Raw genomic sequence first — 57,671 nt, 5'->3', positions numbered from 1 at the left:
CTGGTTGCTCAGGTGGATTTGGTTTTAGCTAACGACATCACCGGACCGCCGGCGATAGCTGAATTTGAAAAAATCGGACGTCCTGTTTTTGATAAGGATAAGATCGCGTTAGTTCCGGACCATTTTTCTCCGTGTAAGGATATTAAGTCGGCAACTATGTGTAAACGCATGCGCGATTTTGCACGTCAGCATGAAATCACCAATTATTTTGAAGTTGGCCGCATGGGTATCGAGCATGCGCTTTTACCTGACAGCGGTCTTGTTGCTCCCGGTGAGATCATTATTGGCGCCGATTCTCATACTTGTACTTATGGCGCTCTGAACGCGCTCAGCACCGGCATGGGTCAAACCGATATTGGTGCGGCTATGGCCAGCGGCACTACCTGGTTCAAGGTGCCTGCCACGATCAAAGTCGAGCTGACCGGTAAGCTGCCTAAATATGTCAAGGGCAAAGATATCATTCTTACGCTTATCGGTATGATCGGTGTCGATGGTGCCCGTTATCAATCGTTGGAATTCTGCGGCGACGGCGTTGCCGAACTGGAAATGTCCGACCGTTTCACTATCTGCAATATGGCGATCGAAGCCGGCGGCAAAAATGGTATTTTCCCGGTCGACGAAAAAACTATTGCCTATCTCAATGGTCGTGTCAGCCGTCAGTGGACAGCGGTTACTGCCGATGCTGACGCAGTATATGACCGTGTTATCACTATCAAATTAGATGATCTGGTGCCGGTCGTTTCGTATCCGCATCTGCCGGAAAATACACATCCGGCGTTTGAGTCCGGCCATATCAAGATCGATCAGGTCGTTGTCGGTTCCTGCACTAACGGTCGTCTGGAAGACCTGCAGCAGGCTGCTGAGGTGATGCAGGGGCGTAAGGTACATCCGCATGTCCGCGCTATTATTATTCCTGCTACTCAGGAAATTTATAAAGAAGCTATGCGTTTGGGCTATATTGATACCTTTATCGATGCCGGTGCGGCAGTTTCTACCCCTACCTGCGGACCGTGTCTGGGTGGTTATATGGGTATTCTGGCTGCTGGCGAACGTGCTGTTTCGACTACCAACCGTAATTTCCGCGGACGTATGGGTCATGTCGACAGCGAGGTCTATCTGGCCAGCCCCTATGTGGCGGCTGCCAGTGCGATCACAGGCTATATCGCAAGCCCAGAGGAGGTAATGAAATGAGTAAAGTATGGCGTTACGGCGACCACGTCGATACCGACGTTATCATACCCGCCCGTTATTTGAATATTGCTGATTTTGACGAATTGGCCGAGCACGCTATGGAAGATATCGATACTACTTTTGCTCCTAACGTGCAGCCGGGCGACTATGTTGTTGCCGGCAAAAACTTCGGCTGTGGTTCTTCGCGCGAGCATGCTCCTGTCGTTATCAAAGTTAAAGGCGTAAAATGCATTATTGCCGACAGCTTTGCCCGTATTTTTTACCGCAATGCAATCAACATCGGGCTGCCGGTGCTGGAAATTGGCAAGGATGTTGAAAAAATTGCAGCCGGTGATGAATTGGATGTAAATATGGCTGCTGGCGAGATCAAAATCGTTAACAAAGGCATTACTATCCAAACCAAACCATTGCCGGAATTTATTCAAAAGATCGCTGACTGCGGCGGCCTTATCAACTATGTCAAAGGAGAACACCAAGAATGAAGATCACTTTACTGCCGGGCGACGGCATTGGCGTCGAGATTGTTGACGCCGCTGTGGAAGTACTTGATGCCGCTGCCAAAAAATTCGGTATGACTATAGAATATGATAAACAGCTGATCGGCGGCGCTGCTATCGACGCTACAGGAGTACCGCTGCCGGAAGCTACTATTGCATCTGCAAAAACTGCTGATGCCGTGCTTCTAGGTGCTGTGGGCGGACCTAAATGGGATAATGTTGCTCCCGAGATCCGTCCTGAAAAGGGGCTGCTCGGAATTCGTAAAGCGTTGGGTCTGTACTGTAACCTGCGTCCGATCAAGGTTTCCCGTTTTGTCGCACATTTATCGCCGCTTAAAAATGAACGCGTCAGCGGCACTGATCTTTTGATCGTACGCGAACTGACCGGCGGCATTTATTTCGGCGCTAAAAATGAAGCTGCTCCTGATGCTGATGGCGTAGAGACGGCTTCTGACGTTGAAATCTATACCCGCCCGGAAGTAGAACGCATTGCCAGATTTGCTTTTGAAGCTGCTAAAAAGCGCCGCGGTAAAGTAACTTCCGTCGATAAAGCTAACGTATTGGCTTCATCCAGGATGTGGCGCCGTATAGTTGGTGAAATGCAGGCGCAGGATTACAGCGGGATCGAACTGAATAATTTCTATGTAGATAACTGTGCTATGCAGCTGGTGCTCAATCCAGGCCAGTTCGATGTAGTGCTCACCAATAACATTTTCGGCGATATCCTTTCGGATGAAGCGTCAGTGATTGCCGGGAGTATCGGAATGCTCCCTTCTGCAAGCCTTGGTGACGGCACCGGTATGTATGAGCCTATTCACGGCAGTGCTCCTGATATTGCAGGGCAGGGCATCGCTAACCCCTTGGGAACTATTTATTCCGTAGCTATGATGCTGCGTTATTCCTTGGATCAGGATGCTGCTGCCGATGCTATCGAAGCGGCAATTGACAGAGTTTTGGAAAAAGGTTATCGCACTCCTGATCTCTGCGGTGAAGGTCTGACTAAAGTTTCGACCTCGCAGATGGGGCAGCTGATCGCCGCAGAACTGGCCTGATGTATTTTTGAGTATTGGAAGGAAGTGAGTTTATGCAGATGACCGGCGCAGAAGTAATGGTCAAATGTTTGGCAGAGCAAGGAGTTACTACGGTTTTTGGTTACCCCGGCGGGGCGATCCTGCCTTTTTATGACGCTTTGCGTGAAGCGGCTGACATTCGGCATATCCTGACGGCACATGAACAGGGTGCTGCCCATGCTGCTGACGGTTATGCCCGTGCAGGCGGTCAGGTCGGCGTCTGTATAGCGACTTCCGGCCCCGGAGCGACCAATCTGGTTACGGGGCTCGCCAATGCTTTTTTAGATTCGATACCTGTCGTAGCGATTACCGGCCAGGTGCCGGTGGCAATGATCGGACGCGACGCATTTCAGGAAGTAGATATCACCGGTATCACCATGCCGATCACCAAACATAATTTCCTGGTCAAGCGTCCTGAACATTTAGCGCAGACGATCCGGCTGGCCTTCCAGCTGGCGAAAACAGGCCGTCCCGGCCCGGTGCTGGTAGATGTGCCGCGCGATGTGCAGACCGCTTTGCTTGATTATGAGCCGGGCGAGCTGGAACCGCTGGCGAAAGAGCTGCCGGAAGAAAAACAGATCGCTGCCGCAGTGGCGGCAATCAATGCTTCGCAGCGCCCGGTCATGCTTGTAGGCGGCGGTGTTATCAATGCCGATGCGGAATATGATGCCATGCATTTATGCGAAAAGCTGCGTATCCCGGTTGTCAGCACCCTGATGGGATTAGGCGCTATCAGTGCCTACCGCAGTCTGTTTTTAGGGATGACGGGACTGCACGGACACGAACGCGCCAACAACGCCGTTAAGGAAGCCGATCTTATCCTGGCTGTTGGCAGCCGGTTTAACGATCGTGTTACCGGTGAACGCAGCAGTTATAGCGCGAATAAAACTGTTATCCATTTAGATATCGACCCGGCGGAGCTGGATAAAAATATTTATTCCAGTATCGGTATTTCCGGTCATATGAACACAACTTTGCAAATGCTGGAGGCAGGCAGCGTCAAGCATGATCTTGATGCCTGGTGGCAGCTGATCGAAAGCTGGCCCAGTATGGACGAGGACTTCGGCGGCGAAGCTGCACCGCAGTTTTTCAAGGCCCTGAACCCGGTTATCAAAGATAAGGATTATATTATCACTACGGACGTCGGGCAGCATCAGATGTGGGCTGCTCAGCATATCAAGATCCAGTTTGCCCGCCAGTGGATTTCTTCAGGCGGATTGGGAACGATGGGCTTTGGCTTGCCGGCGGCTATGGGCGCACAGCTGGCCCGCCCCAAAAGCAGGGTGATCAGTATCAGCGGTGACGGCGGATTCAAAATGACCGGCTCGGAGTTGTTTACGATCGCCAGCTATAAATTGCCGGTGACGGCGATAGTCTTTAATAACAGCGGCTTAGGCATGATTCGTCAGTTGCAGACCGTGCAGTTCAATAAACGGTTTACTTCCTGCGAAATGCCCGGCTATGTCGATTTTGTCAAATACGGCGAAGCCTTTGGCGTAGCCGGAGAGCATGTCGATACGCCTGAAGCCCTGGCAGCAGCAGTTGAAAAAGCTATGCAGCTGGACGCGCCTTATATCATCGAAGTTGCTCTTGACCCTAAAAATATGGTACAGCCGATGGTCACTCCCGGTTTGGGAATCGGTGACTTTGTAAAATTTAAAGAGCAATAAAAAACCAGCGTGTACTTTATAGTACACGCTGGTTTCTTTTTATTGTCGGTCATTTACGGTTGATAATATTACCGGCACAGTTTTCAGCGTCTGCGCTTGTCGTTGTCATGCAGAAATTTGCGAGCTTTTTTCATACCGCCAATATCTTTGAACATGGTACTGAATTTTTCCAGTTCGATCTGTTTGGAATCAAGGCCTTCATAGCGTACTTCCTTCTGCAGCTTTTGATAGCTGGCCAGTCTGTCCGCGGCAAGTATTCCGTCTGTGATAGCTTGCTGAACGGCACAGCCTGTTTCGTGGGTATGGGTACAATCACGAAAACGGCATTGCTGGGACAGTTCGTCGATATCAGCAAAGCTTTTGGATAAATCAGCCGTTTCTAAACCCAGTTCCCGCATTCCCGGAGTATCGATGACTAAAGCCTCGTTTGTAAGGGTGATGAGTTCGCGTCTGGTTGTTGTATGTCGACCCTTATCATCGTTTCGCAAACCATTGGTAGCAAATTCGGTGCCAGCCAAACGGTTGATAAGAGTTGATTTACCTACGCCTGAGGAACCGATGAAGGCAGCCGTACTGCCGCACTTCAAGTAGGGAAGTATTTGCTCGTGACCGGCATCGGCCAGTGAAGAAGTGACAAGTATTTCAGCGCCGATGGCAACGGACTCAGCCGCTGCTGTTTTAGCAGCTACGTCATCACATAAATCAGCTTTGGTTAAAGTAACTATCGGCAGTGCGCCGCTGCTCCAGGCAATGGCTAAATACCGTTCCAGACGCCGCAGATTAAAATCGCTGTTCAATGACATACAGATGAATACCGTATCGATATTGCTGGCGACTACCTGCTCAGAGTTACCTGTACCGGCAGCTTTGCGGATAAACGCGCTTTTGCGGCGCAGTACATGATGGATGATCGCTCTTCCTTCAACAGTATCTGTGCGGTCAAGCAGAACAAAATCACCGACGGCAGGGAAATCTGAAAGTGCGGCGGCATTAAAGCGCAGCTTGCCTGAAACCTCTGCCAGTACTTCCCCGGTTTCGGTTATGACACGGTAAAGATCCTTATACTGGGCTGAAACGCGTCCGACAGGGAAACAGCCAAAACTGGCTGCTTCTTCAGCGAATTTTGCGGAAAATCCTAATGTTTGTAAATTTATTTTAGACATTTTTTTTATCCTCCTAAAGGTTATATTAAAGCCTTTTGGGAGGTTCGGCAAAATATTAGATTATGCAAACCTCCCGGTCTGCGCAATATCCGATGTACCATATGTAAACATAAAAAATTCCTCTTTTCTTAATAGATTTATCTGCAGGACATACCTGTATTTTACAGGCTGAACTTTCAGTATGGTTTCATCGTATTCTATAAGTGAATATTTGTCAATAGCGGTATTATATAATTAAATATATTAGAAATATTTAATGTTAAACAGTACTTAAACTGGAGTTTGGATAAGAACTGGTTTTCAAAAAACAAGTTATTGAGTTCGCCATGAGGTTTGTTATACTGAAAGAAAGAGGCGAGAATAATGTTATTAACAGAAAATATATCAGCATTGCATGGATGTGCTGATTGCCCGGAAATTGGCATAATAAAAGCAGTACACGTTTGAAAATGTGTACTGCTTTTTAGCTGTTGTTTATTTACGATGTTTCCAGCGGCAGATGAGCTGCGTTATCGTGCCCATAGGGCAATAAACGCACCAGGAACGCGGCTTGAACAGCAGCAGCGTGATGATACCGAGAATGCTGGAGGTCAGCATGATGCTGTAAAATCCAAAAGCAAATTGCGCGACCCATGGCTGCGCACCGCCGCTGTAAGCCCAGTGCCATGGTACGTCAAAAGTCCACAGCAGGCTGACTGTCTTATGAAAATAGATAGCATGGGTAAAGACCAGGTAGGTAGAAACCAGCATATTGACAAACATCGTTGTAAAAAACAGCAAGAAGCCATAACGGAAGGTATGTGAGCGCATCCAGGAGGGGATATCGCGTTTTGGTGAAAGCTTCCAACTGTTGCCGATCAGCTCGAATAGCTGCCCGCGGCCGCAGTATTTATTGCAATATGATTTAGTGCCGAATGTAGAAGCCATGATAAGCGGAATGAAAAAGCACAGCAGTCCCAGCCAGGCGAAAAGAATATTAAAAAAGCCCAGAGCCAGATACAGCGCCGTCAGGACCCAAAGGTAATCATACCAGTGATTGCGTTTAGACATCAGCAGTCACCACCTTGATCACAGATGCCGGACATTCACGGGCGCACAGACCGCAGCCGATGCAGCGAGCCAGTTCTACAACTGCGCTGATACCATCGGGCACGCTGATTGCCTGAAGCGGACAGGCCTTAGTGCAGGTGCCGCAGGATACACAATATTCCTTATCAACTTGCGCATAACGCTTGCTACTCATTTTATCGCCTCACCGACAAGATTCATTCTAACTTTATTGTAACCTATTTATGATCTTTTAGCCATATTTTATTAACTTCAGGTTAAGGCGCAGCGTTGTAAAATTTTCTGCAGGAACACATATTTTTGCGGTACAATAAAGGAAAGAGAATAATTGCGGATGGAGTGATGGGAATGAAAAAGCAAACCGCATTGATGAACCATTGGCAATTATGTCAATATCTGCGTAAACTGCATCTGCCGCAGGTTGTACCGCCGCCTGACCTGGCGACGCTGAAGCTGCTGCAGGACGCGCATTTGAAATATGTGCCCTATGAGAATCTGGATATTTTGAGCGGCAGGCTGACTTCGCTCGAGCATGATGATATGTTTGCCAAAATCATTATGAAAAACCGCGGCGGCATTTGCTTTGAGCTGAACGGCCTGTATAATTGGCTGCTGGAATCTCTGGGCTATAAAGTCACAAGTTATGCGGCCCGTTTTATCGACCGGCTGGAGGAATACCAGATCCGCCGGCATCGGGTAATGTGCATCGAACTGGAAGATAAACGTTATCTGACTGATGTTGGAGTCAACAGTGAAAGTCCGCGCTGTCCGCTCGAAATGGCAGAGGGCAAAGTGCAGAGTGACGGTATCTGCGAATATAAATTCAGCCGCGATCCGTTCTTTGGCTGGCTGCTGTGGCAGAAGGAACGGCGTAAACCATGGAAAAGGCTGTTTGGCTTTACAGAAGAACAGCAGCTGGATATGGATTTTATTCCCGCCTGCATTTATACAGACCTTCATCCGGATTCGCCGCTCAATAAAGGCAAAGCGATCTCTGTTTTTCGCGAAGACTGCAATATCACGATCCGGGGAAATCTTTTAAAGTTTTATCTGGGTGGACGTGTCAAATACCGCTATACCATCAATACTGAATACGACTTAAAGGGAGTGCTGTGGGAGTATTTTGGTATTGCCGTCGATTATCCGCTTCCTAATGGCGGTATTGACCAGAATGATTAAATTTTGGCTTGGAAAAAGTTGCTATGATTTGAAACTTTATGATAAAATAAATTAACTAAAAAAAGTGAGATTATGACTGCTGAAAACAGGCGATTTTTATTGCCGCCCATTATCAACAGAATATTGACGCTGCTTACAGAGCAGGGCTTTGCAGCCTATGTTGTAGGCGGTGCCGTACGCGATCTGCTGCTGGGAAAGGCACCCGGCGATTTTGACGTTGCAACATCGGCCCGCCCCGAGTCTGTTATCAGCATTTTAGAACCGGCCGGGTTTACTGTTGTTGGCGAACTGGGGCAGAACTTCGGTGTCGTTGTTGTGCATCGGGACTCCCAAACGGTAGAAATTGCTACCTTCCGTGGCGAAGCCTACGGCGGGGATGCGCATAAACCGGAGCAGGTCTGGTATTGTGACGACCTGGAGGCTGATTTGTCGCGGCGCGATTTTACCGTCAATGCCATGGCTTTGGATCAGTCCGGCAATGTATACGATTATCACGGCGGTAGGCAGGACCTGCAGCAGAAAATACTGCGTACTGTCGGTGATGCGCCAGCCCGTTATCAGGAAGATGCTTTGCGTATGTACAGAGCCTGCCGCTTTGTAGGTCAGCTGGGCTTTGATTATGTACAGCGGCAGGGCGCCGGCCCGGCATTTGGACAGCCGCAGACGCCGTATTACCTGCCGCAGAGCTACAGCTTTCCTGTTAGCCGCAGTGCCGGGCTATCATTGGAACGTGTGCGGACAGAGCTGGATAAGCTGCTGCTCGGCAAATGGGCCGGCAAGGGACTGATGCTGCTGATGGCGACAGGGCTGGCGGCCGGACGCTGCCGTGTGCGTGAACAGGGAACTTATCGGGAAATATATGTTTTGCCGGAGCTGGAGCATTTGGCGGGATTGCCGCAGAACCAGCGTTTTCACTGCTACGATGTATGGGAGCATACTCTGGCTGCTGTTGATAACAGTCCGCGTCAGCTGGCAATACGTTGGGCCCTGCTTTTGCACGATGTAGCTAAAGGTCTTCCTGGTATCCGCAGGCTTAATAAAGAAGGTCAGCCCAGTGATCATGGTCACGAAGCTGAAAGCGCCGTTATGGCAGAAGTTATTTTAAGTCGGCTGCGTTATCCGGCTCCTTTTGTGCAAAGAGTAGTATGGCTGGTGTCAAGGCATATGCGCTTCGCACCGATGCTGGTAACGGGTGAACGTACATTGCTGCGTTGGCTGCGCAGCGAGGCGGCCGGCGGTAATTTTAAAGATAGTCATGAAATGACTGCTGCTTTTGAACAGCTGGTAGCAGTATTTTTAGCAGATATGGGTGCTACTCACGCCGGTAAGAATACCGAACTGATGGAGGAAGGACGCGCTTTGGGAACGGCGGTGCTGGAACTGGCCCGCAGTAAAATGCCTGTTCATACTAAGGATCTGGCGATCAGCGGCCATGATGTGCTTGTGCTGTTAGAAGATAAAAGCAAGATCAGGGACGCTATGCGATATTTATTACAGAGAGTGCAAAGCACCAATCTGCCTAACGAAAGGTCTGCTTTAGAGGAAGCAGTCAGAGGCTGGCAGAAACGTCACTAGAAAGAAGGGAAGCTAATGCCACAAAAGAAATTGTTTGCCGCACTGCTTGTTGCAGCATCAGCGTTGCTGATGCTGGGTATGAGTAATGAAAATCAGATACCATATCCGTCAAATTATGATACCAAAAGTGCCGGGGCGTCGTCCTACAATGGACTGGCCAATGTGCCTAAATCGCCTTATTTTCAGCAGCTCGATTTTTATAATATGCAGCCTACTGATTCGCTTGTGCTGCTGCCGAAGTTCCGTACCTACCAGCAAACTACCGAATATACCTGCGGCCCTGCCGCTGCATTGATGGTGGTCGAACATTTTCAGGGACGCAGCGAGGAAGATGAACTGGCGATCGGCAAGATTATGGGGACAAAGTCCTATACCGGGACTAATACTAAAGGTATGGTCAAATATTTTAAGAAAAAAGGCTGGCAGGTAACTTCGTCAGCTGATAAAGATAAAACACCGCAGAATACACAGGAATTCAAAGCATTTGTAGTCGAGCATCTTAAACGCAATGTACCTATTATGGTAGAAAATGTAGACTGGGGCGGGCATTGGCGTGTTATTATCGGCTATGACACAATGGGCACGGATGACCTAACCAGCAGTGACGTACTGATTATGGCTGATCCTTATGATACGGCCGATCATTTACAGGACGGCTACGTTGTTGTGCCGGCTGAAAAATTCTTCTATATGTGGTTCGATTCGCATCTGTTTGCAGCCGGTGACCGTAAGCAGCAGTGGCTGGCAGCAGAGCCGCCGGTCGGATATGAACCTCTGATAGATATGAAAACACAGGACGGGACAAAATCATAATATAATTAATTGCAAATGAAATGAAAACGCAGACTGTATAGTCTGCGTTTTTTTATTTTACCCAGCCTGCTGGTGCAGGAATTTTTTATTGTAGATTTTAATTACGCAGACGCAATCGGCATAGCATACAGAAAGCAATGTAAACCAGCGCAGACGCCTACAGTTGTAAAGCCGCCTGCGGAATGCGCCGGGCAAGACTCGAAGACGGTTTACACAGTCTCAAAGTAAGTGTCTTACGGGGGGGTACAAACGTGCTATGATAAATTAGAATATTATTTTAACAAATGTTTTTAAATTAATGATGCATAATAAATTGTTTTAATATAAAGATATGCAACTAAAAATATTTAAAATTGCAGCAAGGGTGGTGACGCTAAAATGTATGACGAAAAATGTTTACAGCAACTCGGAAACAACATCAAATTCCTGCGCGCTGCCTGTCAGCTCAGCCAACGGGAGTTGGCAAAGCGTATCGGTATCAGCCAGACTCACCTGAGTAATATTGAGCATTGTCATGTAAAAATAAATTTGAAGCTGTTGCTGCGCATCGCTAATGCTTTCGGCTGCACGATGGAAAATATCTTTGATGCCCGAACATTTCCAGAGTCGGCGGAAGCCAAAGCCGCCAGTGCAAAGGCGCATAAGACTAGCGGACAGGAAGTTTATATGCGGGAAGAAGGCAGCAGATTTTGCAGATGCTGTATTTATATAAAAATTGAGCGTCATAAGCAGAAAAAGAGGCTGAGCGTAAAGGAGTAGTAAGATGGCTGAAGTGAAAGCAGCAGAGAAAGGCCGGCAGTCTGAACATCTGGAAAAAGAAGTGTCAAGCAGGGGAAACTGCACCAGCAGTAGCAAAACTGTTGATAAAGACAGCTGTAAGGACAATTCTGACAGCACCGCTGCAAAAACCTATATGCGCTTTTACGCTGGGGCTGTTACTCAGGACAGCGGCCTTGAGGGTATCAGGTTCGACTTTAACTACGGCGCTCGTGTCGAAGTGCCGGCTGGTGATTACAGGGTACGATTTCTGGACCGGGAAGCCTGTTTGACATTGTACGATTCTAATGCCAGCGGCGTGCTTGTGACCAGTAGTAAAAAGTATTTTGTCGATTTCCGCATCGAGGTCTACGAAAGAGATAAGTTGATTTTTGCCCATGACCTGGATTTACAGGGGAAAAAAGTGCTTATAAAATTTCCTGTCGGTATTTTAGGAGATATTTTGGCATGGTTCCCTTATGCCGAAGTCTTTAGAAAAAAGCATGAGTGCGATTTATACTGCGCTATGGCGGAAGAGATGATCGAGATCATCAAGCCGGGCTATCCGGAGATCAACTTTGTCCAATCGGAAGAACGGCCGGACGGTCTTTATGCTAGTTATTACATGGGCATTTTCTTTCCATGTGATGACAGGGAACACCAGCCGACAGATTTCAGAGTAGTGGGGCTGCATAAAAACGCACCCTGTATTCTGGGACTAAAAGTAGACGAACAGTGTATTAAACTGTTACCGAGGGATAAAGTACGCAGGATTAAAGATCCATACGTCTGCATCGCGGCGCAGGCCAGCAGTCAGGCCAAATACTGGAACAACGGACGTGGCTGGCTGAACGTGGTAAAACACCTTAAAACACTTGGCTACCGAGTACTGTGCATTGATAGAGAAAATAATTATGGTATGGGCAGCCGATTTAACATCATTCCTTACGGCGCGGAAGATTTTACCGGGCGCAGACCCTTGCAGGAGCGGATCGATCTTTTGTACCATGCTGATTTTTTCATAGGTCTGTCCAGCGGGCTTAGCTGGGTGGCCAATGGGGTGGGGATACCGGTAGTGCTGATCAGCGGTTTTACACTGCCGGTAAATGAATTTGAGACGCCGTACCGAGTCATTAGCTACCATGTTTGCAATGGCTGCTGGAATGATACGCGGGTAGTATTTGACCATAAGGACTTTGAATGGTGTCCACGGCTAAAAGGCAGCGACAGACAGTTTGAATGCAGCCGCTACATTACGCCGGAAGCTGTGAATAAAGTCATTGATCGGTTGATGGAAGACTATAAATTAAAGCCGCAAGAACAAGCTGTGAATAAAAAGAAGACAAAGGGTGAGCAGTGATGAAAAAGAGAGAAACAAAATTACAGGTACAAAGTATTCTGGCAACGGTGGTTATGGGGATGAATCTGGTCAACACTGCTGCGCCGGCAGTGGCAGTGGCTATGACAGAACAGCAGGAGCCAGCGCCTAAACAGTCAGTCAGCGAAGCTCAGCAGGAAGAAATGCAATCATATGCCTATGAAGTTTTACCCATACTGGCAGGCTATGTGGACGAAATGGTTTTCAGCAAGGCCGAGGCTGCCAGTAGTTACAGTGTTGGTGTCGGCGAGAACAGAAGTATTGCCAGTACTGATGATTATGATAGTGTCTATGTCGCCAGCGGTGGCACTTGTACAATAGATTCCAACAGAGCCAAGATAAATGTAGTTGATGGCGGGTCACTGAATATCGGGAACAATATAGGTTCTGTGACTGTGTCAGGAGGTAACGTCAGTGTTGTTTCTAATAATCAAGATCTTCGTGTAGAAGGAGGTAATGTCAGTGTCGTCAACAGCGAACATCAGATTTATGTTTCCGGCGGTACTTGTATTATTGATGTCAATAAACAGGAAAATCATGTTTCAGGCGGTACCAGTATCATCAAGGCAATGGATACAAGCGATAGTATGCAAAGAAATCAGGTGATTTCCGGCGGCGTAGGTATTGTCAGTGTTATGAACGCTACCAGCGCCTACAATCAACAGGTGCAAACAATTCATGGTGGCAGCGGCGTTGTGGGGACTATGCTGGATGGCTGGCAGTGGATCAAATCAGCCGGTGCGGAGGGGCATATAGGGACTATGAGCGGCGGGTCACAGGCTATTAACGCCGGCTCAGGCAGTATTGATACGATGTATGGCGGTTCCCAAACCTTGGGAAAGAATACTAATGCTGAGATAGCAACTATGGTTGAAGGGTTACAGTTTATACATGCTAGTGCTACAGGTGCAATAAGTGCCATGTATGGTGGCCGACAGATTATCGGTAATCCTGGATATGAAAATGCCAGTGGTGCCATAATAAGCATGGTTGGCGGGCAGCAACAGATCTGGGCTGGCAACAACGGCAGTATAACAATAATGTCAGGTGCCAGCGCCATGCAGATTATAGGGCTGTCTGGTATAGCTAATGGCAGCATCGATACGTTGGAAGATGGTATACAAATGATTGGTTATAATAATAACCCTAGTTATAAAGGGGTTGGCACAGGAACGATCAATATAATGAACAGCGGTCTGCAGATCGTCGGCTATAGCGGTGGCAGTGCTTGTGTTGGTTCGATAAAGACGATGAACAATGGACAGCAACAGGTCAATGATGGCGGAACTGGTACAGTAACTGATCTGTTAGGCGGCATCCAGATCGTCAGAAGCGGTGGTACGGCTACTGCTACAACTGTTGGCAGCGGCGGCATGCAGTATATCGAAGCCGGTGCGGTAATCAGCGGCACTGTTTTAGACGGAGGCAGCCTGCGGCTGAGGCAGACAGACAGTGCTTATACACTGGCAAATACTCTGACAATCAATAATGGTGTGTTAGATCTGACAAACGGTGCTGGCATTATGCCAAATCTGCGTGTGGCACCTGTTTATCAGATGCTGACCCTTAATGACCTCAGGGTACAGGCGGCAATATTTATATGGATACGGATCTGGCTAATAATACTGGCGATCAGATCATTGTCAATAGCACTAATAACGGCACGGGAACGTATGCTGTTTATGTCAACGATCAGAGCATCGTCAGTGATACGGAACTGACAGGCAGGCTGCTGTTGATCGATGACCAGAGCGGCAGGTTGAACTTCGAAGGAATTACCGCTAATAACGGTGGCTTGTGGGATGCGACACCTGTTTTAAATAAAGAGACCAACCAGTGGTATTTGTCAAGAATCGTGAAAACAGCGAATAATGATACCAAAGTATTGCTGTTTGACGCCGAGAACAGCTACGCCATGTGGCGCAACACCGCGGACAGCCTGCGCAGCCGCTTGGGTGAGCTGCATGGAAGTACTGAGCATGACAACGGGATTTGGGCTCGTACGCAGACCGGACGCTTCAGTGGCAGCGGTTACGAAGGCCGCTATAACCTGTACCAACTGGGTTATGATAAAATATTTGCCGATAAAAGTGTTTACGGTGCAGCTATTGATTACGGTGATGGCACAGGTAGCTATGCCTACGGCAGCGGTAAGGACAAACTGACAGCGTTAAGTTTATATGGTGTCTGGCAGGGGAATCGCGGCACCTATACCAACGTCACAGCCCGTTACGGCAGTTTTACAACGGATCTGAAATCTTATGGCGGTTATCCGGACAAAGCTGACTACAAGCACCATGTCTACAGTATAAGTGTGGAATACGGACAGCGTTTTGATTATCATCAGGGTCTTTTCTTCGAACCACAGGCACAGTTTACGATGGGACGAATAAATAGCATCAGCTACACTACCGACAGAGGAGCCAACGGCTATATCGAAGGCATGAATAGTGCTATCGGGCGTATCGGCTTTGTTTTGGGACAAAAGGTCAAAAACGACAGCGATATCTATATCAAAGCCGACCTGCTACACGAATTTGCAGGGGAGCGTGATTTGCAGCTGACATCGGATGCAGGTGGTGCCAACGATATTTTGAGAGAACATAGTGATTACGGTGATACATGGTTTGAGCTGGGTCTGGGCGGTAACGTCAGGATCAGCAAAACGGGCAACTTCTACGGTGAAGTGACGCGCGGCTTCGGCGGCGACATCAACAAAAAGTGGAGCGTCAATGCCGGGCTAAGGTTCACGTTTTAAGTGAGGATTTGAGGCACTGTTATATGGCAGTACTAATTTTAGTAATGTAAAAAATCAGCGATATGAAGTAAGTTTCATATCGCTGATTTGCTTTGTTATTTTCTGCTTATATTGTTAGCAGTAATTTATACGGTACAGAGTCTTTTAAAAGCATTTTGGTTTATGAGGGTATAAAACGATTACAATAATAATTATTAATTTCAAATAAATTTCCCTTGCGTTTTTAAATGACATATGTTATATTAAAGGTGCGTTAGCGAACGCTAACTAAAGCAACTTAATTTATGTTTATATAAGGAGGCAGTTATTATGTCATTGATCAACAAGGAAGTTAACGATTTTAAGGTTCAGGCCTATGTAGGCAAAGATTTTAAAGAGGTTACTAAAAAAGATATTTTAGGGAAATGGTCGGTGTTCTTTTTCTATCCGGCTGATTTTACTTTTGTGTGCCCGACTGAGTTAGAGGATCTGGCGAATAAATACGAAGAATTCAAAAAAATCGGCTGCGAGATTTATTCCGTATCCTGCGATACTCATTTTGTCCATAAGGCATGGCATGATGCATCGGATACGATCAAAAAAATACAGTATCCGATGTTGGCTGACCCGACCGGGGCTTTGGCAAGAGATTTCGATGTGATGATCGAAGCTGACGGCCTGGCCGAAAGAGGCAGCTTTATCGTTAATCCGGAAGGCAGGATCGTAGCTTATGAAGTTATTGCCGGCAATGTCGGACGTAATGCTGATGAGCTGCTGCGCCGTGTGCAGGCTTCGCAGTTTGTTGCCGAACATGGCGATCAGGTCTGCCCTGCCAAATGGCAGCCTGGCGCAAGCACTTTGAAACCCAGCCTTGATCTGGTAGGGATTATCTGATCATGGACCGGATGTATGATGTCATCATCATCGGCGGCGGGCCTGCGGGCCTTGCCGCTGCCGTTTATATGGCTCGGGCCAAGTATAAGACGCTGGTTATCGAAAAAGAGAAGATCGGCGGTCTGATCACGATTACTTCCGAGGTGGTAAATTATCCGGGCGTTTTAAAAACTACGGGTAAAGAGCTTACTGAGCAGATGCGTCTGCAGGCAGAAAGCTTCGGGGCGGAGTTTTTACTGGCAGAGGCTTTGGAAAGTAAGCTGGACTGCGATATCAAAGAGGTGCATACCGATAAGGGAACCTTTAAGTCGCTGGGTGTGATCATGGCTATGGGAGCCGTGCCACGGCAGGTGGGTTTCACAGGCGAGTCGGAATACCGCGGGCGCGGCGTAGCATATTGTGCTACCTGTGACGGCGAATTTTTTACTGGCCTGGATGTATTTGTTGTGGGCGGTGGTTTTGCTGCTGCCGAAGAAGCGATTTTTCTGACCCGTTATGCGCGGCATGTGACAGTGCTGGTGCGCGGTGATGATTTTACCTGTGCCGGGTCGATCGCCGATGAAGCGAAACGGCACGAGCAGATAACAGTACTGTATAATACTGCCATGCTGGAAGTCGGCGGAGGAGACGTACTGCGTTATGCTGTTTATGAAAACTGCAAGACCGGTGAACGTACACGTTATGAGACCAGTGACGCGACCTTCGGCGTATTTGTTTTTGCCGGGTATGTTCCTGTAGGCGGCCCGCTGTTGAACGGTCTGGAAACTGACTGTGAAGGTTATCTGGTCACCGATATGGATCAAAAGACTAATCTGGACGGCGTTTATGGCGCCGGTGACTTGTGCATCAAAAATCTGCGGCAGGTGGTCACAGCGGTGTCTGACGGCGCCAAAGCGGCTACTTCGCTTGAGAAATATGCTGCACAGCTGCACGATAAGTTGAAGCTGCCGCGTTTTGCAGTAACTAAAAAGCAAATCACGGAGCCGGCAGTTAAGCAGACGGAAGCAGCTGCTGCCGATGACGGCGCGTTTATTTCGGAAGCTATTAAAACGCAGCTGACGCCTGTTTTTGCAAAATTTACAGATGATTTATTACTGCGGGCCGCATTGGATAACAGCCGGGCGGCGGCAGAAATACGCGGCTTTTTAAACGAGCTGACACCCTTAAGCGCTCATCTGCGCTGGGAAGAAGCCGGGGAGGCTGCAAACGGGCTGCCGTATATCGAGGTCTGCCGTGCGGACGGAACGTCTTTAGGATTCCGTTTTCACGGTGTGCCGGGAGGTCATGAGTTTAATTCATTTATCGTGACACTGTATAATGCGGCCGGGCCGGGTCAGGCTATCGGTGAGGAGCAGTTGGCTGCGGTCAAAGCGCTGAGCGGAAGGAAAAAGCTGCAGGTGGTCATTTCATTGTCCTGTACGATGTGCCCCGAGCTGGTAATGGCAGCCGGCAGGCTGGCAGTTGAAAATGACGGGATCGAGATAGATGTATTTGATATCAATTTGTTCCCGGAGCTGCGCAAGCAATATAAAATTATGAGTGTGCCTTGTCTGATTTATAATGATAAGATCAGCTTTGGTAAAAAGAATATCGATGAACTGCTGCAGCTGATCGGCTGAGATGCAGGTTAATAAAAACAGGTTCACCGCTTTAGCGGTGAACCTGTTTTGTTATTATTGACCAGCTTTCAGCTCAGTCCAGTAACGGTCGTACATAGTGATACTGTCGCCGATATCGGTCAGCCATTCGCCTTTGGGGATGCTTTCTTTGCCAATTTTCAGCATGGGGTCATCAAGGTAGGCTTGGGAGTGATATTTGAGTGCTTCGTCATTAGGATTGGCGCAGTTCATAAATTCCCAGTTTTTAGCGCTGACCTTGGGGTCGTACATATAGTTCATAAATTTTTCGGCCAGTTCTTTATTTTTACAGCCCTTGGGTATGGCAAAGTTATCTGACCAGATCAGTGAGCCCTGATCTGGGACAACAAAACCGACATTATTATTTTCTCTGTAAGTAAAGGCGGCGTCGCCTGACCACATAATGCCGATCCAGCCTTCTTCAGCAATAAACTTTTGTTTCAGGGTTTCGGTATCGTAGGCAATAACACTGCTGTTGAGCTGCTTCAAGTCTTTGAAGGCTGCTTCTGCCTGAGCCGGGTCAGTGCTGTTATTAGACCAGCCATGTTTTTTCAGGGCTACACTGAAAACTTCGCGGCAGTCATTCAAAAGCAGTACATGTCCTTTATATTCCGGGTTCCACAGATCGTCCCATTTGGCAGGAGTTTCTTTGACATATTTTTTGTTATAGATGATACCGGTGATGCCGGTGGTATAAGGCAGGGTATATTCGCCGGTCGGGTCAAAGGGCAGCTTGCGCAGGTCAGCACTGATATATTTTGCATTGGGGATCTTGGCAAGATCCAGTTTTTCCAGCATATCCAGCTTGCGCATGGTAGTTACCATATAGTCGGAAGGCATGATGATATCAAACTGGGCTCCGCCTGCCTGCATTTTAGCCAGCAGTTCTTCATTGTTAGAAAAAACGTCATAGGTGATTTTGCAGTTGTTTTGCTTTTCAAAATCAGATATAACATCGGGATCAAAATAATCTGCCCACCCGTAAAGGTTCAGGACCTGGGGCGCTCCGGCATCTTTAGCTGAGTTGTCCGATCCGCAGCCGCCCAGCAGAACGGCAAAGCAGAGAGCGGTCAGTAAATATGTAAGTTTTTTCATAAAGCTAAACACTTCCCCTTTAATGTGTTATAAAAAAGGCTGCCTCATGGGAGACAGCCTGATCTTAAAGCAGAGTTAAATAAACAGAGGTCGCTACGTGTTTATTTAGCGGTTTTGAGTTCAGTCCAATAACGATCATACATAGGCAGGGCTTCGCCGATATCGATGAGCCATTCGCCTTTGTCGATGTTATCCATACCGACCTTGAGCATGGGATCGTTGCGGAATTCTTCACTGTGGAATTCCATTGCTTTTTCGTTAGGGTCGTTATAACCGATATATTCGTAGTTTTTAGCGCTGATCTTGGGTTCGTAAATGAAGTTGATGAATTTTTCAGCTAAAGCTTTGTTTTTAGCGCCTTTGGGAATAGCAAAGGTGTCTGCCCAGATGGTAGCGCCTTCCTTGGGGATCACAAAGCCGATGTTTTTATTGTCTTTGTAGGTGTAGGAAGCATCACCTGACCACATAGTACCGATCCAGGCTTCTTCTGCGATAAATTTCTGCTTGATAGTATCGGTGTCGAAAGCCAGTACGTTTGGAGCCAGCGTTTTCAGGTCATTAAAAGCTTTTTCTACCTGAGCCTGGTCAGTGGAATTGTTGGAATAGCCGTTTTTCTTCAGTGCCATACCGATAACTTCGCGGTTGTCGTTAAGCAGAATCACGCGGCCTTTATAATCCGGGTTCCACAGGTCTTCCCATGAGGTGGGAGTTTCTTTGATAAAATTTTTGTTGTAGACGATGCCGGTAATGCCCCAGGTGTAAACAAGGGAATGCTTGCCGGTGGGATCGTAAACAGGAGCCTTCAAGCTGCTGACGATATTTTTGGCATTGGGTATTTTATCAAGATCCAGCTCTTCCAGAAGGTTCAGTTTCAGCATAGTTGCTACCATGTAATCGGAGGGCTGGATGAGGTCGTATTGCGCGCCGCCGGCCTGGATCTTGGCCAGCAGTTCTTCATTATTGGCAAAAACGTCGTAATTTACTTTACAGTTGTTTTGCTTTTCAAATTCGGCAATGACCTCCGGATCGAAATTGTCGGCCCAGCTGAACAGGTTCAGCACTTGCTTGTCGCCGCCGGCGGGAGCTGCTGCGTCCTTTTTGGGAGCGTCACCGCCGCAGCCCATGAGAGCCAACGTTAAAACAGCGATGAGGAAAACAAAAAGTTTTTTCATTGTCGGATCACCCTTTCATAATTTTATTTGTTGTTTATATTGTATCACAGTTAGTTGTGATATCAATCGGAGTTTTTATCAGATGTGTGCTGCGGCTGCAGGATCTGAGCGATCACGACCAGCGTGATCGTTGCGAACATCAGCAGTGTGGACAGGGCGTTGATCTCGGGTGAGATGCCGCGTTTGACCATAGCGTAGATGTAAAGCGGCAGCGTAGTAGAATTGGGACCTGCCACAAAGAAGCTGATAATAAAGTCGTCGATAGATAGCGTAAAGGCGATCAGAGCGCCGGCCACGATACCTGGCAGTGCCAGCGGTAATGTGACGTAGCGGAAGGTCTTCCACGGAGTCGCATACAGGTCCATTGCTGCCTGTTCCAGTTCATGCCGCATACCTTCCAGTCTGGCGTTGACAGTGATGACAACGAAGGAAACACAGAAGGTGATGTGTGCAAGGATAAGGGTAGTTTTACCAAGCGGTACCTGTGCCTGGGCAAATAGTACCAGCAGGGAAAGACCCATAACGATTTCCGGGATCAGGATCGGCAGGTATAAGAGGCCGTTGATGACCGGTTTGTACTTGTATTGGTAACGATTGAGCGCGATAGCGGCTATCGTGCCCAGCGTAGTCGAGGCTATTGTAGAGATCACAGCAATAAAAAGGCTGTTGGTGAGTGCCTCTAAAACGCGGCGGTTTTGGAAAAGAGCTTCATACCAGTTGAAGGTGAAGCCTGTCCAGACGGCGTTGATCCTTGATTCGTTGAAAGAATACATGGCCAGGATCAGCAGCGGCAGATAAAGGAAAGCCAGAATAGCTAAAGAATAGGCTACCATCAGATGGCTACGCCACGTCTTTTGCATCGCCGTCACCTCCTTCCTGTGCCTGCAGAGCTTTGTAGTACAGGATGATCAGCACCAGACTCAGTACGGCCAGCACTATGGAGAGCGCTGAGCCAAAGGGCCAGTCACGGGCTGACAGGAACTGGTTTTGGATGAGATTGCCGATGAGCGCCGATTTAGCACCGCCCATAACGTCGGGAACAACGAACATCCCCAGCGAAGAAATGAAGACCAGAATTGTACCGGCAGCAATACCGGGCATGGTCAGGGGCAGAGTAACTTTACGAAAGGCTGTCAGCGGTTTGGCACCCAGATCGGATGCTGCTTCTAAAAGCCGGGTATCCAGCTGTTCGATAGATACATAGATCGGCAGCACCATAAAGGGCAGCAGTGCATAGACCATACCAAGCATAACGGCCATATCATTGTAAAGCATCTGCAGCGGCTGGTCGATAAGGCCCAGATTCAACAGCAGCGTATTGACTACGCCCTGTGAACGCAGGATAATGACCCAGGCATAGGAACGGATCAGAAAATTGATCCAGAAAGGGATCATGACCAGTATCAGACCTGGCTGCTGCCATTTTTTAGGCAGCTGGGCTATGGTATAGGCCAGCGGGTAACCCATCAGGATCGTGGCAAGCGTAGTTACGATAGCTACGACCAGGGTATCTGCAAAAATTTTAAGGTATAAGGGTTCCAAAAACCGCAGGTAGTTATCAATGGTAAAAGAAAAGATGACCTGTCCATACGGTGTGCGTCCGGCAAAGGACACTGCAACGACGATCAGCAGCGGTATAACGAAAAAGATGCTGAGCCAGAGCAGGGCCGGCGCTACCAGCAGTTTACCGTTTTTCATCATCGCTGTACTTTCACCTCGTCTCTTTCGTACCACCAGATGCCGACGCGTTCGTCGGGCGTCCAGCGTTTGACGTCGTCAAAGTACTGATATGCGACTACGGTCTGGTTCGAGTTGTCAAGACGGACAAAGACTTTGTCGATAGTGCCGTAGAAGACAACATCGACGACGGTGCCGTAAAAAGCAGGCTCGGGATGCGCTGCGGCTTTGTCTTCGCTTTCAGCTTCTTCGCAGAGGTTCAGCTTTTCCGGCCGCAGGGCCAAAGTTTCAGTTTCAGTATCGAAGAAATTACTTTCGCCGATGAATTTGGCAACAAATTTTGTGGAAGGATAATGATAAATATTATCAGGATTGTCGTCCTGTTCGATAACGCCTTTATTCATTACGACGATGCGGTCAGACATCGTCAATGCCTCTTCCTGATCGTGCGTTACATAGATGAAGGTCAGACCCAGACCGCGCTGAAGGTTTTTTAGTTCCAGCTGCAGATTTTTGCGCAGCTGGTAATCCAGCGCGCCCAAAGGCTCGTCCAGTAAGAGGACCTTGGGATTGTTGACCAAAGCGCGGGCAATTGCGACACGCTGCTGCTGTCCGCCGGACATTTGCTGGGGACGGCGGTTGCGGAACTCTTCGAGCTGGGTAAGATAAAGGACCTGAGCAACACGTTCCTTTTGTTCATCGGCAGGAACTTTTTTCATCATCAGGCCGAATTTTATGTTTTCCTCAACAGTCATGTGAGGGAATAACGCGTAATGTTGAAATACCATATTCACATCACGTTTATAGGGCGGCAAGGCAGTGACGTTTTCGTCGTCCAGATAGATACTGCCCTCGGTAGGAGTTTCCAGGCCGGCGATCATGCGCAGCAAAGTGGTTTTGCCGCAGCCGGAAGGACCGAGCAACGTAATAAATTCTCCATCGTAAATTGTCAGATCGAGAGAGGGGATAATGACGTTATTACCAAATTTTTTTGTGATTCCCTGTAAACGGACCATTTCTTTCATTTTTTGCTTGTCACAACCTTTCGTAATGCAGATTTTATCCTTATGCAGATAACAACTTATTATATACAGATTTGACCCAAAAATTCAATAATTTTTTGTAAAATTTAGAGGTATTTTGCTAAAAAACAGAGAATATTGATACTCATACGCAATAATGACAGTTTTTGATGATTTTTTGCGGAAAAATTCCAAAATTTGGAGGCTTTTTATTAATGAAACGATTGATACTGGCATTGATTTTGTTGGTAGTTGTTTTAATAACCGGCTGCGCTGATGCCGGCAGGCGTGATCAGGATAAAAAATCGGTGCATAGCCCGACGGTAACGTTAGGGATCGAACGCATCGGCGAGTATGAGCAGCTGTTTGCAGGGAAGCGTGTGGGTCTGATTACAAATCAGACCGGTGTTGACAGTAAGCTGCGCAGCAGTGAGGATATTTTACTGGCGCATACTGATCTGACAGGGATTTTTGTGCCGGAGCATGGTTTGTTCGGCGCCGTGGCTGCCGGAGACGATGTGGACGGCGCTGAATACAAAGGTGTGAAGGTATACAGTCTGTATGGAGCGGCAAGACGGCCAACGCCGGCAATGCTGGATTCGATCGATGTGATGACTGTTGATATTCAGGATGTGGGTGCCCGGCATTATACTTATGTTTCAACAATGGCCTATGCTATGGAAGAATGTGCTAAAGCCGGTAAAAAGTTTGTTGTTTTCGACCGTCCCAACCCGATTGGGGGATTGATGGAGGGGCCGCTGCTGCGTCAAGAACAGGCAAGCTTTATCGGCCTTTATCCGGTGCCTCTGCGTCATGGACTGACTATCGGGGAATATGCCAGATATATCAACGATACGCAGAAGCTTGGCCTTGATTTGACGGTGATTCCGATGAAGGGCTGGCAGCGGAAAATGTACTGGCAGGATACGGGGCTGCCGTGGGTAGGCACTTCGCCGCAGATACCTACAGCTGCTACGGCTTTATATTACGTGACTACGGGTATTTTGGGGGATACTAACCTTTCGGTTGGTATCGGAACAACAAAACCATTTTATTATGTAGGTGCTCCCTTTGCTGAAAAAGATGCGGTTGCGGATAAATTGAACAGTTTGCAGCTGCCAGGCGTGTATTTCAGACCGGCGGCTTTTATTCCAGCTTACGGAGCGTTTGCAAAAGAGCTGTGCCAGGGTGTGGAAATTTATATTACTGATGCGGAGATATATCGTGCCGCGCTTACCGGGGCGAATATCCTGCGCTGCATTGAAGAACTGTATCCTGACAAGGTTGTTTACCCGGCCCGCTATGGCGGTAAAGGCTATAAAATAGATATTGCCCTGGGCGAAACGGCTTTGCGCGTGGGGGTGCCATTAGAGCGCCTGCTGCCGCGTTGGGACAGGGAAGCACAGGAGTTTGCTGAGCAGGTGCGGCCGTATCTGCTTTATAAATAATGAAAGGATTGGAAGTAAATGCTGAATAAGGTTTTTGTAGAATTTTTATATGAAGCGGCGCACATTCAGCGCTGGAACGATCACATCCGTCCTAACGGCTTCACGGAGCTGGATAAGCAAGCGCATAAAATGATGATTTTGTATGTGCTTGCAAAGTATGAGGAGCAGGATCATCAGGCAAAACTGAACTGGCGAGTACTGATCGAAGGCGGTATTTTTGAATTTCTGCATCGGATCGTGCTGACTGATATCAAGCCGCCGGTGTTCCATGAATTGATGCGTGTGCATGGTAAAAAACTCAATAGTTGGGTTTATGAGGAACTGCGGCAGCGGATACCTGATCTGGATACTGTTTTTATGGCTAAAATGCAGAGACATTTTGATGAACCACAGGAAAATTATCTGGAAAAGAAACTTCTGCGTGCTGCACATTATCTGGCCACTCAGTGGGAATTTGGTATTATTTATCATTTCAATCAGGGCATTTACGGTGTTGAGGAAACGAAAGCGGCTATAGAAAGTGAGATCGAGGATCACTATGATCTTGCAGGAGTGCAGAAATTGTCGCTGAAAGGTAAGACCAGCAAGTTTGTTGATCTGGTAGGTCAGCTGCGTTTTCAGAAACGCTGGGCGCAGTCTCCGCGTGTGCCGGAAACTTCAGTAATGGGCCATGTGCTGATCGTAGCTGCTCTGGCATATTTCTGTGCTGTAAAAATGCAGGCTTCAGATGAGCGTATCGTCAATGATTTTCTGTGTGGATTATTCCACGACCTGCCTGAGGTGCTGACCCGAGACATTATTTCGCCGATCAAACGCTCGATCCAGGGGCTGGACGATCTGATCAAGGATATTGAAAAACGTCAGGTTGCAGAAAAATTGCTGCCGCTGCTACCGCATAGCTGGCATGAGGATATCCTGTACTTTACTGAAGATGAATTCAGTAACCGGGCTGTTGTTGACGGTGAGAAGATTACCTGCAGGCCGGAAGAGATTGGGCTAAAATATAATGAGAACGGTAAGGGATATAGGGCCGTTGATGGTACTGTGTTAAAATGCTGCGACCATCTGGCAGCTTTTGTGGAAGCCTATCTTTCAATAGAATATGGTATCAGTTCGAAGCATTTGCGCAATGGCATGGAAGATTTACGGGAACAATACAAAAATAAGGTCGTTTGCGGTTTGGATTTTGGGAAGCTTTACGAGGAATTTCCTCGTTTGTGATGTGGAAAATATTAAAAATGCATAAATTTGCAGAAAGTGTATAAATTGCTAAAATTTTCAAAAAATTTTCTTTGTGCGTATAAAAATAGCTAGACTGCCGCTTGTGCTTAGAGTTATAATAAAGCTGAGGGGATACATTATACAAAATTCAACTATGTATTTTGGAATGTAGGGATAACTAGAAATGTAATAAAATTATGCTTAAATTAAAAAATATTTAAAGGAGGCATCATTATGAATCTGTTTGAAATGGCAAAAATTCCTCTGAACAAAGCAATTGAGGTCATGAAACTTGACCCGAGTGCTGCGGACATTATCGCAACTCCTGAACGTACTCTGGAGGTTTCCATTCCTGTTCGTATGGACGATGGAACTACAAAAGTATTTACCGGTTATCGCAGTCAGCACAGCACCATTATGGGGCCGGCTAAAGGCGGCGTTCGTTATCATCCCGGAGTCAACATGGACGAAGTAAAGACTCTGGCTTTCTGGATGACCTGCAAATGCGCAGTTGCAGGTTTACCTTACGGCGGCGGCAAAGGCGGCATAGTTGTTGATCCTTCTAAACTTTCTGAAAGAGAACTGGAAGGCTTGACTCGCGGCTTTATTGACAGGATCGCTCCGATCATCGGCGAGAAAATGGATATCCCGGCACCTGATATGAATACCAATGCTAAAATCATGGGCTGGATGATGGATGAATTCAGCAAGATTAAAGGCCAGTTTGAACCGGGTTTCGTTACCGGCAAACCGATCTGTCTGGGTGGTTCTTTAGGCAGAAACGCAGCTACCGGACGCGGCGTTATGGTAGCTGCCGGCGAGGCTATCAAAGCTTTGGGTATTAAGCCGAAGCAGGCTACCTGCGCTGTGCAGGGATTTGGTAATGTTGGCAGCTGGACTGCTAAACTGATCCATGATATGGGTGTAAAGATCGTTGCTTTAAGTGATATCAACGGTGCCATCCATAATCCCAAAGGTATGAATCCTTATGATGTTGAAAAACATCTGCAGAAAACAGGCAGCGTTGTTGGTTATAAAGGTTCAAAACCCATCAGCAATGAAGAACTGCTGGCTATGGATGTTACGATCCTTGCTCCGTGTGCAATGGAACTGCAGCTGACTAAAGCCAACGCAGCCAAGGTACAGGCCAAGGTAATCGTTGAAGGTGCTAACGGACCGACAACTCCTGATGCAGATAAGATTCTTGACAAAAAAGGTATTCTCGTTGTACCTGATATCCTCGCTAATGGCGGCGGTGTAACTGTAAGTTATTTCGAATGGGTGCAAAACCTGTATCGTTATTTCTGGACTGAAGAAGAAGTTATCGAAAAACAGGAAAGTCTGATGATAGATGCTTTCAAGAAAGTTTACGATACTGCCAAGGAGCATAAAGTTAATATGCGTACAGCGGCTTATATTGTAGCTTTGGGTCATTTGGCAGAAGCTATGAAATATCGTGGTATGTACTAAGAATAATAAAAGGGCGGCTAAAAGCCGCTCTTTTTTATTCTCTGATGCAAAAGGTGCGCTTTAAAAAGACAAATGTAAACAAATAATCGAGAAAGTTGTTGCGTTTTGATTTTATACGTTGACTTGCTCTAGTAAGAGTGATAGAATTTTTAATTATAAACGTACAAAGTAGCTACTATTATTGTACAAACTAATAATGTTGGAGGGGAAGAACTTATGAAATTTGCTAAACGTATGGAACGTATGCAATCGTCTGAAATCCGTGAACTGTTAAAATTGACGGCACAGCCGGATATTATTTCGTTTGCCGGCGGTTTACCGGCACCGGAACTGTTTCCGGTGAAAGAAATAGCTAAAGTATCACATGACCTGGTGGAAAAAGAAGGTCAGCAGCTGCTGCAGTATGCCACGACCGAAGGGCGTCCGACTCTGAGGGCTAAAATTGCTGCCAGAATGAAAGATAAATATCATACTGAGGTTGATCCGGATGAGATTTTGATCACTACCGGTTCACAGCAGTGTCTCGATTTTGCAGGTAAATTGTTCCTTGATCCCGGTGATGTTGTTTTATGTGAAAGTCCTTCTTATTTGGGTGCACTTAATGCCTTTAATGCCTATGAGCCTACTTTTGTAGAAGTGCCAACTGATAATGTTGGTCTGATTCCGGAAGAATTGGACAAAATCTTAAGCACTACCGACCGTTGTAAATTTATTTATGTTATCCCCGATTTCCAAAATCCGACCGGTCGTACCTGGAGTTTGGAACGCCGCAAAAAGTTTATGGAAGTGATCAACAAACATAATCTGCCTGTGCTGGAAGACAACCCTTATGGCGAGCTGCGTTATGAAGGGGAGATATTACCGTCCTTAAAATCTATGGATACCAAAGGTCTGGTTATGTTCCTCGGCACTTTTTCCAAGATTTTCTGTCCGGGACTGCGTTTAGGCTGGGTCGCTGCCTCTAAGGACGTTGTCAGTGAATATGTAAAAATCAAACAAAGCGCTGATCTGCATACCTCTAATTTTGACCAGGGGATAGCTGACGCTTATATGGAAAATTATGATTTGGATAAGCATGTTGAAGAGATCAAAGCCCTTTATAAAAAACGCCGCGATCTGATTTTAAAAACTATGGCGGAAGAATTTCCGGCAGGTACGGAATGGACACATCCTGAAGGCGGGTTGTTCCTGTGGCTGACTTTCCCGCAGGGCTGCAGTGCTGATAAGGTTTTCCACAAATGTATCGAGATGAAGGTTGCCGGCGTTACCGGTGATGCCTTCTACCCTAATGGTAAAACTGACCGTAATATGCGTATCAATTTTTCCAATATGCCGGAAGAGAAAATCATCGAAGGTGTAAAACGGATGGCGAAAGCTATCAGAGAATGTATGTAATTGGATAAATAAACCCCGCTGCGATTAATCGCAGCGGGGTTTATGTTTATTTGCTTTGGGTCTTCCAGGGTACTATTTTATGTTCCAGCCATTGCAGACCTAAATTGAAAATGAGTCCCAGGAGTGAAAGAACGATAACGCCGGCCATTAAACGGTCGGTGATCATCAGATCTCCATAATGCAGGATCAAAGCGCCGATACCTTCTTGTGCCGCGATCATTTCGGCAGCTACAAGTAGCAGCAGTGAAGTGCCCGCTGCCAGACGCAGCCCGGCAAAGATTACCGGCAATGCGCTCGGCAGAACTACGCTTTTCATCGTCAGCCACCAGCTGGCATTAAAGCTGACGGCTACCTTGATCAGCAATGTGTCGACGTTTTTGACACCTGAATAGGTATTCATCGCAACGGGAAAGAAAACGCCCAAAGCAATGATAGTGACTTTAGATAATTCACCGATTCCAAGCCAGAGAATAAAAAGCGGCAGTAAAGCGATTTTTGGGATCGGATAAAGGGCATTGACGATCGGTGTTCCTATTCGGTCCATCAGCGCAGAGGTGCCGGTGACGAGCCCTACCAGCAAACCGATGATGCTGCCTAAAGCAAAGCCCAGCAGAATGCGGTAAAGACTGGCTGTCAGACTGCGGCTGATTTCGCCGCTTGTAATAAGCTTGCCGAGTGCAGTAAGGATTGCGCTTGGTGCCGGTAGAAACAATGAGGAAATCAGACCTGTACTGCAGATTATTTCCCATACTGCCAGTAAGAAGGCTATCGCAGCGAAAGATATCCAGGCCGGATAAGTTTTCTGCCAGTGAGTCATACGGTTGTGGATTTTATATTCAGCCATTAGCTTCCACCTCCATCAGAGCCGCACGGGCATCACTGCTTATATGTTCCCAGATGATGCGGATAAATTCGGCTATCTGAGCGGTATTTTCAGTTTTTTCCCTGTCAGCTCGCGGAATTGCAATGGTCAGGATTTTGCTGACTTTACCGGGGCGTCTTGATAAAAGCACGACTCTGTCAGCCAGCATTACCGCTTCCTGAATATTGTGAGTAACATATAAGGTGCTGAGTCTGGTCTTTTCCCAAAGAGTAACAAGTTCTTCCTGCATGATCGTGCGAGTTTGTGCGTCCAAAGCAGAAAATGGTTCATCCATTAAAAGGAGGTCAGGATTTATGACAAGCGCCCTGGCGATACCGACTCTTTGCCGCATACCGCCGGATAACTGGTGCGGAAAGGCTTTTTCAAAACCGCCGAGTCCAACTAAATTGATATAGTGATGGATCCGTTCTTTCTGTGCTGTCTTTGGTACGCCTGTGGCTTCAAGTCCAAAGGCAATATTTTCATAAACGCTGCGCCAGGGAAACAGGCCTGTTTCCTGGAAGACGATGCCCATAGCAGGAGTGTGGCCTTCCGTCAGATCTGTGAAATAAATACTCCCATAGCTTGGTGACAGCAACCCTGCTGTAAGATTGAGCAGAGTCGATTTACCGCAGCCGGAAGGCCCTACCAAAGCTACAAATTCCTCGCTGTGTACAGTCAGGCTGACGTTTTCAAGTACAGACAGCTGTTTGCCTTGAGGATCGATGAAATTTTTGCTGACATTGTCGATAACTAATTTCATTTAAACTACTGCCTCCGGTGTTGTTTGATAAAGTATAAAAATAAGGAAAACTTTGTTGAGAAATTATTTTTGCATAGCCTTGCTGAGCAGGCTGGTATTGGTGACGGCTTGTGGATCAAGCTTGCCCTCGATCATGCCATGAGAAGTATACCAGTCTATCTGAGTCTGGATATCGCTGTCCAGCAGTTTGCCGTCACGATCGATATAAGGCAGGCCGAGCTTGATGTCAGCTTCAGGAGCTTTAACATATTTGGCGATAATGCCTACGACTTTGTCCAGCTTTTTGGGGTCTTTATTGTCAATAGCTGCGTCATAGTAGTAATTGCAGGCTTTTTTGTATGCTCTTAAGAAACGTACTGCTGCATCTTCATTTTTCAGGAATTTGGGAGAAAAGAAAAGGGCAGAGGTTTGATAGGGGATAACGTCACCGACTTGGGTGACAAGTTTACCATAGCCTGCAGTCTGCACTTTGGTGATATTGGGTTCGTTGAGTATGGCTCCGTCGATTTGTTTGCTTTCAAGAGCGGCCATAACAGCACTCAATTTGCCAAGAGGTACGATCTCCACATCTTCAAGAGTCAATCCTTTGGTTTCCAGCATCCGCCCAAGCATATAATGGAAGGTAGAACCTTTTTGAGTAATGCCGATGCGTTTGCCTTTGATATCTTCGAGCTTGGTAATTCCATTGTTGTAGTTATCGGAGGTGACTAAAAGTGCTGAGGAAGAAAAGCCTTTTTGTTCACGGCCTTTATCGGCAACGATAGCAAGTTGTTGACCGCTGGCAGCCATATTGAAGAGACTGGCAGTGATACCGGTAGCGCCGACGTCTACTTTAGAGGAAGCTGTAGCCACAGCAATAGGATGAGCTGCGTCAAACCACTGTTGATCTATTTCAAGGTTTTCTTCGGCAAAGTAGCCTTTATCTAAAGCGATAAAAAGCGGTGCAGAACTGGTAAGGCGAAGCATACCCAGAGATACTGCTGTTTTTGCTTTGGGGTCAGCGGCTTTTTTGTCCTCACCGCCGCAGCCTGCCATCAAGAACATAAAACAAACTGCTGTAAACAAAATCAAGATTTTTTTCATTTATTTCCCTTCCTTATATTGTACGTTAAGTACAAAAATGTAGTGCAGACAAAATAATGTCTTTCATAATTTTACAATATCTCCAAGTTTTTTGCAGTATTTTTTGCAGAAAAAAAGAAGAATTTTTAAATAAATATTTAAATATCTATAGACAAAAATAGAAAAAACTTTCAGTAAGGTAAAGGAATTGGTATAATGTATAAAGATGAAAGTATTTTTTAGAACGGAGGCCCGCATGGGAAATATCATAAATTTGAAAAAAATGATGTCGGCAGCCATGTTTGCAGCTGGATTGCTGGTCAGTATGAACAGTGCTTCAGCACAGCAGGCTGAGCAGGAACCGCTGGCGCTGTTGCAGCTGGATGTTGACGGTAACGGCAGTCTGGAAACTGTGGAACTGTATGGCGGTCAGATGACTCGCGGCAGCAGTTACAGGAATGATTTTTTATTGCTTTTAAAAGGCAGTGACTCTGAATTGCTGACGGCATATGTACCAAGTATTAATGGCGGTTACGACTGCAGTTTAGAAAAAGCAAGGTTTACTGGCAGAGGCGAACAGCTGATTTTGTCTGTTGGACAGGGAGGCGACGATGGCAGTATAGAATATCGTATCATTGACTTTGCTGATCCTAAGTCGGTGAAGGAGATTTTTACTGGCAGCGATAATGCAGGTGTAGCGGCAACTGCGGAATTTATGCCGGATTTTCGCAGTAAAATTGCTTTTGCAGACGGCAGCACTAATTATGAACTGCTTCCCAAAGAGAAAGAGTTTTATGAACAGCGTGGGCTTTATGACGTTGACGGTACCTTATTAAAGGGGTATCGACGCCCGTATGTCGGGAAAATACATTCGCTGGTTGCTGTAGATATGGAGCAGGACGGGATTTTGGAACTGTTGTCGCTGCAGAACATCAGTGGGTTAAACAGGGAAGACCTGCTTGGCAAGCTGGCCGGGGTGTGGTCATATGATGACAGCAGTGGCTGGAAATTAAAAAGTAAAACTTTTTACAGCGGCGGCAAAAATAAAGACGACAAATTCCATCGCAGCTATAATGAAAAAACTGGCGGATTTTACCGAGGCAGGCGGTGCATGACAGCAGCAGCGTAACTTATCCTGTTTTTACTGCGATTGCGGCGCCTGAGGTGCAAAATAAGCTCAATGGAGATTTTGCGATTATTGCTGGTCCTTATTTGCAGAATCTGGCAACTGGAGGCTGCGAACTTGATTATACATTGACCTTCGTCAGTGAAAAGTTTATCAGTATAGTGTTTTTTGGTGTACTGGATGAAGGTGAAAAAGAAATTTTTGCTAAGATACCATTAAATATTGATGTACAAACTGGAGCACAATTGGCACTTGGTGATGTTTTGAATTTACGTGATGCCGATTTACTTCCTGTTTTAAGGTTGCTGACAAAGAAAGATATGGTGGATTTCAGTAAAGGTATTCCTGAAAGCTGGTATTATAACGGGACTAATTTTGTGTTTTGTCAGCGAAGTGAAACCGGCGAGTGGTTGGAAGCAACGGTGGCTGCAAGCGATCTGAAAAAGTTTTTACTGAAACCGGAATTATTTTAAAGAGAACTGACTGGTCAGTCAGCAAATAGTGAAAAACAGAGAAAAAATACGAAAAATTAAGAAAAAAGGCTTTAATCGGTTAAAATAGCGGTTGCGTTTATAATTACGATAAACTATAATAAGAGTATTCTTGAAAATAGCGGAGCCGTGCGCCCTTTTACAGGGCGCAGCCGTTTTTTTGAATACGTGAGGAGGATATATTTATGCTGAGTTTTTTTGATAAAGGCCGAAGGAAAAAGGCCTTGGCTGTTGCGGTAGCGGCATTTACCGTGATGGCTTTGGCTGGCTGCAGCAAAGAGCAGCAGGCACCACAGGCAACGTTGGTTAAAACGATGGAAGTTATCAAACGCGATACGCCGATCGTTTATGACTATACAGGTTTTGTGCAGGCGCAGAAAGAAGTCAATTTGATGGCGCAGGTCAGTGGACAGATCACAGGAAAGTATTTCTTGGGCGGTGAAAAAATAACTGCGGGACAGACCTTGTTTACTATTGATCAGCGTACATATCAGGCAAAAGTTCTGAATGCACAGGCCGGACTTGCCAGTGCCCAGGCAACTTTGATTCGTACCAGCCGTGATCTGGAGCGTTATAAAAAGCTATATGAGCAGAACGCTGTTTCCAAGCAGGAGCTTGATAACAGGGTCGCTGAGGCCGAACAGGCGCAGGCTGCTGTTGATGCACAGCAGGCTTTGCTGGAAAATGCCAATATTGATCTGGGAGAAACTAATGTCGTTGCGCCTTTTGACGGACGTATAGATACCAATGATCTTTCTGTAGGCAACTATGTTACTGCCGGTCAGACTGTTCTTGCTACTATTTCTAATACAGATCCGGTATTTGTAGAATTCAGTCTGGCAGAAAACGAATATTTAAAACTTCTGAGCGCTCATAATGATGCAGGTGGAGCGTCGTTGGAAAATCTGACGATCGTTTTGAGCGATGGCAGCACTTATTCTGAAAAAGGCCGTGTCGATCAGGTCAATCGCAGCATTACGCAGGGGACAGGTACTTTGTCGCTGAAAGCTGAATTCCCAAATCCTGCTAAGATCCTGCTGCCTGGCATGTTTGCTCATCTGCAGGCCAACAGTGGTACTGTACATGACGCTAAGCTGATTCCGCAGCGTGCTGTAACCGAGCTTATGTATAAGAAATTTGTTTATGTACTTGGCGATGATAATAAAGTATCCATGCGCGAAGTTACATTAGGTCCACGTATCGGTCGTTTGTGGCTGGTTGAAAGTGGTCTGGAAGGCAACGAAACGGTTGTTGTCGAAGGCATCAACAAAATTAAACAGGGTTCTGAGGTAAAACCTGAACCGATGACCGAGGCAGAATTGGATACTGCTGTATCTTTGAAAGAATCCTAAGGAGGTAACTAGTTGTGGCACGCTTTTTTATAGACCGTCCGGTCTTTGCGATAGTGCTGGCAATACTTATTACCTTACTTGGTACTATTGCCGGATTCAGCCTGCCAATTGCTCAATACCCGGATATCACCAAGCCGCACATTGCCGTTTCTACGAACTATGTGGGTGCTAGTGCGGAGGTTGTTGAGGAATCTGTTGCGCAGGCGATCGAACAAAAAGTTAATGGTGTAGAAAATATGCTGTACATGAACTCTACTAGTACCAGCGTAGGCGAATACACACTTGACGTATATTTCAATCTTGATAAAAATGCAGATATCGGTTCTGTAGAGGTACAGAACCGTGTTTCTCAGGCTTCGTCCTCCATGCCGTCAGAGGTAAGTGCTTACGGTATCACGACAGCCAAGAAATCTGCCGAGACCATCATGTATTTTGCGTTGCACTCACCTGATGGAACGTTTGATACGATGTTTCTTACCTCTTATGCGATGACAAACTTCCTTGATGCCTGCAAACGCGTTAAGGGTGTTTCCAGTATTGATATTTTTGGTCAGGAATACGCAATGCGCCTATGGCTGCAGCCAGATAAAATGGCTCAGTTGGGTGTGACCGCAGATGATGTTTCCAATGCAATCAAGAGTCAGAACATTCAGGCTCCTGTTGGTTCTATTGGTACGCGTCCTACAGCGGAGCAGCAGGAATTCCAATATTCTGCTAATGCCCAGGGGCGTTTGTCGACTCCGGAAGAGTTTGGTAATATTATTGTCCGTTCTCAAAACGGCAATAACCTGAAGCTTAAAGAAATTGCGAAAATTGAAGCTGGTGCCCGCAGTGATAACGTTGCTGGTTATCTGAACGGCGGTTCTTCTGTTGTTTTCCCTGTTTACTTAACAAGCGACGCTAACGCTTTGGAAACCGTCAATAACATCAAAGCCGTATTGGCCGATGCTGAAACGCGTTTTCCGGAAGGTATGGAGCTGACTATTGTTCAGGATAATACCCAGTTCGTACGCGAAGCGCTGGAAAAAGTAGCTCATACTTTCTTTGAAGCTTTGGCGCTGGTTATTCTTGTTGTATTTATTTTCCTGGGCAGCTGGCGTGCAACGCTTATTCCGCTGCTGGCGATTCCTGTTTCTTTGGTTGGTACCTTCGGTGCGTTCGTGCTGATGGGATTTTCGATCAATACTTTAACAATGTTTGCGATGATTCTTGCTATCGGCCTCGTTGTTGATGACGCGATCGTTGTTGTTGAGGCAGTTGAGCATCACATCCAGGATAATGGAATGACTCCAAAAGAAGCTACTTATCGGGCGATGAAAGAAGTTTCCGGTCCTGTTGTGGCGATTGCGTTCGTTTTGGCAGCAGTATTTATCCCGGTTGCATTTACCGGCGGTACTGTTGGTCAGCTTTATAAACAGTTCGCTTTAACGATTTCTGTTTCTATGGCGCTGTCGGCTATCGTAGCATTGTCTTTGACTCCAGCGTTGTGTGCATTGCTGTTGAAACCGCATGATAAAGACGAAGTCAAAGGACCTATTGGTAAATTTATCCATAAGTTCAATGTCTGGTTTGCCAATACTTTAAGTAAATATGTTAAAAATGTTGAAAAATGTATCCGTCATGCAAAAATCTCAATGGCCGTTTTGCTGGTTATGGTTATTTTATTGGGCTGGGTAGCTAAGGTTACTCCTACCGGATTTGTGCCAAGTGAAGATCAGGGTTATTCTGTAACGTCATTTAATTTGCCGGAGGGTGCATCCAGTAATCGTGGTATTCAGGCTATGATGGAGCTGGGTGATAAGATCAAGTCGCTGCCGGGCGTTAAATATGTTATGGAAGTATCTGGCTTTGATATCCTTACTGACGCCCCTAAGTCCAGTGCCGGTCTGATCGTTGCGGCGATGGAAGATTATGACAAACGTGATAACAGTGCTCAGGATATAGTGCCGCAGATTTATGGCATCGGTGCCCAAATGCCGCAGGTAAGCGTTATGGCGTTTGATCCGCCTGCATTACCGGGTGCGTCCAGCACAGGCAGTTTGAGTATGTACCTGATGAATCTGGGCGGTGACGATATGGAGCGGATGCAGGAAGTTGCTAACGAATTTCTTGCTAAAGCCAATCAACGTCCTGAAATTGGTATGGCTTATACCACCTTTAATACTAATACGCCGGTTTATCAGTTTAACGTAGACCGTGAAAAAGCAGAGTCTCTAAATGTACCTGTAGCAAGCGTATTTACAGCTTTACAGACTTTCCTCGGCGGCAGTGAGATCAATGACTTCAATGCTTTTGGCCGTACTTGGAAAGTAGTTATGCAGGCGGATGCAAAATATCGTACGAATGTTGATGATATGCGTTATTTCTTTGTACGCAGCAATAACGGCGATATGGTGCCTCTTAATACCTTGGTTACTGACGAAGGTAAAACAAGTTCTGCTACTGTAACCCGCTTCAACGGTGTACGAGCTATTAAAATAGCTGGTAACCCTGCTACAGGATATAGTACAGGTCAGGCTATGACTGCACTGGAAGAAACTGCTGCAGAAATTTTGCCGACTACTTATACCTATGAATGGGTAGATCAGAGCCGTGACGAACTGGAAGCAGGAAACAGATCAACACAGATTTTCATTATTTCTCTGATCTTCGTATTTTTGTGTCTGGCAGCTTTGTATGAAAGCTGGACTATCCCGTTGGCAGTTATGCTGTCAGTGCCTGTTGCTGCCCTTGGCTGTTTTGGCGCTCAGTATCTGCGCGGTTTGCAGAACGACGTTTATATGCAGATCGGTTTGATCATGCTGATTGGTCTGAATGCTAAAAATGCGATTCTGATCGTAGAATATGCAAAGATGAACATGGAAAATGGCGAACCTGTAGTTAAAGCGGCGCTTGATGCTGCCAGACTGCGTTTGCGTCCGATTCTGATGACATCCTTCGCGTTCATTCTTGGCTGTGTGCCTTTGGCGATTGCAACAGGTCCAGGTGCCGGTGCCCGTGTTTCTATGGGTAATGCCGTTGTTGGCGGTATGACCTTTGCTACGATGATCGGTATCTTTATGATCCCGGTATTATTCGTTGTCGTTGAACGTATTTTCAACAGAAAAAAACACAGCGAAGAATAAATTTAGGTGTTTTGTAAATATATAATGCCCCGTCTTAAAGACGGGGCATTATTTTTTTGCAGGATTTTTTTATTTATGTGGTATTTAAAAAAGGTAACTGAAAATTTCTGACAAAGAGTGTTTAGAGGTAAAAGCAGATGAATGAATTAAAAAATAAAAGTAAATTTCTCAGAGATGTCTGGTACCTGACCAAAAGTTATTGGCAGTCAGAAGAAAAGGGAAAGGCTTATTTGCTGTTGACGGCAATCATAGCACTAACTTTAGGCGTAGTGTATATGCTGGTGCTGTTGAATAAATGGAACAATTCCTTTTATAATGCACTGCAAAATTACCAGACCGAACTTATTTTTGATGAGCTGATACATTTCGGCTGGCTGGCTGTGATCTACATTATTCTGGCAGTTTATGCCTTTTATTTGCAGCAGGTACTGGTGCTTAACTGGCGTCGTTGGCTGACTAACAGGTATATTGATGAATGGTTGAAAAATAAGACCTACTATCGTCTGCAGATGTTCGGCTCTGATACTGATAACCCTGACCAGCGTATTAGTGAGGATGTGCGTTTGTTTGTTGAGATGACGTTAAAGTTCAGTATCGGTGTTTTAAAGGCTTTTTGTACTTTTGTGTCTTTCGTATTTATTTTATATGAACTGTCAGGTTCACTGGAATTTACTTTGGCGGGGCAAGTGTGGCATATTGAAGGCTATCTGGTTTGGGTAGCCTTGGTTTATTCCATTGTTGGTACAGGGCTTACTCATTTGATTGGTAAAAAACTGGTAGGGCTGAATTTTGTTCAGCAACGTTATGAAGCGGATTTTCGTTTCAGTATGATGCGAATGAGGGAAAATGCTGAAAGTGTAGCGTTTTACAGCGGTGAGAAACAGGAAGGCGGCGTATTTAAGAAGCGTTTTAAACTGCTGCTGGATAATTTCTGGAAGATAGTAGAAAAACAAAAACAGTTGGTCTGGCTTAATTCCGGCTATTCACAGATTGCAATTATTTTCCCTTTCGTAGTGGCTATGCCGCGTTACTTAAGTAAGGAAATAACATTAGGCGGCCTGATCCAGATTGCCAGTGCCTTTGGCAGGGTGCAGGAATCATTATCATATTTTGTAGATATGTATGCTTCTTTGGCTGAATGGCGGGCAGTTGTAGAGCGTCTTACGGGTTTTGGGGTACATATGCACGAGGTAAAACAGGAAAAACCGCAGATTGATCTTGAACGAATGGAAAGTCGCAACGATACTATCGTAGCTGCGTCCTTGCAGGTTGAATTACCAGATGACAGGATCTTGTTGAAAAATGTCAATTTTACTTTAGTACCCGGCCGAAATAAAAATATCCTGATCAAAGGCGCAAGTGGCAGCGGTAAAAGTACATTGCTGCGTGCTGTGGCTGGTATCTGGCCATATGTGCATGGTAAATTGGAACTGCCTGCTGCCGAGAAACTGATGTTTATTCCGCAAAAACCTTATTTACCATTGGGAACATTGAAAGAAGCGTTGCTTTATCCAGGCAGTTGCCATAAAACAGATGAAGAGTTGGTGATGTTGCTGGAGCAATGTCGGATTGGCTACCTGGCAAAAGACCTGTATGTCGAAGCAGACTGGTCACATGTGCTTAGCGGCGGTGAACAGCAGAGGCTGGCTTTTGTAAGGGCACTGATCTATCAACCGTCATGGCTGTTTTTAGATGAAGCTACTTCTGCTTTAGATGAGGAGACAGAAGCGGTGATGTATAAGCTTGTTGAAACTTTAATGCCGGATACTACCATAGTCAGTATTGGACATCGCAGTAGTTTGAGCAGTTTCCACCAAATAGGGTTGTTTATTGATAAAGGTCAGCACAGTGTTATTGAACGGGCCTTGTGAAAATAATGTCAGGCATAGAATTTTGTAAGTAGAATTTACTGTTTTTTGCTAAAAGAAATTTTTACTTTGCTGTGATTTGCTTATATAATAAATAAAGAAGCAGTTTTTCAGAAAGGAAGTGTAAAAAATGATGCCATTGGAAATAGCTCCTAAAATTTATGATGTGGGTGTTGTTGACTGGGCTGTGCGTGATTTTCACGGATATAAGACGGAACGCGGTGCTTCATATAATTCATATTTGATCATGGATGAAAAAATCTGTTTGATCGATACAGTGAAAGCGATGTTTGCTGAAGAATTATTGGCAAAGATTGAACGTGTTGTCGACCCTGGAAAAATTGATTACGTAATAGTGAACCATGTGGAACCGGATCATGCAGGGGCATTGCCGGCGCTGGTCAAAGCGGCTCCGAATGCTAAGTTTTTTATTACAGCTCAAGGGAAGGCGGAAGCAATTCGTCATTATGGTGATTTATATGATTTTCAGGTCGTGAAGGATGGCGATAAATTATCATTAGGCAAACGTGAATTGACTTTTGTAACTTTACCAATGCTGCACTGGCCTGACAGTATGGCAACCTATTGTGCAGATGATGGGATTTTGTTTTCTAATGATGCTTTTGGCCAGCATTATGCGGCTGCTAAACGTTTTGATGATGAAGTGGATCTGGGAATACTTTTTTATGAAGCAAAAAAATATTTTGCCAATATACTCTGGCCATATGCGAAATTAATTGATAAAGCGCTGGCGAAAGCAGCGGCGCTTGATTTAAAGATGATAGCTACAGCCCATGGTATTATCTGGCGCAGTCATATTCAGGAAATTATTGCCAAATATGCTGCCTGGGGCAAAGGCGTGAGCGGCAGCAGTGTAGTTATTGCCTATGATACGATGTGGGGCGCTACGGAGCAAATGGCTCGTGCTGTGCTGGAGGGTGTTGTCAGTGCCGGTAGTGATGCTGTGCTGCTGCGTATGAACGAAACTCCGAATAGTACTGCTGTTGCGGATTTATTTGAAGCAGGTGGTATGATCATCGGCTCTTCAACACTGAACAGCGGAATGCTGCCCACTATGGGCAGTCTGCTTGTATACCTTAAAGGCTTAAACCCAACAGGTAAAAAAGCAGCTGTTTTCGGTACATATGGCTGGGCCGGCGGAGCTCAGAAAGATATGGAAGCTTTGCTGACAGCGGCTGGTTTTGAGTTGGAACCGGGTTTTACCTGTAAATGGAAGGCACAGCCAGAAGACCTGGAAGCAGCAAGGCAGCTTGGTTATGAATTTGCCAGGAAGCTGCAAAAATAAAAAAATTGATCAAGCAGACGAGTTTTATGCGTCTGCTTGTTTTTTTTCTGCTGAAAAGATGTTCACGAATAATTTACTTGCCAAAAGTCGAAAGGTCAAATATAATAGAATTAATCTAATTATAGATGCCGGCAGAAAAGTTTGACTTTAATGCTGAAACGATAAAAGGAAGGTAATTAAGATGAGAAATCTTGCAGATGCAATAGAAAATTTCATCATCAGACAGCTTTTAGAGGACAGAGAGGACGCTGTTTTAGTACAGCGTAATGAACTTGCCGATAAACTGTCGTGCGCACCGTCGCAGATCAGTTATGTGCTGAGCACGCGCTTTACTCCTGAACGGGGGTTTATGGTCGAATCCAGACGCGGAAGCGGCGGCTTTGTCCGTATTGTAAGGGTGATGCCTCATGAATTGCAGGAAGAGAACTGTGAGCCGACAGTGCATGATTTGATTGAGCACTGGGCTGCTAACCGTTTGATCAGCAGGCGCGAAAAATCACTGTTGCAGTATATGATGGAAATTCTGGATGCTGATGAAGCTAAAAAAAGAGCTGTTTTGGAGACGGCTATTACTAAAATGACAGAACGTGAGTGAGGTGAATTGATATGTTATGTCAGAAATGCGGATTAAAAGAAGCTGTGGTCCACGTGGTATGCGTGGTCAACGATAAACAAATCGACAAATGGCTGTGCTCGGATTGTGTTGAAGAATTGGCTCCGTCTAATTTTTTGTCGGGAACTGTTTTCAATGCCAAAGAGTTTTTAGATGGGCTTTTGAAACCAAAAGCTAGAGAAGAACAGATCATGAATCGTTTTACTGAACGTGCCAAAGGTATTTTGGAAGACGCGATGCGTTTTGCATTGGATAAGGGTCATGATCATGTTGGAACAGAACATATCTTGCTGGCGTTGCTGAATGTTGAAAATTGTTTTGCCAAGAAGATTCTAGAAAAACTTGGCATTGATAATCAGGCGGTCATAAAAGAGCTGGAAAGCTGGATGGAGCCCGCTGGCAGCACTGAGCTGATGATCAGTTATACCCCGCGTGCCAAACGGGCCTTAGAGCTTGCTGGTGAAGCAGCAGCAGCTTTTAAGCTGCACTATGTAGGGTCCGAACATTTGCTGTTGGGCTTGCTGCGTGAAGGAGAAGGCGTGGCTGCTCAGGTATTGCGGCGCTTTAACGTTACGGCAGAACAGGTCATGAAGGTCATTAAGGCTGTTTATGATAATCAGCCATTGACAGATGGCAATTATAATGCTGGCGACAGCGATGTGGAAACAAAGAGCAATGTGTTGGAAATGCTGTCGGAATTTGGCCGCAATCTCAATCAGCTGGCTTCAGATGGAAAAATTGATCCCGTTGTTGGCCGCGAAAAAGAGGTTGAACGCATTATTCAGATTCTGTGTCGGCGTACAAAAAATAATCCGGTGTTGATTGGAGAGTCCGGCGTTGGTAAAACGGCTATTGCCGAGGGCCTGGCCCAGCGAATTGTTGACGGTAATGTTCCGGAGATACTGCGTGAGAAAATTGTGTTCTCGCTGGAGATAGGGTATCTGGTGGCGGGAACTAAATACCGCGGTGAATTTGAGGAACGTTTGAAAGAATTACTGGAAGCAGTAAAAGAAAATAAAAATATTATTCTTTTTATTGACGAACTGCATACTATCATCGGAGCAGGTGCCGCAGAGGGCGCTATCGATGCTGCCAATATTATAAAACCGGCTTTGGCCAGGGGTGAAATGCAGGCTATAGGAGCCACTACTTTAAACGAATACCGGAAAAATATTGAGAAAGATGCGGCACTGGAACGTCGTTTTCAACCTATAGTTGTAGGTGCTCCTGATGTTAATGATTCAATTGAGATTTTGAAGGGACTGCGCGATAAATATGAAGCCTTTCATCGTATTCAAATCACAGATGAGGCTATTATGGCGGCAGTGCGTCTGTCTGATCGTTATATCACTGACCGTAATCTCCCGGACAAAGCTATCGATTTAATGGATGAAGCCTGTTCGAGGGTACGGCTGCAAAGCTATAAGATTTCCTTGCCGCAGCGGGAAATTGAACAACAGCTTGAAAAAGTGCGCATTGAAAAAGAATCGGCTATTACTCAGCAAATGTATGAACGTGCTGCTGAATTGCGTGACGCAGAACGCAAGCTGCAGGAACAGCTTGATGGTGAGCGTCAGTCGCAGCGCAGTGGATCAAGCAGTAAATTGACGGTAAGTGAAGAAGATGTTGCCGAAGTAGTTGCTTCCTGGACAAATATTCCACTGCGTAAGCTTACCGAAGGTGAATCTAAAAGACTTATTCATTTGGAGGAGGCGCTGCATGAGCGTGTGGTCGGTCAAAATGCGGCTGTTGACGCTGTTGCAAAAGCTATCCGTAGAGCCAGAGCCGGGTTTAAGGATAAAAACCGCCCTGTAGGATCGTTCCTGTTCTTAGGACCTACCGGGGTAGGTAAAACAGAGCTGGCTAAAGCGCTGGCAGAGAACCTTTTTGGCGATGAACGTGCTTTGATTAGATTTGATATGTCTGAATATATGGAAAAGCATACTACTTCTCGGTTGGTAGGTGCTCCTCCTGGTTATGTTGGTTATGAAGAAGGCGGTCAGCTGACAGATGTTGTGCGCCGGCGGCCCTATTCGGTAATTTTGCTGGATGAAATTGAAAAAGCGCATCCTGATGTTTTCAACTTGCTGCTGCAGATTATGGAAGACGGCCGCTTGACTGACGGGCAGGGACGGACTGTTGATTTTAAAAATGCTGTTATCATTATGACCAGCAACGCTGGTGCCAGAGCTTTACTGGACAGCAAGCCGTTGGGATTTGCGACTGGTGAGAAACAGGTAAACGACGGACGCAAAAGTGCTGTATTGGAAGAAGTAAAAAGAATCTTCCGTCCTGAATTTTTAAATAGAATTGATGAAATTCTGGTCTTTGATCCGCTTGGTGAAGCAGAACTGCGACAAATTGTCGAACAGATGCTCAAAGAACTTTCAGGTCGTTTGCAGGAAAATGGCCTTGATATCAAGGTTACTGATGAGGCTAAGGCCGAGCTTTTAAAAGCTGGCAAGGATACGCGTTATGGTGCACGGCCTCTGCGCAGGGCTTTAAGGAAACTGGTTGAGGATCCTGTTTCCGATTTGTATCTGGCTTCAGAATTAAAACGCGGTGATACTATTTTGACCCGTACTGATGAGGCTGGTAAAATCTATTTTGATAAAGAAGAAGCGCACAAGGAAGAAGCCTTGGTTGCAGCTGGAGAGGAACGTCCGTAATGGCAAAACCGAAAATACGTTTCGTTTGTCAGTCGTGTGGTTATGTAACGGCTAAATGGTTGGGAAAGTGTCCGGAATGTGGTCAATGGGACAGCTTTGTCGAAGAAATGGACGTGCCTGAACGTCCTGGACAGAGTTACCTGCCTGTAGGCGAAACCGCTAAGCCCAAACCGTTGCATCAGGTGGCGGAACAGTCCCTCAGCCGTCTGCAGACAGGTATCCGTGAATTTGATCGTGTGCTTGGGGGAGGGATTGTTCCCGGCAGCCTGGTTTTGTTGGGCGGAGACCCGGGCATTGGCAAGTCGACTATGCTTTTGGATGCCGGCATGAAGTTTAGCCGGAATAATATAAAAGTTTTGTATGTTTCTGGTGAAGAATCAGAAGCGCAAACAGCAATGCGGGCGAGACGTTTAGGCAGCAGCGGTGAAAACCTGCTGGTGATGACGGCTACCGATTTGAATATTATTTTACTGCAGGCACAGGAAGTGCAGCCGGCATTGTTGGTAATTGATTCTATTCAGACTATGTACAACAGCGAGCTGCCTACTGCAGCAGGCAGTGTCGGACAGGTGCGCGAGTGTACGGCGAAAATGCTGCGTTTTGCAAAAACCAGCGGCATTGCCGTGCTTATTATCGGTCATGTGACTAAAGACGGTAATATTGCCGGCCCGCGATTGCTTGAACATATGGTCGACGTGGTGCTGCAGTTTGAAGGGGATAGATCCTATTCTTTTCGGGTGCTGCGTGCCTTGAAAAATCGTTTTGGCTCTACAAATGAAAGCGGTATTTTTTCTATGGAAGCCAGTGGGCTGCAGGAAATAAGTAATCCAGCAGGATTATTCCTGGAAGAACGCAGTAACGATGCTTCCGGTTCAGTTGTTTGTGCCTGCCTGGAAGGTAACAGGCCTATTTTAGTTGAAGTGCAGGCTTTGGTTGCCAAAACACCGTATGGGATGCCCCGACGCACTGCTGTTGGATTTGATTATAATCGGGTCACTATGCTTTTGGCGATTTTGGAACGGCGCTTAGGAATGGATTTTGGCGCTTACGATGCTTACGTCAATGTAGTTGGCGGGATGAGAGTCACTGAGCCAGCTGCAGATCTGGCTGTGGCTGCTGCGCTGGTATCCAGCTATCGTAATCGGCCGATTCCGCATGGCGTATTAGTCATGGGTGAAGTGGGGCTTACAGGAGAAGTGCGACGAATAGGTTCGCCGGAAAGGCGTATCAAGGATGCTATGAATCTTGGCTTTAAAAGATTTGTTTTGCCAATGGGCAAGCTGTCATTGGATGAACCCTGCAATGGTATTGTGCAGGTTAAAACTTTGGAAGAAGCGCTGGATAAGGTTTTTGCTTAAAAGAGCGGAGGTTTCTCCGCTCTTTTTTGTTTATTTTAAAATAAAATCAGAAAATTTATATAAAAAATGATTGACACAAATATGGAGCTATGATAAAATAATAAAGTTTTGACAAAAATAACAGGAGGTGTTAAAATAAATACATATAAAAATAGCGTGTTCCTTAGGAGGGCAGAAGATGTTTGCAGTAGGAGACAAAGTCGTATATCCGATGCACGGCGCCGGAGTAGTAAAAACAATAGAAAAGCGTGAACGTGACGGTCAAAGTGTCGACTATCTGATCCTGGCAATGCTTCTTGGAGAGATGAAGGTCATGGTTCCGGTCGACAGTGTGGAACGTGTTGGCTTGAGGCATGTTATCGAAAATGATGATATCGATGCCGTTGAAAAAGTTTTGGAAGAACGTCCTGATAATTACAATAAAGCTATTACATGGAACAGACGCTTTAATATGTATTTGGAAAAAATGAAAAGCGGTAATGTTTTTGAAGTTGCCGATGTAATAAGAACATTGCAGGTGCAGGAGAATGAAAAAAAATTATCTACCGGCGAGCGTAGATTATTGGGTACAGCCAGACAGATTTTGATCAGCGAAGTGATGCTTGTAAAAAATGCTGAACAGCAGGATATTGAAAACTGGCTGAATAAGTTTTTTTAGTGAAATACGTCGGATTTTCCGACGTATTTTATTTTTTTAGCTGTTTTTAATACGAAAATTGTAGTAAAATATTATATTATCCATATTATTTAAAGAAAGGAGGTGTAAAGATGTTAAACAGGATTTTGAAGCTGACCATTGTCGTTGTGTTTGCGCTTACCGGACTCATACTTACTGAATATTTACTGCCTTATATTTCGGATTTTTTTGGTTACGATCTTTATGACAACGGCTTTTTTGGCATAGCTTTGGCAACTATTGTTTCAGGTGCTGTGGGCATCTTTGTTTTTGGTGGTCTTGGTGTAGCTGTTGCACCGGTGCTTATTTATCATATTATGGGTTATACGGAACGTATGGCGATCGTTTTATCCAAGGTGCCGACCAGTGATATTCTTGTTATGACGCTTGGTATTGGTATTGGTTTGATTTTGGCTAACCTTTTGGGTGGGCCTTTTTCGCATTTGCCGATTATTGGTCCCTATATTCCTTTGATCTTTAGTCTGGTGCTTTCTATTATTGGGGCGAAAGTTGCTTTACGTAAGCATAAGGATATCGTAGGCTTTTTTAACCGCAGTATTCCTAGCTTAAAAGGTGCGGTAAAACCGGCTGCAGTTAAATCGTTGGCGCTGAGTGACAGATTGTACAGTAAAAATAAATTACTGGATACCAGTGTCATTATCGACGGTCGTATTATTGATATTCTGAAAACAGGTTTTCTGGAAGGTCGTTTGATCGTTCCCAACTTTGTTTTGGAAGAATTGCAGAAGCTGGCAGATTCGTCTGATAATCTGAAACGGGCCAAAGGCCGCCGAGGTTTGGATCTTATTCAGGAGATACAGCAGAAAAATAAAGAACAATTGCTTGTAGAAGATACTGATTTTGAAGATTTGAATGAAGTAGATGCTAAATTGGTGAAATTGGCTAAACAGACAGAAGCTGTTATTATAACTAATGATTTCAATCTTAATAAAGTTGCCGAGATACAAGGTGTCAGTGTGCTTAATATCAATGATCTGGCTAACGCCATTAAACCGGTGGTTCTTCCGGGGGAAGAGATGAATGTTTTTGTCGTTAAAGATGGCAAAGAAAATAATCAGGGCGTTGCTTATCTTGAAGATGGTACAATGATCGTTGTTGAAGGCGGTAAAAAACTGGTAGGTGAAAATACTGCTGTTGTAGTAACTTCTGTCCTGCAGACTTCAGCAGGTAGAATGATTTTCGCGAAACTGAAATAGCGGGGGCGTTTATGGAAAAAATCATAGCGATTGTTCCGGCTGCAGGGTTGGGAAGCCGCTTGGGGTTAGGTAAAAATAAAGCTTTTGCCGATGTGGGCGGATTGCCGCTTCTGGTACAGTGTATGAGAATGCTGGCTGATACAGACTGTGTGAGCAGAGTGATCGCTGTTGTACGGCCACAGGAGGTCAAGGAAGCAGAATTGATGCTGGAGGAATACAGCAAGGAGTATTATCCGCTGTTGCCTTTCTGTGTTGTTGCCGGCGGAAAGGAACGACAGGATTCTGTTGCTAATGCTCTGTCTGCAGTTACGGAGAGTGATGGTTATATAGCTGTGCATGACGGTGCTCGTCCTTTTGCCGGCAAAGAGGTTTTTAAAAGAGTGTTGAAAGCTGCTGCCGATAGCGGTGCGGCTATTGCTGCTGTGCCTGTTAAGGATACGGTTAAGGTTGTGGATGAAAATAATCTTGTGCAGTATACGCCTGTGCGCAGTACTCTGCGTGCTGTGCAGACACCGCAGATTTTTAAAATCAGTATTTTAAAGCAGGCATACGAGCTTTTGCAGAAACAGCATGGTAATGTAACGGATGACGCTTCACTGGTAGAACGTTTGGGAATAGCTGTTGCTGTTGCTGAAGGAAGCTATGAGAATATTAAGATTACAACGCCGGAAGATTTGATCATGGCAGAAAATTTATGTAAAAGCAGAGGTCTTGTAAGATGATAGAAAAAAATAATAACTGGCCGCAGTTTCGTGTAGGCTGCGGGTACGATGTACATAAACTTGCTGCTGACCGTAAATTGATTTTATGCGGAGTTGAGATTCCTTATGAATCAGGGTTGTTAGGACATTCTGACGCCGATGTGGCCCTTCATGCATTGATGGATGCTTTGCTTGGCGCAGCGGGTCTTGGTGATATTGGCAGGCATTTTCCGGATACGGATATGAAATTTAAAGATGCCGATAGTATGCTGCTGTTGAGGCAGGTGGTTGGTTTACTGCAAAAGCATGGCTGGCAGATAAACAATGCCGATGTGACTATTATGGCACAGCGGCCTAAGCTGGCTCCCTATATTGAACAGATGGCGGCTAATATTGCCCGGGAAATGCGGATTGAAAGAAGTGCTGTCAATGTAAAAGCAACGACAACAGAGAAATTAGGTTTTGTTGGACGGGGCGAAGGGATGGCGTCAGAGGCTGTTGTAAGTATTATCAGAGGATGATGTAAATTCGCTTTACTGAAACGAGGTACCCATATATGTCCTTGTGGTATCGTTTGAGTACATAGTGAGGTCTTTACGGACTTAGCACTCATACATGCCCTTGTGGTATAATATTCAAGATAAGTATTTTTGGAGGGATCATTCTAATGTCTAATGAAATCAGAGTAAGATTTGCACCGAGTCCGACTGGACCGTTCCATATCGGCGGCGCTCGCAGTGCTTTATTTAACTGGCTGTTTGCCCGTAAAATGGGCGGCAAGCTTGTTTTGCGTATCGAGGATACTGACCTTGAGCGTTCCAGCCGCGAATCTGAAGAGAATATCAAGGCTGCCTTAAAATGGTTAGGCTTGAATTGGGACGAAGGTATTGATGTAGGTGGGGAATACGGTCCTTATCGTCAAACAGAGCGTCTTGAACTGTATAAAAAATATACTGATCAGCTGCTGGCTGAAGGTAAGGCCTACTATTGTTACTGCACAGATGAAGAGCTGGAAGCAGAACGTCAGGCTTTGTCTGCCAAAGGGCAAATGCCTCGTTATATGGGCAAATGCCGTAATCTTACTTCTGAACAAATAGAACAGTACAAAGCTGAAGGACGCAAACCAACCGTACGTTTTCGTGTGCCTGCTGATCAGCAGATACTTGTCCGCGACATGGTTCGCGGCGATGTCGTTTTTGACTCTAACGGAATCGGAGATTTTGTTATCGTAAAATCTGACGGCATTCCTACTTATAATTATGCTGTAGTAATCGACGATGCGTTGATGAAAATTTCTCATGTTATTCGTGCTGAAGAGCATTTGTCAAATACTCCGCGCCAATGCCTTATTTATGATGCGCTGGGCTTTACACAGCCTACATTCGGTCATATTTCATTGATTTTAGGTAAGGATCGCACAAAAATGTCTAAACGCCATGGCGCTACTTCTGTTGATCAGTATCGTCAGTTGGGGTATCTGCCGGAAGGCATTGATAATTTCCTGGCATTACTGGGCTGGGCTCCGAACAGCGAACAGGAGATTTTCAGTATGGAAGAGTTGATTCAGGCCTTTTCGATGGAGCATGTCGCTAAAAATCCCGCTGTTTTTGAAATCGATAAACTGAACTGGATCAATCAGCACTATATGCGGCAGTTGGATGAGGAAGCTTTTTTTGCCGCAGCTAAGCCGCATATGGTTGCTGCCGGCTATATGACAGGTGATGAGTGTGGCGAAAAGCTGGAATGGCTTAAACGTGTAGTTACTACAGCCAAAGAGCATGTTGCTTTTGCTGCGCAGATCCCTGAATGTGTCGCTATGTATTTCAGTGATGAATTTGAATTTGAAAATGCAGAGGCTGCTGCAGTTCTGCAGGAAGAATCAGTACCAACAGTAATGAATATGTTGTTCGAAGAATTGCCTAAGCTGGAAGTTTTAGATGGACCTGCTGTAAAAGCTGCTTTCAAAGCTATCCAAAAAGCTACCAAGCTGGGTGGCAAAGCTGTATTTATGCCGATCCGTGTTGCTTTAACAGGAAATCAGCATGGCCCGGAACTGGCTGAAATGGTGCCGTTGCTTGGTTTGGAACGTACAGAAGCCAGAATTAGGGCGAGCCTTGCTAAGGCAGGTATTACTCTGTAGAGGAGAGCTTGGAATGACGATTAGAGTTTACAATACATTGACGAAACAAAAAGAAGAGTTTGTACCGGTACATCCGGGTAAAGCTAATATTTATGTCTGCGGTGTTACGCCTTATAACCATCCGCATATTGGTAATGCGCGTCCATTTGTAACATGGGATGTTATCCGCCGTTTTTTGGAGCATGAGGGTTATGATGTTCTGCATGTACAGAATTTTACTGATGTCGATGACAAAATAATCAACACTGCCAATAAAGAAGGCGTTTTATGGAGTGATGTCTGCGGACGTTATATAGATGCTTATTTTGAGGTAATGGATAAGCTCAATGTGCGTCGTGCACATGTATATCCGCGTGTTTCTGAGCATATGGAGGAAATCATTGAAACTGTAAAAGCTCTTATTGATCGTGGTTATGCCTACGAAATGGACGGCGATGTTTATTATAGCGTTGAAAAATTTGAGCATTACGGTGAACTTTCCGGGCGTAATCTGGAAGATATGATGGCAGGTGCGCGCGTTGATGTCAACGATAAAAAGCATAATCCAATGGATTTTGCCTTGTGGAAGGCTGCTAAACCGGGAGAGCCTTCCTGGAGCAGTCCCTGGGGTGAAGGACGTCCTGGCTGGCATATCGAATGCTCAACAATGAGTATGAAATATTTGGGAGAAACCTTTGATTTTCATGGCGGCGGCAGTGATTTGATTTTTCCGCATCATGAAAATGAGATTGCACAATCTGAAGGCTGTACAGGTTGCCATCCCTTTGTTAAATACTGGCTGCATAACGGGTTTATCACTGTTAATGAAGAGAAAATGTCTAAATCATTAGGTAATTTCTTTATGGTCATTGATATCCTCGAGCATTATGAGCCGGAAACACTGCGCTTTTTTATTCTTTCCACTCATTACCGTAGTCCATTGGACTTTAGTGATGAGAGGTTGGCGGAAGCGCAGCGCAGCTTGTCAAGGTTGAAAACGGCTCAGGAAAATCTGCAGGCCTTAATGGCTTTGATGAATGCTGGCCCGACAGAGGAAAGCCTGAAGCTGCGAAGAAAAGTTTTGGAACTGCGCAACGAGTTCATGGAAGCCATGCGTGATGATTTTAATACTGCTTTGGCAATCAGTCATATGTTTGCTTTGGCAAAGGAAATTAATATTTATCATCAAAGTATCGTCAGCGTCGGCAGTAAACCGGATGGAAAGCTTGTGTCTATATTGCAAAGTGTTTTCTCTGAAATGTGTTCTATTATTGGAGTACTGGAATCAACTCAAGGTGCTGTTGAAGCTGAAAGTTGCGGTTTGGAAGAACCACTGATGGAAATGCTTATTGCTATGCGCCAGGAAGCCAGGAGCAATAAGGACTATGCACAGGCTGATGCTTTACGTAATAAATTAAGCGAGATAGGAATTGTTCTGGAGGATACGCCTCAAGGCGTACGTTGGAAAAAACAGTGAAGTTTGAACAATATCAGCAAATAAAAGCTCATGCTTTGGCAGCCTGTACGGCTGCCGGGCTGACTTACGGAGAACCGAAACAACTTAATCCGATACTTTTGGCATATATCGGTGATGTTGTTTTTTCTCTTTATGTAAGGTTGAGGCTGCTGCCAACCTCAGGGCAGGTTCGTGTTATACATGATTTGGGTTCAAAAATGGTATCGGCGGTTATGCAGGCGAAGGCAATGGAGGCATTGCTGTCGGATTTGACGGAAGAAGAAGCCTATATTGCCAGGCGCGGCCGTAATACTAAATCGATAGTGCCTAAAAGCGCCTCCGTACATGAATATCGTATGGGAACAGCATTTGAAGCGCTGTTGGGCTGGTTATTTTTGAGCGACAGGGAAGAACGACTGGAGGAGATATTAGAGCGTTCTTTTGTAATTATTTCTGAGGCTATGCAGAAGAAAGGGTGAATTAACATGGAAGTAAAATTACTCAGACACACACCGGAACCGGAAAAGACAGTTGCTATGAGCGCACGTCTGTGCTATTCTCCCGTTGGTGCAGCCCAGCTTGAAGAAACAATGTCTGATGAACAGGCAGCAAAATTAGTGCGTAAACTTGTGGAAATGGGACATTTTTCGACATTGGAACATGTTACATTTACTTTCGCTATAGAAGGCGTTTCCAGAGTATTGACGCACCAGCTGGTGCGTCACCGTATCGCTTCTTATTCACAGCAATCGCAGCGTTATGTAAAAGAGCATGATTTTGAAACTATTATGCCTCCTACTATTTCCTCAAGGCCTGAGGCAAAAGCTAAGTTTGAACAGCTTATGGCTGATATTCAGGCTAGGTATAATGAATTTACTGATGAATTTGGAATCCCGGCAGAGGATGCCCGTTATGTACTTCCTAATGCGGCTGAAACTAAAATTGTGGCAACATTTAATGTCAGGTCTTTGATGAATTTCTTTAGCCTGCGCTGCTGTAATCGTGCCCAGTGGGAGATCAGGCAGCTTGCAGAAAAAATGCTGGCTGAATGTAAAAAAGCCGCACCGGTATTATTTGAAAATGCCGGTCCTACTTGCGTAAGTGAAGGTATATGCAGAGAAGGTGCAATGAGCTGCGGACGTTTGGACGCTATTTTAGCGGCAAAACAAAAACAACAGTGATAATTAGGAGGAGCTATGTCTGAAGAAATTCTTGCCGGACGCAATTCTGTAACAGAAGCCTTGCGCAGCGGCAGATCTATTAATAAACTGTTGGTGCAGGACGGAATCAAAGGCGGCAGTGTCAGTGAGATTATTGGCCTGGCGAAGACTGCGGGCGTAGTTTTGGAATTTTGTAAAGCTGAAAGATTGGATAAACTGGCAGATGGCTTGCGGCATCAGGGGTTTGTTGCCTTAGCTGCACCTATTCGCTTTCACAGTTTAGAAGAGGTTTTGGCATTGGCAAAAGAGAAAGATGAAACTCCTTTTTTGCTGCTGCTTGATGAGCTGCAGGACCCGCAGAATGTGGGAGCGCTGATTAGAACGGCGGATGCTGCTGGTGTGCATGGTGTGCTGCTTCCCAAGCGTCGCAGCTGTCCGCTAAATGCTGTGGTAGCGAAAATTTCTGCCGGTGCTGTTGAATATGTCCCAGTAGTTCAAATTGGTAATATTCCGCAGACGATTGAAGAATTGAAAAAACTTGGTTTTTGGATTGCCGGTGCGGATATGAACGGTGAGGATTATTACAAAAGTAATTTGACTGGCCCGATGGTCATTGTAGTTGGTGCTGAAGGAAAAGGACTGGGACGCCTTGTAAAAGAGAAGTGTGATATCATTGTCAGTCTGCCGATGCAGGGGGGAGTTTCTTCGCTGAATGCTTCGGCGGCAGGTGCCGTTTTGCTGTACGAGGTCGTACGTCAGCGCCGGGTGCAGGCGGGCGTTTAAAGTATGAAAGAATGGCTTGTAGTGGACGGTTACAATGTTATCAACAGTTGGCAGGATTTTCGTAAATTCCGTGAAGAGAACCTTGAGCATGCCCGTGAACTTTTAAAAGAAAAATTAGCCGAGTATATAGCTTTTAAAGGATATTCAGGAATTGTTGTTTTTGATGCCCAGGAAGTACAGGGAGTTGCATCATTCGAAAAAAACGGAGCTTTGGAGATTGTTTTCACGAATGAAGGTGAAACCGCTGATTCATGGATTGAACGACGCGTATATGATCTTGTTAAGAGCGGAAGCAGTGTTTTTGTTGTGACCAGTGATTATGCAGAACAGTTGAATGTTTTAGGGAGTGGGGCCTATAGGATTTCGGCGCGTGAATTTCGTGAAGAATATCTGCTTACAAAAAAACAGATCGCGCAGCGCAGCGAACGACTTGCTAGGGGTTTGGGACGTAATGAACTTGGCGGCAGGCTGCAGGAGCATATTCTGGATCATTTTGAAAAGCTGCGGCGCAATACCTAAAAATTGACGCTGACATAACTATGGAGTATAATGAAAAAGCTGACAGATGCAGGAAATTCCTAGGAAACGGAGGTTGTGCCAATGAGTACGGAAACGCCATATAATCCCTATGCTGCTTTTGAAAACATGGCGGATGAAGATGTCGTCTTAAAGGCTAAACAAGAAGATAACGCACTTGCCCAGGAATATCTTTTGCATAAATACCGTAATTTTGTGCGGGCTAAAGCCAGAAGCTATTTTTTAATAGGCGCCGAACGCGAGGATATCATTCAGGAAGGAATGATAGGCCTTTATAAAGCTATCCGTGATTTTCGCGGCGATAAACTGTCATCTTTCAGAGCTTTTGCTGAATTGTGCGTTACTCGACAGATTATTACTGCTATAAAAACAGCTACCAGGCAGAAGCATATTCCTCTTAATTCATATGTTTCTTTGAATAAGCCTATTTATGAAGAGGATTCTGATAGAACGTTGTTGGATATTATTTCCGGTGTTAAAGTTGCTAATCCTGAAGATATGATTATCAGCAGGGAAGAGTTTGCTGATATTGAGAATAAGATGAATAATATTCTCAGTGACCTTGAGTGGAAGGTTTTGATGAGTTATCTGGATGGCAAATCTTATCAGGAAATTGCCGTTGAACTGGATAGGCACATCAAATCAATTGATAATGCTTTGCAGAGAGTAAAACGCAAATTAGAAAAGTACATTACAAATCGTAATGATAACACTGATCTGAGTGAGGTTTATAGTGGGCTTTTAGCTATTGATCCCAGCGAACGGTTCAGTCATCGTAAACGTGATTAATAAATTGATAAATGTGAAACAAAAAAGCAACATCATTTAGATTTTTCTGAATGATGTTATTTTTTTAAAGGATTTCGTAAATAAACAGCGAATATAGCAATAACTAGAAAGTGAAGGGCAAATTTTACGCTGAGCGTAATTGGGAGGTAATGGACATGAGCCAAGTAGAAGAATTTGTAAAAATTGTAGAAGGCGTTAAAGATCACGATGTAAAAGTAGTTATCGTAACAGGTAAACCGGGCAGCGGTAAAAGTAAAGTATTGCGTGAAGCTGCTGAAGAGAAAAAGTGGGATTACATCGATTGCCGCCTTTTAATTACTGAAAAATTTTTGGAGGTTCCTCCTGGAGAACGTCAGGCAAAAGCACCTGAGATGATGGCAGACATATTGGAAGGATATGACAGCGAAGTTATTTTGTTGGATCGTCTGCAAACACTGTTCGTACCGGTGTTTCATATTGATGTCGATGCTTTGCTGCATAAACTTAGTGAGAAATTTGTGATTGTAACAGCTTGGCCGGGTTACCTTGAAGAAGGAAAACTCTGTTATGATAAATTTGATGGAACGGAATCGATCCGTATCAGTTCGGAAGGTTTTACGGTTTGGAACGTTGATTAAAAAGCGAGGTAAGCAATGAGCCAAGCAAAGAAAAGACTGGCAGTTTTGACTGGCGGCGGCGATTGTCCCGGGTTAAATGCAGTCATCAGGGCTGTAGTGAAAACAGCTCTTAATAATGGATATGAAATATTTGGCATAGAAAATGGTTTTAACGGCCTCGTGACAGGCCGGATGGGACTGATGGATTACAAAGATGTTTCAGGTATTCTGCCGCGGGGCGGAACAATTCTTGGAACAACTAACCGCGACAATCCCTTTAAATTTGCAGTAGAAGAAAACGGGGAATTGGTTTATTATGATAAACGCGCGGAAGTATTGGCTAATCTTGAAAAACATGGTATTGAAGCTTTAGTGGTTATCGGCGGAGACGGCAGCTTAAATATAGCTGCAAGGCTGGCTAAAGAATGCGGAATAAAGGTCGTGGGGGTACCTAAAACGATCGATAACGACCTTCCGTGTACAGAACGTACTTTTGGTTTTGACACAGCAATGGCGATGGCTACAGAAGCTTTGGATAGGATCCATACAACGGCAGAATCCCATCATCGCGTTATGGCGCTGGAAGTTATGGGACGTTATGCTGGCTGGATCGCATTGCATTCCGGCATAGCCGGCGGAGCAGATGTTATTTTGATACCGGAGATCCCTTACAGTATCAACTCGGTTATCGGAAAAATCAGGGCCCGCCAGGCTGCTGGGAAACAATTCAGTATTATTGTTGTAGCTGAAGGGGCACGACCTGTGGGCGGGGAAATGTCGATCGCGCGCATGGTCAAGGGCAGCTTCGAGCCCATCCGTCTTGGCGGAGCAGGAGAAAAACTGGTTCGCGAGATAGAGGAAAAAACGGGTATCGAATCGCGGTGTACTGTATTAGGTTATTTACAAAGAGGCGGCACGCCTACACCTTTCGACAGAGTTCTTTCTACGCGTTATGGTGTAGCAGCGGCCGAGGCTTGCATGCGCAAGGAATATAACGTTATGGTATCACTGCAAAACGATAAGATCGTTACGGAGCCTATTGAGAAGGTTGCCTCCGAGCCACGGTTAGTACCAGTAGACAGCGATATAATTCGCACAGGACGTCAAATGGGCTTATGTTTTGGTGACTGACCCAATAAGTAAAACAAAAGAACTTTAGTTTACAGCAACATTCAGAGGACAGCGGAAATGGACGCCGCTGTCCTTTTCTTTATTATTCAGATAAATTTCAGGTAAATTTATATAATTAAACTTGGCGGTAGCGATAATAACCTGTATAATGTAGAAGTTAGTAAAATTTATGTGGCAATGTAATTATGGAAGGATAGATAATTATAATGGATCAGAATCTTATAGCGGTAATAGTAGGCTTTGTAGAAGGGGTAACGGAGTTTTTGCCGGTGTCATCAACAGGTCATATGATTATAGTAGGACATATGCTGGGTTTTGATGGTCCGGCGGCAGATATTTTTGACGTTTTCGTACAGCTGGGGGCGATTTTGTCAGTTATTTTTATTTATAAAGAACGTTTTGCTAGATTTTTTACAAAAGAAGGCTGGCAGGCTGATAAAGGGCTGAGCGTCTGGCATGTAGCCGCTGGTATTGTGCCTGTAATGGGCGTGGCTTTTTTTTGCATATAAATATATTAAAGAATATCTTTTTTCTCCATTTACAGTAGCGATAGGATTGGTATTGGGTGCTTTATTAATGATGTATGCTGAATATAAGACTAAAGATAACCAAGCAGAATTATTGGATGATTTAGATAAGATCTCTTTAAAACAGGCGGCGCTTGTTGGGGCGTTTCAGTTGCTTTCGTTGTGGCCTGGTTTTTCCCGGTCGGGAAGTACTTTGGCGGGTGGACTTTTAGTAGGTTTAAAACGTGAGACTGCAGCAAATTATACTTTTTTGATTGCTGTACCTTTGATGTTTGTAGCCTGTCTTTATGATCTTTTAAAAAATATCAGTATTTTAACAGTAGATGATCTGCAGATGTTGGCGATTGGTTTTGTGGTTGCTTTTGTGGTTGCTTACTGGTCCGTGCTGTGGTTTTTAAAATTTCTTCATAAATATAGCTTGACATCTTTTGCATATTATCGTATCATACTTGCTGTAGCTGCTTTAACATACTTTTACTTTTAAAGAGTTTTGTAAAAAAAGTTACTGAATTAATTGAAAAGTAGTTGACAAAATGATTATGTTAATATATAATCTTCCTTGTCACTAATTAAGTGCTGGCATAGCTCAACTGGTAGAGCAGCTGACTTGTAATCAGCAGGTTGTGGGTTCAAGTCCTATTGCCAGCTCCAAATGGAGAGGTTCCCGAGTGGCTAAAGGGAGCAGACTGTAAATCTGCCGCGTTTCGCTTCGTTGGTTCGAATCCAACCCTCTCCACCACTTTCTTAATTAGTTTTCATCGCGGGGTGGAGCAGTTGGTAGCTCGTCGGGCTCATAACCCGAAGGTCGTTGGTTCAAGTCCAGCCCCCGCAACCATTTTGATTATTTGGTTGCGATGCTGATGTAGCTCAGTCGGCAGAGCGTATCCTTGGTAAGGATAAGGTCACCAGTTCAATCCTGGTCATCAGCTCCAAATAAATATGGCGGCGTAGCTCAGTTGGCTAGAGCATTCGGTTCATACCCGGAGTGTCCGCGGTTCAAATCCGTGCGCCGCCACCAATAAAAAATAAAACCTCAGTGATGGGGTTTTTTTTATTATAGTCATAAAACCAAGCAGGAGTTTACAGGCAGACAGCGAATATGGTAAAATGGCGTCAAAGCCTATTTTATAAAAAACAAAAGAGATTCGGAGGAAAAATGAATGGCAAAGCAAAAATATGAAAGAACAAAACCGCATGCTAATATCGGCACCATCGGTCACGTAGACCATGGTAAAACAACCCTGACCGCAGCAATC

General features: G+C 45.4%; 51 protein-coding genes, 5 tRNA genes and 1 pseudogene (1 of these 57 running past the window's edge). 46 read left to right on the top strand and 11 right to left on the bottom strand.

Annotated features, from left to right (window positions below; genetic code table 11):
• The 4 genes in view from leuC to ilvB are tightly spaced (at most 32 nt apart) and all read left to right on the top strand, a layout consistent with a single transcriptional unit that may run on beyond the window.
• Window positions 1-1,191: the 3' portion of a 3-isopropylmalate dehydratase large subunit gene (leuC, locus tag C8D73_RS03470; RefSeq protein WP_113077296.1), read on the top strand. Its footprint begins 72 nt before the window's first position; only the last 1,191 of its 1,263 coding nucleotides appear in the window; the start codon falls outside the window, past its left edge; the stop codon is at window positions 1,189-1,191.
• Window positions 1,188-1,673, top strand: coding sequence for a 3-isopropylmalate dehydratase small subunit (locus C8D73_RS03465; protein WP_113077295.1), 486 nt, complete (start codon window positions 1,188-1,190; stop codon window positions 1,671-1,673). Before leuC ends, C8D73_RS03465 begins: the two co-directional genes overlap by 4 nt.
• Window positions 1,670-2,740 (top strand): 3-isopropylmalate dehydrogenase, encoded by a 1,071-nt coding sequence (gene leuB, locus C8D73_RS03460; protein ID WP_113077294.1) that lies wholly within the window; start codon window positions 1,670-1,672, stop codon window positions 2,738-2,740. The genes C8D73_RS03465 and leuB overlap by 4 nt, the downstream gene beginning before the upstream one ends.
• A gap of 32 nt (window positions 2,741-2,772) precedes the next feature.
• Window positions 2,773-4,428, top strand: a complete 1,656-nt coding sequence (ilvB, locus tag C8D73_RS03455; RefSeq protein WP_113077293.1) for a biosynthetic-type acetolactate synthase large subunit — start codon at window positions 2,773-2,775, stop codon at window positions 4,426-4,428.
• A gap of 83 nt (window positions 4,429-4,511) precedes the next feature.
• Here ilvB and rsgA read toward each other — a convergent pair whose 3' ends face one another.
• From rsgA to C8D73_RS03440, 3 genes are all read right to left on the bottom strand, one after another.
• A complete protein-coding gene (rsgA, locus tag C8D73_RS03450) occupies window positions 4,512-5,591 on the bottom strand; it encodes a ribosome small subunit-dependent GTPase A (protein ID WP_113077292.1) in 1,080 nt (359 codons plus the stop codon).
• 474 nt (window positions 5,592-6,065) lie between these two features.
• Window positions 6,066-6,641 (bottom strand): 4Fe-4S binding protein, encoded by a 576-nt coding sequence (locus tag C8D73_RS03445; RefSeq protein WP_113077291.1) that lies wholly within the window; start codon window positions 6,639-6,641, stop codon window positions 6,066-6,068.
• The gene (locus tag C8D73_RS03440; protein WP_021717331.1) at window positions 6,634-6,834 is read right to left on the bottom strand and encodes a 4Fe-4S binding protein; all 201 of its coding nucleotides are present in this window, start codon (window positions 6,832-6,834) and stop codon (window positions 6,634-6,636) included. Before C8D73_RS03440 ends, C8D73_RS03445 begins: the two co-directional genes overlap by 8 nt.
• A 173-nt stretch (window positions 6,835-7,007) precedes the next feature.
• On the opposite strand from C8D73_RS03440, the gene C8D73_RS03435 reads away from it, so the two are divergent.
• The 9 genes from C8D73_RS03435 to C8D73_RS03395 all read left to right on the top strand — a co-directional run bounded on the left by C8D73_RS03435 (window position 7,008) and on the right by C8D73_RS03395 (window position 17,610).
• Window positions 7,008-7,838, top strand: coding sequence for an arylamine N-acetyltransferase family protein (locus C8D73_RS03435; RefSeq protein ID WP_227202430.1), 831 nt, complete (start codon window positions 7,008-7,010; stop codon window positions 7,836-7,838).
• A gap of 72 nt (window positions 7,839-7,910) precedes the next feature.
• Window positions 7,911-9,413, top strand: coding sequence for a CCA tRNA nucleotidyltransferase (locus C8D73_RS03430; protein WP_113077289.1), 1,503 nt, complete (start codon window positions 7,911-7,913; stop codon window positions 9,411-9,413).
• Window positions 9,414-9,428: 15 nt separating this feature from the next.
• Window positions 9,429-10,226 carry a peptidase C39 family protein gene (locus tag C8D73_RS03425; RefSeq protein ID WP_113077288.1) on the top strand — a complete coding sequence of 266 codons (798 nt, stop codon included), beginning with the start codon at window positions 9,429-9,431 and terminating at the stop codon, window positions 10,224-10,226.
• A gap of 378 nt (window positions 10,227-10,604) precedes the next feature.
• Window positions 10,605-10,985 (top strand): helix-turn-helix domain-containing protein, encoded by a 381-nt coding sequence (locus C8D73_RS11535; RefSeq protein ID WP_113077287.1) that lies wholly within the window; start codon window positions 10,605-10,607, stop codon window positions 10,983-10,985.
• Between the two features lie 4 nt (window positions 10,986-10,989).
• Window positions 10,990-12,342, top strand: a complete 1,353-nt coding sequence (locus C8D73_RS03415) for an autotransporter strand-loop-strand O-heptosyltransferase (RefSeq protein ID WP_211305771.1) — start codon at window positions 10,990-10,992, stop codon at window positions 12,340-12,342.
• The gene (locus C8D73_RS03410; protein WP_113077286.1) at window positions 12,342-14,081 is read left to right on the top strand and encodes a hypothetical protein; all 1,740 of its coding nucleotides are present in this window, start codon (window positions 12,342-12,344) and stop codon (window positions 14,079-14,081) included. The genes C8D73_RS03415 and C8D73_RS03410 overlap by 1 nt, the downstream gene beginning before the upstream one ends.
• On the top strand, window positions 13,973-15,118 hold the full coding sequence (locus C8D73_RS11330; RefSeq protein ID WP_249033576.1) for an autotransporter outer membrane beta-barrel domain-containing protein: 1,146 nt from the start codon (window positions 13,973-13,975) through the stop codon (window positions 15,116-15,118). The genes C8D73_RS03410 and C8D73_RS11330 overlap by 109 nt, the downstream gene beginning before the upstream one ends.
• A gap of 309 nt (window positions 15,119-15,427) precedes the next feature.
• Window positions 15,428-15,991, top strand: a complete 564-nt coding sequence (ahpC, locus tag C8D73_RS03400; protein WP_113077284.1) for an alkyl hydroperoxide reductase subunit C — start codon at window positions 15,428-15,430, stop codon at window positions 15,989-15,991.
• A 2-nt stretch (window positions 15,992-15,993) separates the two neighbouring features.
• A complete protein-coding gene (locus tag C8D73_RS03395; RefSeq protein WP_113077283.1) occupies window positions 15,994-17,610 on the top strand; it encodes an FAD-dependent oxidoreductase in 1,617 nt (538 codons plus the stop codon).
• Between the two features lie 54 nt (window positions 17,611-17,664).
• On the opposite strand, the gene C8D73_RS03390 is transcribed toward C8D73_RS03395, so the two are convergent.
• The 5 genes from C8D73_RS03390 to C8D73_RS03370 form a co-directional block, all read right to left on the bottom strand.
• Window positions 17,665-18,723 (bottom strand): ABC transporter substrate-binding protein, encoded by a 1,059-nt coding sequence (locus C8D73_RS03390; protein WP_113077282.1) that lies wholly within the window; start codon window positions 18,721-18,723, stop codon window positions 17,665-17,667.
• Between the two features lie 101 nt (window positions 18,724-18,824).
• Window positions 18,825-19,895, bottom strand: a complete 1,071-nt coding sequence (locus C8D73_RS03385; RefSeq protein ID WP_113077281.1) for a polyamine ABC transporter substrate-binding protein — start codon at window positions 19,893-19,895, stop codon at window positions 18,825-18,827.
• Window positions 19,896-19,957: 62 nt separating this feature from the next.
• On the bottom strand, window positions 19,958-20,755 hold the full coding sequence (locus C8D73_RS03380) for an ABC transporter permease (protein ID WP_113077280.1): 798 nt from the start codon (window positions 20,753-20,755) through the stop codon (window positions 19,958-19,960).
• Window positions 20,736-21,593 (bottom strand): ABC transporter permease, encoded by an 858-nt coding sequence (locus C8D73_RS03375; protein ID WP_044491593.1) that lies wholly within the window; start codon window positions 21,591-21,593, stop codon window positions 20,736-20,738. The genes C8D73_RS03380 and C8D73_RS03375 overlap by 20 nt, the downstream gene beginning before the upstream one ends.
• The gene (locus C8D73_RS03370; RefSeq protein ID WP_021717344.1) at window positions 21,593-22,597 is read right to left on the bottom strand and encodes an ABC transporter ATP-binding protein; all 1,005 of its coding nucleotides are present in this window, start codon (window positions 22,595-22,597) and stop codon (window positions 21,593-21,595) included. The genes C8D73_RS03375 and C8D73_RS03370 overlap by 1 nt, the downstream gene beginning before the upstream one ends.
• Before the next feature lie 212 nt (window positions 22,598-22,809).
• Here C8D73_RS03370 and C8D73_RS03365 point away from each other — a divergent pair, with 212 nt between their 5' ends.
• The 4 genes from C8D73_RS03365 to C8D73_RS03350 all read left to right on the top strand — a co-directional run bounded on the left by C8D73_RS03365 (window position 22,810) and on the right by C8D73_RS03350 (window position 28,128).
• The gene (locus tag C8D73_RS03365) at window positions 22,810-24,042 is read left to right on the top strand and encodes an exo-beta-N-acetylmuramidase NamZ family protein (RefSeq protein WP_170123160.1); all 1,233 of its coding nucleotides are present in this window, start codon (window positions 22,810-22,812) and stop codon (window positions 24,040-24,042) included.
• An 18-nt stretch (window positions 24,043-24,060) separates the two neighbouring features.
• A complete protein-coding gene (locus tag C8D73_RS03360; RefSeq protein ID WP_113077278.1) occupies window positions 24,061-25,263 on the top strand; it encodes an HD domain-containing protein in 1,203 nt (400 codons plus the stop codon).
• Window positions 25,264-25,497: 234 nt separating this feature from the next.
• On the top strand, window positions 25,498-26,733 hold the full coding sequence (locus C8D73_RS03355; protein ID WP_113077277.1) for a Glu/Leu/Phe/Val family dehydrogenase: 1,236 nt from the start codon (window positions 25,498-25,500) through the stop codon (window positions 26,731-26,733).
• Between the two features lie 216 nt (window positions 26,734-26,949).
• Window positions 26,950-28,128 (top strand): aminotransferase-like domain-containing protein, encoded by a 1,179-nt coding sequence (locus tag C8D73_RS03350; protein WP_021717348.1) that lies wholly within the window; start codon window positions 26,950-26,952, stop codon window positions 28,126-28,128.
• 46 nt (window positions 28,129-28,174) lie between these two features.
• Here C8D73_RS03350 and C8D73_RS03345 read toward each other — a convergent pair whose 3' ends face one another.
• The 3 genes from C8D73_RS03345 to C8D73_RS03335 form a co-directional block, all read right to left on the bottom strand.
• On the bottom strand, window positions 28,175-28,972 hold the full coding sequence (locus C8D73_RS03345; RefSeq protein ID WP_113077276.1) for an ABC transporter permease: 798 nt from the start codon (window positions 28,970-28,972) through the stop codon (window positions 28,175-28,177).
• On the bottom strand, window positions 28,965-29,753 hold the full coding sequence (locus C8D73_RS03340) for an ABC transporter ATP-binding protein (protein ID WP_113077275.1): 789 nt from the start codon (window positions 29,751-29,753) through the stop codon (window positions 28,965-28,967). Before C8D73_RS03340 ends, C8D73_RS03345 begins: the two co-directional genes overlap by 8 nt.
• 63 nt (window positions 29,754-29,816) lie before the next feature.
• Window positions 29,817-30,836, bottom strand: a complete 1,020-nt coding sequence (locus C8D73_RS03335; RefSeq protein ID WP_113077274.1) for an ABC transporter substrate-binding protein — start codon at window positions 30,834-30,836, stop codon at window positions 29,817-29,819.
• 235 nt (window positions 30,837-31,071) lie between these two features.
• On the opposite strand from C8D73_RS03335, the gene C8D73_RS03330 reads away from it, so the two are divergent.
• The 29 genes and pseudogenes from C8D73_RS03330 to C8D73_RS11530 all read left to right on the top strand — a co-directional run.
• The gene (locus C8D73_RS03330) at window positions 31,072-31,944 is read left to right on the top strand and encodes a hypothetical protein (protein ID WP_113077273.1); all 873 of its coding nucleotides are present in this window, start codon (window positions 31,072-31,074) and stop codon (window positions 31,942-31,944) included.
• Window positions 31,923-32,414: a polysaccharide deacetylase family protein gene (locus C8D73_RS03325; protein ID WP_113077272.1), complete on the top strand. Its 492-nt coding sequence runs from the start codon at window positions 31,923-31,925 to the stop codon at window positions 32,412-32,414. The genes C8D73_RS03330 and C8D73_RS03325 overlap by 22 nt, the downstream gene beginning before the upstream one ends.
• Window positions 32,415-32,617: 203 nt before the next feature.
• Window positions 32,618-33,784, top strand: a complete 1,167-nt coding sequence (locus C8D73_RS03320) for an efflux RND transporter periplasmic adaptor subunit (RefSeq protein ID WP_021717353.1) — start codon at window positions 32,618-32,620, stop codon at window positions 33,782-33,784.
• 14 nt (window positions 33,785-33,798) lie between these two features.
• The gene (locus C8D73_RS03315) at window positions 33,799-36,909 is read left to right on the top strand and encodes an efflux RND transporter permease subunit (RefSeq protein WP_113077271.1); all 3,111 of its coding nucleotides are present in this window, start codon (window positions 33,799-33,801) and stop codon (window positions 36,907-36,909) included.
• A 137-nt stretch (window positions 36,910-37,046) separates the two neighbouring features.
• On the top strand, window positions 37,047-38,780 hold the full coding sequence (locus C8D73_RS03310) for an ABC transporter ATP-binding protein/permease (protein ID WP_113077270.1): 1,734 nt from the start codon (window positions 37,047-37,049) through the stop codon (window positions 38,778-38,780).
• Window positions 38,781-38,907: 127 nt separating this feature from the next.
• On the top strand, window positions 38,908-40,083 hold the full coding sequence (locus C8D73_RS03305) for an FprA family A-type flavoprotein (protein WP_021717356.1): 1,176 nt from the start codon (window positions 38,908-38,910) through the stop codon (window positions 40,081-40,083).
• A gap of 181 nt (window positions 40,084-40,264) precedes the next feature.
• Window positions 40,265-40,678 (top strand): CtsR family transcriptional regulator, encoded by a 414-nt coding sequence (locus C8D73_RS03300; RefSeq protein WP_021717357.1) that lies wholly within the window; start codon window positions 40,265-40,267, stop codon window positions 40,676-40,678.
• Between the two features lie 206 nt (window positions 40,679-40,884).
• Entirely contained in the window at window positions 40,885-43,365 is a 2,481-nt protein-coding gene (locus tag C8D73_RS03295) for an AAA family ATPase (protein ID WP_044491594.1), read from the top strand.
• On the top strand, window positions 43,365-44,723 hold the full coding sequence (radA, locus tag C8D73_RS03290; protein ID WP_113077269.1) for a DNA repair protein RadA: 1,359 nt from the start codon (window positions 43,365-43,367) through the stop codon (window positions 44,721-44,723). Before C8D73_RS03295 ends, radA begins: the two co-directional genes overlap by 1 nt.
• 178 nt (window positions 44,724-44,901) lie before the next feature.
• Window positions 44,902-45,381, top strand: coding sequence for a CarD family transcriptional regulator (locus tag C8D73_RS03285; protein ID WP_021717360.1), 480 nt, complete (start codon window positions 44,902-44,904; stop codon window positions 45,379-45,381).
• A gap of 110 nt (window positions 45,382-45,491) precedes the next feature.
• Window positions 45,492-46,616, top strand: coding sequence for a PIN/TRAM domain-containing protein (locus C8D73_RS03280; RefSeq protein ID WP_021717361.1), 1,125 nt, complete (start codon window positions 45,492-45,494; stop codon window positions 46,614-46,616).
• A gap of 11 nt (window positions 46,617-46,627) precedes the next feature.
• The gene (gene ispD, locus C8D73_RS03275; RefSeq protein WP_113077268.1) at window positions 46,628-47,338 is read left to right on the top strand and encodes a 2-C-methyl-D-erythritol 4-phosphate cytidylyltransferase; all 711 of its coding nucleotides are present in this window, start codon (window positions 46,628-46,630) and stop codon (window positions 47,336-47,338) included.
• Complete coding sequence (gene ispF, locus C8D73_RS03270; protein WP_113077267.1) at window positions 47,335-47,838, top strand: 2-C-methyl-D-erythritol 2,4-cyclodiphosphate synthase; 504 nt, start codon at window positions 47,335-47,337, stop codon at window positions 47,836-47,838. Before ispD ends, ispF begins: the two co-directional genes overlap by 4 nt.
• 146 nt (window positions 47,839-47,984) lie before the next feature.
• The gene (gene gltX, locus C8D73_RS03265; protein WP_113077266.1) at window positions 47,985-49,457 is read left to right on the top strand and encodes a glutamate--tRNA ligase; all 1,473 of its coding nucleotides are present in this window, start codon (window positions 47,985-47,987) and stop codon (window positions 49,455-49,457) included.
• Window positions 49,458-49,470: 13 nt separating this feature from the next.
• Window positions 49,471-50,913, top strand: a complete 1,443-nt coding sequence (gene cysS / locus C8D73_RS03260) for a cysteine--tRNA ligase (RefSeq protein WP_046430478.1) — start codon at window positions 49,471-49,473, stop codon at window positions 50,911-50,913.
• Window positions 50,910-51,371: a Mini-ribonuclease 3 gene (locus C8D73_RS03255; protein WP_021717366.1), complete on the top strand. Its 462-nt coding sequence runs from the start codon at window positions 50,910-50,912 to the stop codon at window positions 51,369-51,371. Before cysS ends, C8D73_RS03255 begins: the two co-directional genes overlap by 4 nt.
• Window positions 51,372-51,377: 6 nt before the next feature.
• Window positions 51,378-52,073 carry an FAD-dependent thymidylate synthase gene (gene thyX, locus C8D73_RS03250; RefSeq protein WP_021717367.1) on the top strand — a complete coding sequence of 232 codons (696 nt, stop codon included), beginning with the start codon at window positions 51,378-51,380 and terminating at the stop codon, window positions 52,071-52,073.
• Between the two features lie 15 nt (window positions 52,074-52,088).
• Complete coding sequence (gene rlmB, locus C8D73_RS03245) at window positions 52,089-52,835, top strand: 23S rRNA (guanosine(2251)-2'-O)-methyltransferase RlmB (protein ID WP_113077265.1); 747 nt, start codon at window positions 52,089-52,091, stop codon at window positions 52,833-52,835.
• 3 nt (window positions 52,836-52,838) lie between these two features.
• Window positions 52,839-53,354, top strand: a complete 516-nt coding sequence (locus C8D73_RS03240) for an NYN domain-containing protein (protein ID WP_021717369.1) — start codon at window positions 52,839-52,841, stop codon at window positions 53,352-53,354.
• An 81-nt stretch (window positions 53,355-53,435) separates the two neighbouring features.
• On the top strand, window positions 53,436-54,161 hold the full coding sequence (gene sigH / locus C8D73_RS03235) for an RNA polymerase sporulation sigma factor SigH (protein ID WP_021717370.1): 726 nt from the start codon (window positions 53,436-53,438) through the stop codon (window positions 54,159-54,161).
• A 155-nt stretch (window positions 54,162-54,316) separates the two neighbouring features.
• Entirely contained in the window at window positions 54,317-54,778 is a 462-nt protein-coding gene (gene brxF, locus C8D73_RS03230) for a BREX-3 system P-loop-containing protein BrxF (protein ID WP_021717371.1), read from the top strand.
• Window positions 54,779-54,793: 15 nt separating this feature from the next.
• Complete coding sequence (locus C8D73_RS03225; protein ID WP_021717372.1) at window positions 54,794-55,888, top strand: 6-phosphofructokinase; 1,095 nt, start codon at window positions 54,794-54,796, stop codon at window positions 55,886-55,888.
• A 206-nt stretch (window positions 55,889-56,094) separates the two neighbouring features.
• Window positions 56,095-56,899, top strand: a pseudogene (locus C8D73_RS11465) (undecaprenyl-diphosphate phosphatase).
• 91 nt (window positions 56,900-56,990) lie between these two features.
• Window positions 56,991-57,066 (top strand) — tRNA-Thr (locus C8D73_RS03215).
• A 3-nt stretch (window positions 57,067-57,069) separates the two neighbouring features.
• Window positions 57,070-57,154, top strand: a tRNA-Tyr gene (locus tag C8D73_RS03210).
• 20 nt (window positions 57,155-57,174) lie between these two features.
• Window positions 57,175-57,250: transfer RNA gene (locus C8D73_RS03205), tRNA-Met, on the top strand.
• Window positions 57,251-57,271: 21 nt separating this feature from the next.
• Window positions 57,272-57,347: transfer RNA gene (locus C8D73_RS03200), tRNA-Thr, on the top strand.
• A 9-nt stretch (window positions 57,348-57,356) separates the two neighbouring features.
• A tRNA-Met gene (locus C8D73_RS03195) sits at window positions 57,357-57,433 on the top strand.
• Window positions 57,434-57,575: 142 nt separating this feature from the next.
• On the top strand, window positions 57,576-57,671 hold a 96-nt coding region (locus tag C8D73_RS11530; RefSeq protein WP_170123159.1), incomplete at its 3' end, for a GTP-binding protein.

Source organism: Phascolarctobacterium faecium DSM 14760 (assembly GCF_003269275.1).
GTDB classification, from domain to species: Bacteria; Bacillota; Negativicutes; order Acidaminococcales; family Acidaminococcaceae; genus Phascolarctobacterium; species Phascolarctobacterium faecium.
Note: the sequence above shows the minus strand (reverse complement) of the source record. Positions and strands in the feature narration are given on the sequence as shown.

Bases quoted from the DNA above. Each gene is read 5' to 3' on its own strand.
- C8D73_RS03465 (WP_113077295.1), top strand. From the start codon at position 1,188: ATGAGTAAAGTATGGCGTTACGGCGACCACGTCGATACCGACGTTATC.
- leuB (WP_113077294.1), top strand. From the start codon at position 1,670: ATGAAGATCACTTTACTGCCGGGCGACGGCATTGGCGTCGAGATTGTT.
- ilvB (WP_113077293.1), top strand. From the start codon at position 2,773: ATGCAGATGACCGGCGCAGAAGTAATGGTCAAATGTTTGGCAGAGCAA.
- rsgA (WP_113077292.1), bottom strand. From the start codon at position 5,591: ATGTCTAAAATAAATTTACAAACATTAGGATTTTCCGCAAAATTCGCT.
- C8D73_RS03445 (WP_113077291.1), bottom strand. From the start codon at position 6,641: ATGTCTAAACGCAATCACTGGTATGATTACCTTTGGGTCCTGACGGCG.
- C8D73_RS03440 (WP_021717331.1), bottom strand. From the start codon at position 6,834: ATGAGTAGCAAGCGTTATGCGCAAGTTGATAAGGAATATTGTGTATCC.
- C8D73_RS03435 (WP_227202430.1), top strand. From the start codon at position 7,008: ATGAAAAAGCAAACCGCATTGATGAACCATTGGCAATTATGTCAATAT.
- C8D73_RS03430 (WP_113077289.1), top strand. From the start codon at position 7,911: ATGACTGCTGAAAACAGGCGATTTTTATTGCCGCCCATTATCAACAGA.
- C8D73_RS03425 (WP_113077288.1), top strand. From the start codon at position 9,429: ATGCCACAAAAGAAATTGTTTGCCGCACTGCTTGTTGCAGCATCAGCG.
- C8D73_RS11535 (WP_113077287.1), top strand. From the start codon at position 10,605: ATGTATGACGAAAAATGTTTACAGCAACTCGGAAACAACATCAAATTC.
- C8D73_RS03415 (WP_211305771.1), top strand. From the start codon at position 10,990: ATGGCTGAAGTGAAAGCAGCAGAGAAAGGCCGGCAGTCTGAACATCTG.
- C8D73_RS03410 (WP_113077286.1), top strand. From the start codon at position 12,342: ATGAAAAAGAGAGAAACAAAATTACAGGTACAAAGTATTCTGGCAACG.
- ahpC (WP_113077284.1), top strand. From the start codon at position 15,428: ATGTCATTGATCAACAAGGAAGTTAACGATTTTAAGGTTCAGGCCTAT.
- C8D73_RS03395 (WP_113077283.1), top strand. From the start codon at position 15,994: ATGGACCGGATGTATGATGTCATCATCATCGGCGGCGGGCCTGCGGGC.
- C8D73_RS03390 (WP_113077282.1), bottom strand. From the start codon at position 18,723: ATGAAAAAACTTACATATTTACTGACCGCTCTCTGCTTTGCCGTTCTG.
- C8D73_RS03385 (WP_113077281.1), bottom strand. From the start codon at position 19,895: ATGAAAAAACTTTTTGTTTTCCTCATCGCTGTTTTAACGTTGGCTCTC.
- C8D73_RS03380 (WP_113077280.1), bottom strand. From the start codon at position 20,755: ATGCAAAAGACGTGGCGTAGCCATCTGATGGTAGCCTATTCTTTAGCT.
- C8D73_RS03375 (WP_044491593.1), bottom strand. From the start codon at position 21,593: ATGAAAAACGGTAAACTGCTGGTAGCGCCGGCCCTGCTCTGGCTCAGC.
- C8D73_RS03370 (WP_021717344.1), bottom strand. From the start codon at position 22,597: ATGAAAGAAATGGTCCGTTTACAGGGAATCACAAAAAAATTTGGTAAT.
- C8D73_RS03365 (WP_170123160.1), top strand. From the start codon at position 22,810: ATGAAACGATTGATACTGGCATTGATTTTGTTGGTAGTTGTTTTAATA.
- C8D73_RS03360 (WP_113077278.1), top strand. From the start codon at position 24,061: ATGCTGAATAAGGTTTTTGTAGAATTTTTATATGAAGCGGCGCACATT.
- C8D73_RS03355 (WP_113077277.1), top strand. From the start codon at position 25,498: ATGAATCTGTTTGAAATGGCAAAAATTCCTCTGAACAAAGCAATTGAG.
- C8D73_RS03350 (WP_021717348.1), top strand. From the start codon at position 26,950: ATGAAATTTGCTAAACGTATGGAACGTATGCAATCGTCTGAAATCCGT.
- C8D73_RS03345 (WP_113077276.1), bottom strand. From the start codon at position 28,972: ATGGCTGAATATAAAATCCACAACCGTATGACTCACTGGCAGAAAACT.
- C8D73_RS03340 (WP_113077275.1), bottom strand. From the start codon at position 29,753: ATGAAATTAGTTATCGACAATGTCAGCAAAAATTTCATCGATCCTCAA.
- C8D73_RS03335 (WP_113077274.1), bottom strand. From the start codon at position 30,836: ATGAAAAAAATCTTGATTTTGTTTACAGCAGTTTGTTTTATGTTCTTG.
- C8D73_RS03330 (WP_113077273.1), top strand. From the start codon at position 31,072: ATGGGAAATATCATAAATTTGAAAAAAATGATGTCGGCAGCCATGTTT.
- C8D73_RS03320 (WP_021717353.1), top strand. From the start codon at position 32,618: ATGCTGAGTTTTTTTGATAAAGGCCGAAGGAAAAAGGCCTTGGCTGTT.
- C8D73_RS03310 (WP_113077270.1), top strand. From the start codon at position 37,047: ATGAATGAATTAAAAAATAAAAGTAAATTTCTCAGAGATGTCTGGTAC.
- C8D73_RS03305 (WP_021717356.1), top strand. From the start codon at position 38,908: ATGATGCCATTGGAAATAGCTCCTAAAATTTATGATGTGGGTGTTGTT.
- C8D73_RS03300 (WP_021717357.1), top strand. From the start codon at position 40,265: ATGAGAAATCTTGCAGATGCAATAGAAAATTTCATCATCAGACAGCTT.
- radA (WP_113077269.1), top strand. From the start codon at position 43,365: ATGGCAAAACCGAAAATACGTTTCGTTTGTCAGTCGTGTGGTTATGTA.
- C8D73_RS03285 (WP_021717360.1), top strand. From the start codon at position 44,902: ATGTTTGCAGTAGGAGACAAAGTCGTATATCCGATGCACGGCGCCGGA.
- C8D73_RS03280 (WP_021717361.1), top strand. From the start codon at position 45,492: ATGTTAAACAGGATTTTGAAGCTGACCATTGTCGTTGTGTTTGCGCTT.
- ispD (WP_113077268.1), top strand. From the start codon at position 46,628: ATGGAAAAAATCATAGCGATTGTTCCGGCTGCAGGGTTGGGAAGCCGC.
- ispF (WP_113077267.1), top strand. From the start codon at position 47,335: ATGATAGAAAAAAATAATAACTGGCCGCAGTTTCGTGTAGGCTGCGGG.
- gltX (WP_113077266.1), top strand. From the start codon at position 47,985: ATGTCTAATGAAATCAGAGTAAGATTTGCACCGAGTCCGACTGGACCG.
- cysS (WP_046430478.1), top strand. From the start codon at position 49,471: ATGACGATTAGAGTTTACAATACATTGACGAAACAAAAAGAAGAGTTT.
- thyX (WP_021717367.1), top strand. From the start codon at position 51,378: ATGGAAGTAAAATTACTCAGACACACACCGGAACCGGAAAAGACAGTT.
- rlmB (WP_113077265.1), top strand. From the start codon at position 52,089: ATGTCTGAAGAAATTCTTGCCGGACGCAATTCTGTAACAGAAGCCTTG.
- C8D73_RS03240 (WP_021717369.1), top strand. From the start codon at position 52,839: ATGAAAGAATGGCTTGTAGTGGACGGTTACAATGTTATCAACAGTTGG.
- sigH (WP_021717370.1), top strand. From the start codon at position 53,436: ATGAGTACGGAAACGCCATATAATCCCTATGCTGCTTTTGAAAACATG.
- brxF (WP_021717371.1), top strand. From the start codon at position 54,317: ATGAGCCAAGTAGAAGAATTTGTAAAAATTGTAGAAGGCGTTAAAGAT.
- C8D73_RS03225 (WP_021717372.1), top strand. From the start codon at position 54,794: ATGAGCCAAGCAAAGAAAAGACTGGCAGTTTTGACTGGCGGCGGCGAT.